55 protein-coding genes and 1 pseudogene (2 of these 56 only partly in view) are annotated in these 57,671 nt (G+C 37.6%); 34 read left to right on the forward strand and 22 right to left on the reverse strand.

Annotated features, from left to right (window positions below):
- From E4N74_RS02690 to E4N74_RS02710, 5 genes are all read left to right on the forward strand, one after another.
- A protein-coding gene (locus tag E4N74_RS02690) for a YaiI/YqxD family protein (protein ID WP_255806066.1) crosses the window boundary here: on the forward strand, positions 1 to 332 show its 3' portion. It extends 118 nt beyond the left edge of the window; the window shows 332 of its 450 coding nt (coding positions 119–450); its start codon lies beyond the left edge, outside the window; the stop codon is at positions 330 to 332.
- A gap of 65 nt (positions 333 to 397) precedes the next feature.
- A complete protein-coding gene (locus E4N74_RS02695) occupies positions 398 to 1,441 on the forward strand; it encodes a tetratricopeptide repeat protein (RefSeq protein WP_044978944.1) in 1,044 nt (347 codons plus the stop codon).
- Positions 1,441 to 2,730 (forward strand): lytic transglycosylase domain-containing protein, encoded by a 1,290-nt coding sequence (locus tag E4N74_RS02700; RefSeq protein WP_255818742.1) that lies wholly within the window; start codon positions 1,441 to 1,443, stop codon positions 2,728 to 2,730. The genes E4N74_RS02695 and E4N74_RS02700 overlap by 1 nt, the downstream gene beginning before the upstream one ends.
- Before the next feature lie 19 nt (positions 2,731 to 2,749).
- Complete coding sequence (locus E4N74_RS02705) at positions 2,750 to 4,099, forward strand: OmpA family protein (RefSeq protein ID WP_255818743.1); 1,350 nt, start codon at positions 2,750 to 2,752, stop codon at positions 4,097 to 4,099.
- A gap of 96 nt (positions 4,100 to 4,195) precedes the next feature.
- The gene (locus E4N74_RS02710) at positions 4,196 to 4,666 is read left to right on the forward strand and encodes an outer membrane protein assembly factor BamD (RefSeq protein ID WP_044978947.1); all 471 of its coding nucleotides are present in this window, start codon (positions 4,196 to 4,198) and stop codon (positions 4,664 to 4,666) included.
- Positions 4,667 to 4,687: 21 nt separating this feature from the next.
- Here the strand turns inward: E4N74_RS02710 and E4N74_RS02715 are convergent, their stop codons facing one another.
- Positions 4,688 to 5,602 (reverse strand): alpha/beta hydrolase, encoded by a 915-nt coding sequence (locus E4N74_RS02715; RefSeq protein ID WP_255818744.1) that lies wholly within the window; start codon positions 5,600 to 5,602, stop codon positions 4,688 to 4,690.
- A 145-nt stretch (positions 5,603 to 5,747) separates the two neighbouring features.
- Between E4N74_RS02715 and E4N74_RS02720 the strand changes: the two genes are divergently transcribed.
- The 13 genes from E4N74_RS02720 to E4N74_RS02780 all read left to right on the forward strand — a co-directional run bounded on the left by E4N74_RS02720 (position 5,748) and on the right by E4N74_RS02780 (position 15,712).
- On the forward strand, positions 5,748 to 6,977 hold the full coding sequence (locus E4N74_RS02720) for an aminopeptidase (RefSeq protein ID WP_255818746.1): 1,230 nt from the start codon (positions 5,748 to 5,750) through the stop codon (positions 6,975 to 6,977).
- A 47-nt stretch (positions 6,978 to 7,024) separates the two neighbouring features.
- Positions 7,025 to 7,777, forward strand: coding sequence for a head GIN domain-containing protein (locus E4N74_RS02725; RefSeq protein WP_044978950.1), 753 nt, complete (start codon positions 7,025 to 7,027; stop codon positions 7,775 to 7,777).
- A 36-nt stretch (positions 7,778 to 7,813) separates the two neighbouring features.
- Complete coding sequence (locus E4N74_RS02730) at positions 7,814 to 8,314, forward strand: methyltransferase family protein (RefSeq protein WP_255818747.1); 501 nt, start codon at positions 7,814 to 7,816, stop codon at positions 8,312 to 8,314.
- A gap of 16 nt (positions 8,315 to 8,330) precedes the next feature.
- Complete coding sequence (locus tag E4N74_RS02735) at positions 8,331 to 8,684, forward strand: nuclear transport factor 2 family protein (protein WP_255806071.1); 354 nt, start codon at positions 8,331 to 8,333, stop codon at positions 8,682 to 8,684.
- Between the two features lie 112 nt (positions 8,685 to 8,796).
- On the forward strand, positions 8,797 to 9,273 hold the full coding sequence (locus E4N74_RS02740) for a pyridoxamine 5'-phosphate oxidase family protein (RefSeq protein WP_255806072.1): 477 nt from the start codon (positions 8,797 to 8,799) through the stop codon (positions 9,271 to 9,273).
- Between the two features lie 234 nt (positions 9,274 to 9,507).
- Positions 9,508 to 9,945 (forward strand): hypothetical protein, encoded by a 438-nt coding sequence (locus E4N74_RS02745; protein ID WP_044978954.1) that lies wholly within the window; start codon positions 9,508 to 9,510, stop codon positions 9,943 to 9,945.
- A 19-nt stretch (positions 9,946 to 9,964) separates the two neighbouring features.
- Positions 9,965 to 10,606, forward strand: a complete 642-nt coding sequence (locus E4N74_RS02750; protein ID WP_255806073.1) for a DUF3841 domain-containing protein — start codon at positions 9,965 to 9,967, stop codon at positions 10,604 to 10,606.
- 97 nt (positions 10,607 to 10,703) lie between these two features.
- On the forward strand, positions 10,704 to 11,303 hold the full coding sequence (locus E4N74_RS02755) for a hypothetical protein (protein WP_255806074.1): 600 nt from the start codon (positions 10,704 to 10,706) through the stop codon (positions 11,301 to 11,303).
- A gap of 32 nt (positions 11,304 to 11,335) precedes the next feature.
- The gene (locus E4N74_RS02760) at positions 11,336 to 12,010 is read left to right on the forward strand and encodes a type II toxin-antitoxin system HicB family antitoxin (RefSeq protein ID WP_255806075.1); all 675 of its coding nucleotides are present in this window, start codon (positions 11,336 to 11,338) and stop codon (positions 12,008 to 12,010) included.
- A gap of 74 nt (positions 12,011 to 12,084) precedes the next feature.
- Entirely contained in the window at positions 12,085 to 12,315 is a 231-nt protein-coding gene (locus tag E4N74_RS02765) for a DUF2281 domain-containing protein (protein ID WP_010697961.1), read from the forward strand.
- Positions 12,315 to 12,692, forward strand: coding sequence for a type II toxin-antitoxin system VapC family toxin (locus tag E4N74_RS02770; protein ID WP_253731392.1), 378 nt, complete (start codon positions 12,315 to 12,317; stop codon positions 12,690 to 12,692). The genes E4N74_RS02765 and E4N74_RS02770 overlap by 1 nt, the downstream gene beginning before the upstream one ends.
- A gap of 15 nt (positions 12,693 to 12,707) precedes the next feature.
- Positions 12,708 to 13,175, forward strand: a complete 468-nt coding sequence (locus tag E4N74_RS02775; protein ID WP_044978958.1) for a GNAT family N-acetyltransferase — start codon at positions 12,708 to 12,710, stop codon at positions 13,173 to 13,175.
- An 89-nt stretch (positions 13,176 to 13,264) separates the two neighbouring features.
- Positions 13,265 to 15,712, forward strand: a complete 2,448-nt coding sequence (locus E4N74_RS02780; protein WP_044978959.1) for a glycogen/starch/alpha-glucan phosphorylase — start codon at positions 13,265 to 13,267, stop codon at positions 15,710 to 15,712.
- A 7-nt stretch (positions 15,713 to 15,719) separates the two neighbouring features.
- Here the strand turns inward: E4N74_RS02780 and E4N74_RS02785 are convergent, their stop codons facing one another.
- Entirely contained in the window at positions 15,720 to 16,910 is a 1,191-nt protein-coding gene (locus tag E4N74_RS02785) for a DUF401 family protein (RefSeq protein WP_245608812.1), read from the reverse strand.
- 38 nt (positions 16,911 to 16,948) lie between these two features.
- On the reverse strand, positions 16,949 to 18,136 hold the full coding sequence (locus tag E4N74_RS02790) for a MalY/PatB family protein (RefSeq protein ID WP_255806078.1): 1,188 nt from the start codon (positions 18,134 to 18,136) through the stop codon (positions 16,949 to 16,951).
- 293 nt (positions 18,137 to 18,429) lie between these two features.
- Between E4N74_RS02790 and E4N74_RS02795 the strand changes: the two genes are divergently transcribed.
- The 12 genes from E4N74_RS02795 (at position 18,430) to E4N74_RS02850 (ending at position 30,144) form a co-directional block, all read left to right on the forward strand.
- Positions 18,430 to 19,143 carry a DUF5058 family protein gene (locus E4N74_RS02795; RefSeq protein ID WP_044978961.1) on the forward strand — a complete coding sequence of 238 codons (714 nt, stop codon included), beginning with the start codon at positions 18,430 to 18,432 and terminating at the stop codon, positions 19,141 to 19,143.
- 9 nt (positions 19,144 to 19,152) lie between these two features.
- Complete coding sequence (locus E4N74_RS02800) at positions 19,153 to 19,848, forward strand: hypothetical protein (RefSeq protein WP_044978962.1); 696 nt, start codon at positions 19,153 to 19,155, stop codon at positions 19,846 to 19,848.
- On the forward strand, positions 19,849 to 20,826 hold the full coding sequence (locus E4N74_RS02805) for a dipeptidase (protein WP_044978963.1): 978 nt from the start codon (positions 19,849 to 19,851) through the stop codon (positions 20,824 to 20,826).
- A 177-nt stretch (positions 20,827 to 21,003) separates the two neighbouring features.
- On the forward strand, positions 21,004 to 21,174 hold the full coding sequence (locus tag E4N74_RS02810) for a hypothetical protein (RefSeq protein ID WP_144242265.1): 171 nt from the start codon (positions 21,004 to 21,006) through the stop codon (positions 21,172 to 21,174).
- Between the two features lie 105 nt (positions 21,175 to 21,279).
- Complete coding sequence (purF, locus tag E4N74_RS02815; protein ID WP_044978964.1) at positions 21,280 to 22,743, forward strand: amidophosphoribosyltransferase; 1,464 nt, start codon at positions 21,280 to 21,282, stop codon at positions 22,741 to 22,743.
- 65 nt (positions 22,744 to 22,808) lie between these two features.
- A complete protein-coding gene (locus tag E4N74_RS02820) occupies positions 22,809 to 23,675 on the forward strand; it encodes a hypothetical protein (RefSeq protein ID WP_255818750.1) in 867 nt (288 codons plus the stop codon).
- Complete coding sequence (locus E4N74_RS02825) at positions 23,668 to 24,564, forward strand: DNA-methyltransferase (protein ID WP_255818752.1); 897 nt, start codon at positions 23,668 to 23,670, stop codon at positions 24,562 to 24,564. Before E4N74_RS02820 ends, E4N74_RS02825 begins: the two co-directional genes overlap by 8 nt.
- Positions 24,565 to 24,606: 42 nt before the next feature.
- Positions 24,607 to 25,125, forward strand: a complete 519-nt coding sequence (locus E4N74_RS02830; protein ID WP_255818754.1) for a hypothetical protein — start codon at positions 24,607 to 24,609, stop codon at positions 25,123 to 25,125.
- Between the two features lie 87 nt (positions 25,126 to 25,212).
- Positions 25,213 to 26,679, forward strand: coding sequence for a TldD/PmbA family protein (locus E4N74_RS02835; RefSeq protein WP_255818755.1), 1,467 nt, complete (start codon positions 25,213 to 25,215; stop codon positions 26,677 to 26,679).
- Positions 26,676 to 28,010, forward strand: a complete 1,335-nt coding sequence (locus E4N74_RS02840; RefSeq protein ID WP_255818756.1) for a TldD/PmbA family protein — start codon at positions 26,676 to 26,678, stop codon at positions 28,008 to 28,010. Before E4N74_RS02835 ends, E4N74_RS02840 begins: the two co-directional genes overlap by 4 nt.
- 70 nt (positions 28,011 to 28,080) lie before the next feature.
- Complete coding sequence (gene rpoN / locus E4N74_RS02845; protein WP_255818757.1) at positions 28,081 to 29,472, forward strand: RNA polymerase factor sigma-54; 1,392 nt, start codon at positions 28,081 to 28,083, stop codon at positions 29,470 to 29,472.
- Between the two features lie 30 nt (positions 29,473 to 29,502).
- On the forward strand, positions 29,503 to 30,144 hold the full coding sequence (locus E4N74_RS02850) for an MBL fold metallo-hydrolase (RefSeq protein WP_255818758.1): 642 nt from the start codon (positions 29,503 to 29,505) through the stop codon (positions 30,142 to 30,144).
- Between the two features lie 6 nt (positions 30,145 to 30,150).
- Here E4N74_RS02850 and amrS read toward each other — a convergent pair whose 3' ends face one another.
- From amrS to E4N74_RS02870, 4 genes are all read right to left on the reverse strand, one after another.
- Positions 30,151 to 31,044, reverse strand: coding sequence for an AmmeMemoRadiSam system radical SAM enzyme (gene amrS / locus E4N74_RS02855; RefSeq protein ID WP_255806085.1), 894 nt, complete (start codon positions 31,042 to 31,044; stop codon positions 30,151 to 30,153).
- Between the two features lie 93 nt (positions 31,045 to 31,137).
- Positions 31,138 to 32,274, reverse strand: coding sequence for an L-threonine 3-dehydrogenase (locus tag E4N74_RS02860; RefSeq protein ID WP_255818759.1), 1,137 nt, complete (start codon positions 32,272 to 32,274; stop codon positions 31,138 to 31,140).
- Between the two features lie 183 nt (positions 32,275 to 32,457).
- The gene (locus E4N74_RS02865; RefSeq protein WP_044978973.1) at positions 32,458 to 34,026 is read right to left on the reverse strand and encodes a BCCT family transporter; all 1,569 of its coding nucleotides are present in this window, start codon (positions 34,024 to 34,026) and stop codon (positions 32,458 to 32,460) included.
- Positions 34,026 to 35,810, reverse strand: coding sequence for a phosphotransferase (locus E4N74_RS02870; RefSeq protein ID WP_255818760.1), 1,785 nt, complete (start codon positions 35,808 to 35,810; stop codon positions 34,026 to 34,028). Before E4N74_RS02870 ends, E4N74_RS02865 begins: the two co-directional genes overlap by 1 nt.
- A gap of 294 nt (positions 35,811 to 36,104) precedes the next feature.
- Here E4N74_RS02870 and E4N74_RS02875 point away from each other — a divergent pair, with 294 nt between their 5' ends.
- Both E4N74_RS02875 and E4N74_RS02880 read left to right on the forward strand, forming a co-directional pair.
- Positions 36,105 to 37,529, forward strand: a complete 1,425-nt coding sequence (locus E4N74_RS02875) for an alanine/glycine:cation symporter family protein (RefSeq protein ID WP_255818761.1) — start codon at positions 36,105 to 36,107, stop codon at positions 37,527 to 37,529.
- A 62-nt stretch (positions 37,530 to 37,591) separates the two neighbouring features.
- Positions 37,592 to 37,987 (forward strand): GrdX family protein, encoded by a 396-nt coding sequence (locus E4N74_RS02880; RefSeq protein WP_255818762.1) that lies wholly within the window; start codon positions 37,592 to 37,594, stop codon positions 37,985 to 37,987.
- Between the two features lie 48 nt (positions 37,988 to 38,035).
- Here the strand turns inward: E4N74_RS02880 and E4N74_RS02885 are convergent, their stop codons facing one another.
- Positions 38,036 to 38,848: a hypothetical protein gene (locus E4N74_RS02885; protein WP_044978976.1), complete on the reverse strand. Its 813-nt coding sequence runs from the start codon at positions 38,846 to 38,848 to the stop codon at positions 38,036 to 38,038.
- Positions 38,849 to 38,897: 49 nt separating this feature from the next.
- Between E4N74_RS02885 and E4N74_RS02890 the strand changes: the two genes are divergently transcribed.
- Positions 38,898 to 40,091 carry an HD-GYP domain-containing protein gene (locus E4N74_RS02890; protein WP_044978977.1) on the forward strand — a complete coding sequence of 398 codons (1,194 nt, stop codon included), beginning with the start codon at positions 38,898 to 38,900 and terminating at the stop codon, positions 40,089 to 40,091.
- Here E4N74_RS02890 and E4N74_RS02895 read toward each other — a convergent pair.
- From E4N74_RS02895 to E4N74_RS02930, 8 genes and pseudogenes are all read right to left on the reverse strand, one after another.
- Positions 40,083 to 40,592 (reverse strand): Smr/MutS family protein, encoded by a 510-nt coding sequence (locus tag E4N74_RS02895; RefSeq protein WP_044978978.1) that lies wholly within the window; start codon positions 40,590 to 40,592, stop codon positions 40,083 to 40,085. The genes E4N74_RS02890 and E4N74_RS02895 overlap by 9 nt on opposite strands.
- Before the next feature lie 9 nt (positions 40,593 to 40,601).
- The gene (locus E4N74_RS02900) at positions 40,602 to 42,050 is read right to left on the reverse strand and encodes a hypothetical protein (RefSeq protein ID WP_255818763.1); all 1,449 of its coding nucleotides are present in this window, start codon (positions 42,048 to 42,050) and stop codon (positions 40,602 to 40,604) included.
- Positions 41,999 to 42,613 (reverse strand): tetratricopeptide repeat protein, encoded by a 615-nt coding sequence (locus E4N74_RS02905; protein WP_255818765.1) that lies wholly within the window; start codon positions 42,611 to 42,613, stop codon positions 41,999 to 42,001. The genes E4N74_RS02900 and E4N74_RS02905 overlap by 52 nt, the downstream gene beginning before the upstream one ends.
- Positions 42,597 to 43,583, reverse strand: a complete 987-nt coding sequence (locus tag E4N74_RS02910) for a vWA domain-containing protein (RefSeq protein WP_044978980.1) — start codon at positions 43,581 to 43,583, stop codon at positions 42,597 to 42,599. The genes E4N74_RS02905 and E4N74_RS02910 overlap by 17 nt, the downstream gene beginning before the upstream one ends.
- Positions 43,580 to 44,578: a VWA domain-containing protein gene (locus E4N74_RS02915; RefSeq protein ID WP_255818766.1), complete on the reverse strand. Its 999-nt coding sequence runs from the start codon at positions 44,576 to 44,578 to the stop codon at positions 43,580 to 43,582. The genes E4N74_RS02910 and E4N74_RS02915 overlap by 4 nt, the downstream gene beginning before the upstream one ends.
- Positions 44,571 to 45,512: a hypothetical protein gene (locus E4N74_RS02920; protein ID WP_255818767.1), complete on the reverse strand. Its 942-nt coding sequence runs from the start codon at positions 45,510 to 45,512 to the stop codon at positions 44,571 to 44,573. The genes E4N74_RS02915 and E4N74_RS02920 overlap by 8 nt, the downstream gene beginning before the upstream one ends.
- Positions 45,497 to 46,441: a DUF58 domain-containing protein gene (locus E4N74_RS02925; RefSeq protein ID WP_255818769.1), complete on the reverse strand. Its 945-nt coding sequence runs from the start codon at positions 46,439 to 46,441 to the stop codon at positions 45,497 to 45,499. Before E4N74_RS02925 ends, E4N74_RS02920 begins: the two co-directional genes overlap by 16 nt.
- A gap of 439 nt (positions 46,442 to 46,880) precedes the next feature.
- Positions 46,881 to 49,175 (reverse strand): annotated as a pseudogene (locus E4N74_RS02930) (InlB B-repeat-containing protein); the annotation flags it as partial.
- A gap of 603 nt (positions 49,176 to 49,778) precedes the next feature.
- Here E4N74_RS02930 and E4N74_RS02935 point away from each other — a divergent pair.
- Positions 49,779 to 50,768 (forward strand): tetratricopeptide repeat protein, encoded by a 990-nt coding sequence (locus E4N74_RS02935; RefSeq protein WP_255806096.1) that lies wholly within the window; start codon positions 49,779 to 49,781, stop codon positions 50,766 to 50,768.
- Positions 50,769 to 50,828: 60 nt separating this feature from the next.
- Here E4N74_RS02935 and E4N74_RS02940 read toward each other — a convergent pair whose 3' ends face one another.
- The 6 genes from E4N74_RS02940 to secG all read right to left on the reverse strand — a co-directional run.
- Entirely contained in the window at positions 50,829 to 52,805 is a 1,977-nt protein-coding gene (locus tag E4N74_RS02940) for a tetratricopeptide repeat protein (protein WP_255818773.1), read from the reverse strand.
- A gap of 9 nt (positions 52,806 to 52,814) precedes the next feature.
- Entirely contained in the window at positions 52,815 to 53,591 is a 777-nt protein-coding gene (locus tag E4N74_RS02945) for a hemolysin family protein (RefSeq protein WP_255806098.1), read from the reverse strand.
- 2 nt (positions 53,592 to 53,593) lie between these two features.
- Positions 53,594 to 54,061 carry an rRNA maturation RNase YbeY gene (gene ybeY / locus E4N74_RS02950; RefSeq protein WP_044978985.1) on the reverse strand — a complete coding sequence of 156 codons (468 nt, stop codon included), beginning with the start codon at positions 54,059 to 54,061 and terminating at the stop codon, positions 53,594 to 53,596.
- A complete protein-coding gene (locus tag E4N74_RS02955) occupies positions 54,054 to 56,357 on the reverse strand; it encodes an HD family phosphohydrolase (protein ID WP_044978986.1) in 2,304 nt (767 codons plus the stop codon). Before E4N74_RS02955 ends, ybeY begins: the two co-directional genes overlap by 8 nt.
- The gene (locus E4N74_RS02960) at positions 56,344 to 57,285 is read right to left on the reverse strand and encodes a PhoH family protein (RefSeq protein WP_044978987.1); all 942 of its coding nucleotides are present in this window, start codon (positions 57,283 to 57,285) and stop codon (positions 56,344 to 56,346) included. The genes E4N74_RS02955 and E4N74_RS02960 overlap by 14 nt, the downstream gene beginning before the upstream one ends.
- Before the next feature lie 143 nt (positions 57,286 to 57,428).
- Positions 57,429 to 57,671, reverse strand: the 3' portion of a protein-coding gene (gene secG / locus E4N74_RS02965; protein ID WP_255818776.1) for a preprotein translocase subunit SecG. Its footprint extends 111 nt past the window's final position; the window shows 243 of its 354 coding nt (coding positions 112–354); the start codon falls outside the window, past its right edge — the gene reads right to left on this strand; the stop codon is at positions 57,429 to 57,431.

Raw genomic sequence — 57,671 nt, forward strand, 5'->3', positions numbered from 1 at the left:
CTAAGAGTAAAAACATAAGCATGGTTGTTACTGAAAATACCGAACAATCGGCCGATTTATACATAACCGAAAATTCGGCTGAGGGAGATTTGGCTATAACCAGAGATATTCCATTAGCAAAAATATTGGTAGATAAGGGGCTTTATGTGATAAATGACAGAGGAACTCGTTTTACCCGTGAGAACATAAATACCTACCTATCTGCAAGGAATTTTATGTATGAATTACAGGCCAACGGACTCGCTCCCGAAAAAACAAACTCTTTCGGTAAAAAAGAGATTCAAAAATTTTCAAATCTTTTAGACAGTCTTTTGACTAAAGCCTTAAAATAAGGTGCTTTTAGCTCAGAATTTTAGTCCTTATTGTACTTTTAGGGGAAAAATGGTATTATAACCGGATGAAAAATAAATTTATTTTAATGTTAATGCTTTGCCTTATTCTTATAAGCTGTAAACAAGATCCTGATCTTTATTTATATGATGGAATGGATAACTTAAAAGACGAGCAAAGAACTCTTATTGAAGTATTAAAAAAGGCGGAAAGCAAAGAAATGAGTTTTGCCGTTAAGGATAGAATAGCAAAAAATCTCAAAGTTAAAAAGAAAAATAAGCTTTTAATTGTATTTTTAAGCTCCCTCATAGAAAACAACCCCGAAGACCCTTATAAGGGCTATTGGCTTTTAATGCTGGCAAACGAGTACATGGAACAAAAAATGAATGAACCGGCTGCCTATTTTTTTGAAAGAGTTATCAAACTTGATAAAGATATGGAAATTTCAGGAAAGTCCATTCAATATCTAAGTTTAAAAAATTTAATAAATATAACCAATGATCCTAAGCGTCTTGTAGAGTATTACTCTCTTTTACTTTCTAACTTTTATGACGACATTGATCCTGCTTATTCTTATTTTATGCTTGCACAAAATTACGAAAAGCTAGGAGAATGGAATTTAGCCATTCAAACCTATTCAAAATTTATAGGTCTCGGACGCTTTGATTTAATTATTCCAGGTATTCCCGATAATTACGGTTATGCCCGAAAAATCGTAGACTACAGCACTTCGACAAAAAGCTGGACAATGGAAAGCCTTGATGAACTTTTGTCCATTATTAAGTCGGCAATTCAGAGGAAGGACTATGATACTTTGGAGAGGTACCGTTCAAAGGTAAACTTTTTTTCTATGGCATGGAAACAGGAGCTTTCCGATATTTACGGTTCTCCCGATTTTTCTTTAAGAAATTTTATGTACGGAACTTATATAAAAATAGAGCCTGAGATTGACCCTTCTTCTACACCCTACGAGGCCTACCTTAAAACCTCCGGTTGGAACCAATATTCAAGAATATGGTACCTGTATTTTAGAAAGGTAAATTTTCCGGCAGACCCTGAAATCCATGGAAGATGGGAATGGGCAGGTATTTACTACGGAGAAAAAATTTAGTGAAGATTCGACTATTTTTTATAGTATCAGTTTTTTTTAGCCTTGATCTCATTCATTCAGCTTCTTTAAATTTTACAAGAGATGAACCTGTTGAACTTTGGCAATATAATAAAACTTCCCTTTCTTATAACCGCCAAAAATCGCTTCATGGTACGGTCATCGTTTCTTCAAAATACCCTCTAATTGAAAAATTTAGAACTCGGTATCTTAATGAAGACGGCTTACGCTATTTGGAAGCGATTATGCAAAAGTCTATTCCTTACCGCAATTTTATTATTGAAGAACTTCGCAGAGAAAATCTTCCTCCGGAACTTTTGTTCTTACCGGTGATAGAATCCGGTTTTTCTCCTAAGGCTGTTTCCAAATCGGGGGCCGTGGGCATCTGGCAGTTTATGCGGAACAGTATCGGCGGTTATGATATTCATATCGATGAATGGATTGATGAAAGGAGAGACCCATGGAAGACCAGTGCCGCCGCCGTAAAAAAACTTAAATGGAACTATAATTATTATAATGACTGGTACTTGGCTCTTGCAGCTTATAATTGCGGAGTAGGTGCCTTAGACAAGGCTATAAAAAAAGCCGGAAGCCGCAATTATTGGTACTTGGTCGAAAACAAATTTTTAAAGACTGAAACCTCCCTCTATGTTGCCAAATTTTTAGCTATTGCAGAAATTCTTATGCAAAGTGAAAAGTACGGCATAGATTGGGGCGAGGCTCTTGATTATCAAGCCACTGATGTTATCCCGATAAGGCGTTCTGTGGATATTGTTCTGATTGCAGAAAAAATTAACGCTGATACTGAGCTTTTTTCAGCCCTTAATCCTTCTTTGAAATTTAATATTACACCTCCCAATGTAAAATATAACTTGCGTATTCCTCTGGAATATAAAGATGCTGTTCAAGATTTGCTTGAAAAAAACACCCTTCTCATAAAATATTACAGTTATAAGATAAAATCAGGTGATACTCTTTATGCCTTATCAAAACACTATGGCGTAAGTGTTAAGTCTATTATGAACTATAACCCCAATGTCAAACCATCCGCCCTTAAGATAGGGCAGGTAATTAAAATACCCGCTTTAAAAACCGTAGCTTCATACCGTAATAGAAAAGATGACCAAAATGTTGAATTTACTGATGTATATGTAATTAAAAAGGGTGATACGCTTTGGTCTATAGCCTTAAAATATAATATTCAGGTTGAAACTCTTGCCGAAAAAAACGGAATCGAGGTGAATTCGGTGCTTTCCTTAGGTCAAAAACTAAAGGTGCCGATAATAAACTGATAGCCAAGGGGATAAGCAAATGAATAAATTTTTAAATAAAAATAGCACTTTAAAAAACGCCAAGAGCTTAAGCAGCTTCTTTTTGTTTTTTTTCCTTTTTAGTTTTACCTTAAATGCCTATGAACCCGTTTTGCAATCTTCTTCCGTTCAAAATTGGGAGAACGGTACAATCGAATCCTTAATAAAACTGGATATGAATAAAAGCGGATTTTATCTTCCAAGTGATAGGGATGCGGCTTTTAATACAATAGAAAGATATATGCCTTCACTTTTAAAAGACATTTATCTTTCAGTTATAGTTGATTCTTCCCACCGTCTGGGAAACTATCTTGCTGAAGAAAAAGTAAATCTAAACAGTATAAACAAGATAATTGAAAAGGGAAATTATAAAAATCCTCATTTTTCAAATGATCTATCCGATGCCTTGATACAAACAAGTACTGAAATGCATGAAATTGCAAAGCTGTTTATAAAGCACAATACTCCTTATACACCCTCAATTCCGCCAAGTACGGCAGTGAGCAAGGTCTATACGGGTATTTTAATAGATGCCAGAGGCCTGCTGCCCGTGCACGGAGAATACACAAAGGAAAAACTTCAACCCTGCATTTTTCCGAAAATCTGGGATACCGATATGTCTACCATATATGAAAAGAACATGGTTGATCCTAAAATAGCAAAAAAACTGGGCATAGTTTTATATTCTTCAAGCCTTAATGAAGAGCTGTATAGGGAATATGTCGGCACCGAGCCCTTGCGTATAATAGCAAGAGGTGTTTTCGGCCAAAATAGAACCGATCCGATTATTTCGATGGAAGACAGCAGCCGTATTTTATCAAAGCCTGAAAACTTAAAACTTTTACAGGAGGGGAGAGTCGTTATCGTCTGTGATGAAGATATGCTTCATGTTACAGAGCCCTTTACTCCTCCCGATGAAAACTATTACTTTGCCTATCATGATATTGAACTATTACTTGAAAAGAAAAAAGAAAAAGGAATTGAATTATCCAATCCGAAAAATATCATAAAGATAATTATGTATGATATACGGTTTGTTGCGGATATGCCCGATGTACTTCCTGAAGAGATGGGAAAGATAGATTTAATTGCGGAAGCTCTTTTAAAATTAGGGCCTTATACAAAATTTTTAATTGAAGGTCATACGGCTGACCTCAACAGACCTGAGGAAGAAAAAATTCTTTCGATACAGAGAGCTGAAAGAATTGCAGATGAAATTTCAAAACGGGGAATTGACCGCTCAAGGATAACGACAGCCGGTTACGGCAGTACAAAACCAAGGGCTCCCAGTAATAATGAGGCAAATATGGCAAAAAACCGTCGGGTTGAAATTACGGTAATCCGTGAGTAATCGTTTACATGAGGCTGATTTTAATTATGATACTTTTTTTAGCCTTGTTTGTTTATGCTGTATTAAAATATAATTTAAATAAAATTGGAGAATAAAATGATAAAAAAATTTAGAGTTAAGGCCTGTGTTTTTAATTTGTTTGGCCTTACAATTTTAATGACTGCAATTTCTTTGCTGTTTTCTTGTTCCAGTCTTCCGACTGATGAAACCGTTCCTGCAAATCTTACACCGATTGAACTAAATCAAAGGGCTCAAGCAGAACTTGATAACGGTTATTTAAGAAATGCTCTTGAGTATTATAAAATAATTATAAAACGCTACGGCTCTGATGCCTCTACCAGAACAGCTGCAGAATACGAGATAGCCCATATCTATATAAGTCAAAACAAATGGCTTGAAGCCGATGATATGCTTAAAACTATCATCGACAGGTACGAAATGGCCGGAGGGGCTGGCCTTGCTCCTAAGTATTTGGTTCTTGCAAGGAAGGATTATAAAAAAACTCAAGGGCATATCCAAAAATACAACTTGAGAAAAACAAAGGCACAACCCGAAAAAACAGAATAACAAGTTTAATAGGATTTTATCCTATAACCTTTTTTCTATCCATTCAAAAATATCGGCCTTAACTTCTTCCTTATTGGTTTCGTTTAAGATTTCATGGCGGGCTCCTTCATAGAGCTTTAAGTTAAGGTCTTTGATACCATTGGCCTTATAAATATCATATAGTTTTTTTACGCTCTTACCGAGGTTTGAAACGGGATCCCTCGCGCCTGAAGTAATTAGGATGGGCAGGTCAGTCGGAATCTTAGTCATTTCCTTACTTTTGTGCGTTTGTTTTAGTCCTTTAATCATGTCTTGATAAAAACCTACAGTGCATACAAAACCGCAAAATTCATCATCAATATATTTTTGAACCTCTTTTTCATCTCTTGAAAGCCAGTCAAAATTTGTTTTAGGGGAATCAACGGTTTTATTGTAGGCTCCAAAGCTTAGTTTATCCATAAATTGAGAAGGCTTTTTTCTTCCTGAAAACAGCTTGTTTAAGCCGGCAGCAATGCCTGCGATTTTCAATATAGGGTTTGGGCCTGCACTCCCTACTAAGACAGCCGCCTTCACGGTTTTACCGTAGTTTTCTATATAGTTTTGAGTTATAAAAGACCCGAATGAATGTCCCAATATTATAACCGGAATATCCGGATAAATTTTTTGAATTTCATCATTGATTTCTTTTTGGTCTTCCACCACTCTTTGGAAACCGTTATTATCCGAAAGGTATCCTTTAAGCATTACATTTCCGCAAGTTTTGCCGTGTCCTCGATGGTCTGCTGCAAAAACGGTAAAACCTCTAGTGCAAGCGTCTTCTGCAAAATCTTCATATCTTAAAGCATGTTCTGCCATTCCGTGAACTATATGGATTACAGCTTTTGGCTTTTTTTTAGGCAGCCATTGATGCACTGCAATAGCCGATCCGTCGTTCATTGTTTGATAAATTGTCTGCATAATTAATCCCCTTTTAGATATTATAATTCATAAAAATATAATTTTCAATAAATAAATAGGCAAATTAAAAAAAAGTATAAATCATTTACTTTTTTCATTTTTTATGGTAAAGTGGTAAAACTATAAATCATTTTTGGAGGACTTTATGGATTTTAAACGAAATATAGAAAAATATGTTGAACTTATTTTGAAAGTCGGCCTTAATATACAAAAGGGCGATGGTATCTTTGTACTTGTAAACGAACATTCAATCGGCATGGTTCGGGAGGTTACAAAACAGGCTTATAAGATGGGAGCCAAGGATGTTATCTATGACTTTTCCGATGATCAGATGACCCTTGACCGCTATGCTTACGGTGCTGACAGCATCTTTAAGGAAATGCCCAAATTTAAAATAGACTATATGGAGGCGGCTTATAAAAATAATTACCATCGCCTTGCAATAGTAGCAGATAATCCAGAACTTTTAAAAAACGCTGATGCAAAAAAAGTTTCTGAATGGAATAAGACTAGGGCTATAGCCTCAAAGCCCATAATGAAATACACAATGGAAAACCACGTAAAATGGTGCGTTGCCGCGCACCCGACTCCCGAATGGGCAAAATCTGTATTTCCCGAATTACCTCAAGACCAAGCTCTAACAAAACTTTGGGAAAAAGTATTCGACGCAACAAGGGTAAGCATTCCCGACCCTGTTGCCGCATGGAAAGAACATGATGCCGCCTTAAAAAAACATCAAAACTTTTTAAACGAGATGGCTTTTGAAAAGCTCTTATACAAGGGACCGGGAACCGATTTGGAAGTATATCTTACCCAAGGACACCGCTGGGTCGGCGGCTCCGGCAAGAGCACTAGAGGAGATGTCTTTATGGCCAATATTCCTACTGAAGAAGTATTTTCGATGCCTCATGCCTTTAAGGTAAACGGAACATTAAAAGCCACAAAGCCATTGGCTGCCAGAGGAAGAATTATCGATGATTTTCATTTTACCTTTAAGGACGGAAAAGTTATAGACTTTGATGCTAAGAAAGGAAAAGAGGTGCTTCAATCTCTATTAGATTCCGATGAAGGATCACGCCGTCTTGGTGAAGTTGCCTTGGTAGCAGATGATTCTCCCATCAGCAACACAGGCATTCTTTTTAAAAACACTCTCTTTGATGAAAACGCATCCTGCCATTTTGCCATAGGAAACGCCTATAGCGAAAATATAGAAGGAGGAGAAACCTTTACCGACGAAGAAAAGAAAAAAATAGGGATGAATAATTCTATTATTCATGTTGACTTTATGGTCGGCGGCCCTGAGCTTTCCGTTATAGGTGTTAAAAAGGACGGAACTCAAGTTCAGCTTCTAAAAGACGGAAACTGGGTGATATAAAATAAAGAAATGTATCATAAACGAAAAAATTTATTTTAAGGATTTTTATGAATAAAACAACAATCAAACTAATCGGTATTGTAAAAGCTGCCCTGATAACGGCTCTTTTGGTTATGTGCATCGGCTGCCGATCCTTTTCCGATTCAGATAAGTCAATCAAAGGAAACGGAATAATAGAAACTAAATCATTTTCTGAAAATAATTTTACTACTGTTTGCATCTCAGGCGGTTGGACTGCCGATATACGGTGCAGCGAAGCCTTTTCCATTCAAATTGAAACGGATGAAAATATTTTCTCCTATTTAGATATATCCGTTACCGGCACCACTCTTAACATCGGTTTTAAGTCGGGATACAGCATATCAAAGACGCATTGTAAAGCCTCTATTACAATGCCTGCTTTAATAAAGTTGCAGACGTCCGGTTCAGTTAGAGGCAGCATTTCATCATTCAATATGCCTAAAGATTCAATGTCGATAGATATCTCAGGCAGCGGTGATATTACTGCACTCGATATTACGGTAAATACCTTAAGGTTGGACGTATCCGGCGCAGCCGATTTTTCCGCAACAGGAAAAGCCGAAAATATGATAGCGGATATTTCCGGTTCAGGGGATATAAAAACAACCGGTTTGGAAACCGAAAAAGCCGATATTTCAATTTCAGGTGCCGGTTCTGCAAAAGTTTGGGTTACAAGGAATTTAAAAGCCGATATCAGCGGTTCAGGTTCAGTCCGTTATAAGGGTAATCCTGAAATTAAAGTAAAAAGCTCGGGCAGCGGCAGCATATCTTCTCTTTAACAATGGAGTGATTAGCCATGAAGGATTTTATATAATATGAAAAAAGAAAACCAAGAACATCTCCCTGTTATGGGAGTAGGGCCTGTGTGTATTGCAATTATGATTGCGCTCACCGCTGCAGGGATTGCGCTTGTCAAATTCAATATGCTTACAAGCGGCAATGTTACCGGTGGTATCATCGCAGTTCTTTTTGTAATTGCCGGAATCTTGTGCATTGCAGTCGGGGGTATCTTGTGGTATGCTGCGGTATTCGGCGCCAAGATCGACATCAAGATAAAGTCGAACCGGCTTGAAACCGGCGACGTGTATGCCCTCGTGCGTAATCCCATTTATTCCGCCTTTTTGTTTATCTGTATCGGTGCGCTGCTGTTCTGCCGTAATTGGTATGTATTGATTTTGCCGCCTATTTTTTGGCTGTACCTTACCGTGTTTATGAAGCTTACGGAAGAGCGATGGCTTTTAGACCGCTTCGGAGAGGAATATAAAGCTTATAGTAAACGGGTCAACCGATTTATTCCGTGGAAAAAGAATAAGTAATCTTGCCGGCAAGACTATGAACATACAGGATTTTTGGAATGCGGTGTTAAAACAGGATAAGGAGAGTTTGCGTACCTTTTTTGCAGATTCGGCATATATCAACTGGCATTGTACCAATGAGCATTTTACAGCGGAAGAATACATACGGGTAAACTGTGAATATCCGGGGACATGGGACGGTACAATCGAAAGGGTAGAACAAATCGGAGACCTTACCATCACCGCAGTCAACGTATACAGCGCCGATAAAACAAGTTCTTTTCACGTGGTGTCGTTTATAAAAATAAAAGACGGTAAAATCATTGCGATGGATGAATATTGGGGATATGACGGAGAACCTCCTCAATGGAGACTGGAGAAAAATACATAACCGATTGGTAACGGATAATTTGTAATTGGTAATTAAAGTAGCCTACGTACGGTATGCGGTAATTACACATTGCACATTACAAATTATCAATTTATATAAGGGAGGTTTATTTATGAGAAGAGTAGACAGGGCAGTAACGGATAATCGTCAAATACAATCAATTATCGAAAAAGCAAAGGTTGTACATATCGGTATGATCGATAATGACCGGCCGTATGTAGTACCGATGCAGTACGGTTTTATATTTAACGAAGGCAAATTGACTTTATATGTGCACTGCGCAAAAAAAGGGCGGAAGCTGGATATTATAAACAAGAACCCTCATGTTTTTATCGAGCTTGAAACGGAAGCTGTGATTATTTCCGGAGGGGAAATTCCGTGTGAGTACGGATCGGAATATGCAAGCGTTATGGGAGACGGCACGGCTTTTTTTGTTGAAGATGTAAAAGAAAAGATTTTAGGCTTGCAGCTGCTGATGAAAACACAGACAGGCCGGGATTTTGAAATAACCGAACAGATGACAAAACAGGTTACTGTTTTACGTATCGATGTTCCATGTGTAACGGCAAAAAGCAGAGCTAAGGCTTAGTTGGAGGTGTGATAAACAGTTCGGCACAAATACTGCCTCACTGTTTATCTGCCGAGTTTGCCTTTCAGGCAAACGTCGTGTTATTGTATGCGGTTTGCAAGCAAACCGCTTGAAAAAGCTTTTTTCAGGATTTGATTCGCTATCCGCTTTAGCGGATACGATGAAAAATTTCCTTACAGAACAGAGCCGAAAGGCTCTGATAATCCTTGCAAAAAGTTTTTATGGGAGGATAAAATGTGTGAAGAATGTTATGTAAACGAAAATAGAATTACTCCGCTGCTTAATCCCGTAGATTGTTTGGAGCACCATACACAATATATCTGCGGAACATGCGGACGGTGTATTTGTATTGAGCGTGATCCTCAACGAGGTTTGCAAAGATGGAATTTTCCGTTTAAATCATTGGAAATTGCCAAGCTCTATTTACGGACCGCGGATTATACGGAAAAAAAGGCCTGCGGTATCTACGAAATAGAAAGCAGCAAGGGAAAAAAATCATATAAAATTTTCCCTTCCTATGATGATCTGCTTTTATTTTTGAAAAAAAATAAAGATAAAAAATGCAAACAAACAGCGCCTCTTTTTACTGTTGGAGAATATAAAGAATATCCGCATACACAAATACGTATGTTGGCTTCTGCCGAAGTAAGACAATATATGAGTGAACGTTAACTAAATTTTATGAGAGGTAATGACTTTGAATGAGCATATAAAAAATCCTTATACCAAAAACGGAAAAACTTTATTGTTTACTTGCCAAGATAAAAGGTCTTTGGATATTCTGGAAAAAACTGGACTTTTTCTTAATAAAAGAATATACATAGAAGAACACCTTGCAGGCATCTCATCTTTTATGCTTAAATGCTATGACTGGTTCATAAAAGAATCATCTAAGCGCATAAAAAAGCCCGATTATGCCGATTATCATATCTGGTGCTCTGTGAGTGCAAAAAGTTGTATGCGCCCGGAAGAAGGCGAAGTCGCCTATGTTTTGGAAGTCCCCGATGAAGAAATCTTGTACTTCAGCGGGTTTAAATGGGATTACGTGTTAAATCTGCACTATGTTCCTGAAAACGAAGCGGATCTTGCAGCCTACGAAGAAGACATAAAGCAAAAGGGTTTTAAAAATTCCTATGAATTCATTAACGGAAGATATGCACGGATGTTCCCCGATGAAGAAAAACGGGTACGGGACAGCTGGCTCAGAGTTTTTGATATAGAAGATTGGAATATCTTTGATGTGCAGGCAAATATCTGGCACATAAAAAAAGAATGGGTTAAACAGGTCATAAGACCGGGTGAAAGAATCCCCGAATGTTTCGTCTTGGATTAAAGAAAAGAGATATCTTTGTGTTAATACACTGTTATGGGCGGTCTCTTGACTATGCCTCACAAATGATATAAAGTAATTTCTATAAGGAGAAAACTGAATGAAAAAGCTTGTTTTGATTGCTTTGATTGCTGTTTTATTTGTTGGTTGTGGTAAAAAAGAAAAAGGAATTGTAACTATTGAAAATAAATCTTCTTATCCCATAGAGTTTGAATTTGCCCAAAACTATGAATCCAAGATGATAACACTTCAATCCAATAATGCAATTGATTGTGCATGGGAACATTACTTTCATTGTATCATAAAAAAGCCCAGCACTAATATTTTGAAAAAACAGGAAACAAAAGAAAAAATAGTGTTTTTAAACAATGATAATTTATGCTCTTATACTGTCAAAAATGGGGTGTGTGATTTAATAATGCTGGATAATAACCAATCTCTATTGGCTTTGCCTACAAATTCTCCAACTGATTCAATAACTCTTAATAAAGGTCAATCTAATATTAAGACTTTTCGTTCTCTTTCTGTTCAAAATGTGATTTTTAATAAAAATATTACTATTGGAACTGATCAATATCTGCAATTTAAAAGAGATGGGAATCTTTTTTATTATGAAAAAACTAGCGGTGATTATTCCATTGTTATAATTAAAGTAGAAATATCTGGAAACAATATAATAATATTCAAGATAAACAGTTAATCAACTATAAAATAACCAGCAAGGAGGCTTTAATGCACATAATCTACGAAACTAATGGTTTGGGGTTTCTTGGTTGGATAAAAGATTTACCCGGGGCTTATATTCGGGGGAAGACACTGGAAGAGGCTAGGGGGAAAGTCAATAAAGAAATAGCTTTATATAATGAATGGCTTAATTTTGAAGAAGCTATCGATATGCAAATAAATGAAGAAATAAAAGAATCCGATTTACACATTGAAGATGCCGATTCCGATATTATATTTGATTCGGAGCTAATAGATTTTGATAAAAAAGACGATTTTCTTTTTTGGTGCAATAAAGTTTTACTTTCCGGAACAAAAACTGAAGAAATATATAAAAGAATGAAGAATAAATCGCTAATTGACATTACGATGAAGCGGAAGACTTTTTACGGTGATGTATATTGTACAATTAACGATCAATATCGTCACATTGTTAAGGTTCAAAACTACTATCTAAATCAAATCGGTACTGAAATGGATATAGGCGATGAGCTCCGGCTCAATCGTATGGAATTTATAGAAAAGCTAAAGGAAAAATATCTAAAAGAGGGCAATAAGCTGTATCGCAATGAGAGTGAGGATTGGACGGTTAAAAAAGTAATTCGTAGAACTATTTGGCATGACCGCATTCATATCAGAGCTATAGAAAGAATGGAAAAACGCTTAAGCAAAATAAAGCCTTGATTTTATTAAAATTATGTTAAATTTAGATACAAAAAGTTATATTTGTGTTATAATAATTTAGAGGAGGTATGTTTATGTCTTATGAACAGTATTCTCAGTTGGAAACACAGGTTTCAGAAATGCCTTATGAACAGAAACTTCAGCTTCTTTATATAATTGTGGATAGTTTAAAAAATACGACAATAAGTAAAAAGGATAATTTAAAGTATAAGAAGCCAAAACGCAGATTTGGGATTTTGAAAGGTAAAATTTGGATGGCTCCTGATTTTGATGATACTCCTCCCGGTTTTGAGGAGTATATGTAATGTACATTTTAGATACGCACACGCTTTTATGGCTTTTTGATGAAGATGAAAATCTTTCTTCTTCTGCTAAAAATATTATTCTAACTGAAGATACATTGTATGTAAGCATTGTAACTTTTTGGGAAATTGCAATAAAACAAAATATTGAAAAGTTAAAATTAGAATATACTCCATCTGAACTGATAACATTAGCTGAGCAGCAGGCTATAAGTGTTTTGCAAATCTCACCTAAGCATCTTGATACTATTAGAACATTGGAAAAAATACATAACGATCCTTTTGACCGCTTGATTATTGCACAAGCTCAATGTGAAGATATGACAATTATTACAAAGGATTCTATTATTCCAAAATACAAAGTAAAAATCTTATGGTAATAGTGGGGAAAAATTATGGATTTAAGTTTCAGGTTATCAAAAGATGCCGAGTATATCGCATTAATGAATAAAGATGTGCAAGAGCTTCATTACAAATTGTATCCTGAGTATTTTAAACCTTTTTCATATGATGAAACATTAAATTTTTTTAAAAAGCAATTACAAGAAGAAAATTGGTTTTGCTATATTGTCTCTTGTGACGGAAAAGATGCCGGTTATGCTTTATTTTATATTCGGGATTATCAAGAAAATTCTTTTAGAAAAGCCTATAGAGGAATACATATCGATCAAATCGGCATAGTGCCTGGATACAGACGAAAGGGAATCGGCAAGGCTTTTATAAAAGAAATTGAAAAAATTGCCGTTAAAGAAAAAGCCTCACAAATTGAGCTGAGCCATTGGGAGCTGAACGAAGATGCAAAGTGTTTCTATGAGAGTCTTGGCTTTGATACATATATCAGATTTGTTGTTAAAAAAATATAAAGCCCCCCAATAAATAGCCTTGATTTTATCTGAAAAAAGGCATACAATAGATGTAGAATAATATGGATACATAAGAAGGAGGTAGAAACTTGGTTATTTCAAAAGAAGAAGTAAAGGATTCCGTCATAAGACGCTTAAAAAGAAATTTCAGTAAAAGTCTTGATAAGGCTACCCGCCGAGAGATTTATGATGCCGTAGCCAGTACGGTTATGGAGCTTATCCAATCTAACTGGATTAAGACTATGAATGCTCAAGAGAAAACCGGAGTCAGAAGGATGTATTATCTTTCGGCCGAATTTTTGATGGGACGAGCCTTAATAAATAATATAAACAATATGGGTATTCGAAAAACCATTGAAGAAATTGCAGATGAAATATCCGAGCCTCTTTCTATTATCGAAGATGAAGAGCCCGATGCCGGTTTGGGTAACGGAGGCTTGGGAAGACTCGCCGCATGTTTTTTGGATTCCCTTGCAACTATGGACTATCCCGGGCACGGATACGGCATCCGTTATAAGTATGGAATGTTTGAACAAAGAATCGAAAACGGTTATCAGGTCGAATATCCCGACCGCTGGCTTTTTGCCCGCGACCCTTGGGAGGTACGCCGCTCCGATTTGAGCGTTAAGGTATATTTTGGAGGAATTCCTTCTTCCCGAACCTCAGAGAGCGGAAAACTATATTATGATCTAAACGGGGCAGAAGAAATTATAGCTACCCCCTATGATATGCCGATTGTGGGTTACGGTACGGATACGGTAAACACCCTCCGCCTTTGGGAAGCTTCCTCAGATGACGGCTTTGATCTTCCGCTTTTTAACAGTATGGAATATAACAGGGCATTCCAAAAACAGATAGATGCCGAAAGCATTTCCTGTATTCTATATCCGAATGATTCCGGCCCGCCCGGAATGAATTTACGCTTAAAACAGCAATACTTTTTTACTTCAGCAAGTTTACAGGATATTATACGCTCATTTATACATAGAGAGGGTACGGATTTTACCAAGCTGCCAGATTATGTTGTAATCCAGCTAAACGATACCCACCCTGTTGTAGGAATCCCTGAACTTATGCGTATTTTGATGGACGATTATCATCTTGAATGGGATGCGGCTTGGGATATTACAAAAAAAGTTTTTGCATATACAAACCACACGATTTTAGCTGAGGCCTTGGAGAAATGGCCCATAGATGTTTTCCAAAAACTTTTGCCCAGAGTTTATCAAATAGTTGAAGAGATAAACAGGCGTTTTTTGGCACAACTTTACGAAAAGTATCCGGGAGATTGGAAAAAGCATAATAATATGGCGATCATGGCTGACGGAAAGATTCATATGGCACGCCTTGCTATAGCCGGATCTTTTTCGGTAAACGGAGTTGCCGCTCTTCATACCGAAATCCTAAAGCATAAAGAACTTGCCGATTTTTATGACCTATATCCTCATAAGTTTAACAATAAGACCAACGGAGTAACTCAGAGACGCTGGCTCTTAACGGCCAATCCTCTTCTTTCCGCTTTTATAACAAAATACATAGGTGACGGCTGGATAACCAACTTGGAAGAATTAAAAAAACTTGAAGCCTTTATAGACAATGAAGACTTCTTGGAAGGCTTTATCGAAGTTAAGCATAAAAACAAGATAAGACTTGCCGAGTATCTTGAAGAAAATCAGGGAATATTTATCAACCCCGATTCTATCTACGATGTTCAGATAAAACGCCTTCACGAATATAAAAGGCAGTTATTAAATATTTTCCACATAATGACCCTTTATAACAGAATTATAAATGATCCTTCCTATGATCCGATTCCGATGACATTTATTTTCGGAGCAAAGGCTGCAGCGGCTTATAGACGTGCAAAGGAGATAATAAAGCTCATAAATACGGTTGCCGACAGAATAAATAACGATCACAGGGTTGCCGGTAAATTAAGAGTTGTTTTTGTCGAAAACTACCGTGTTTCTGCTGCAGAAAAAATATTTCCTGCCGCCGATATTTCGGAACAAATTTCTACTGCCGGAAAAGAAGCCTCCGGTACGGGTAATATGAAATTTATGATTAACGGAGCCGTAACAATCGGTACTTTTGACGGAGCGAATATCGAGATTATTGAAGAAGCCGGAGCGGAGAATGAATTTATCTTCGGACTTAAGGCTGAAGAGATTTTAAAGATGGATAAGGAAAACACCTATAATCCGAGGGAATATCTTTCAGCAAATCCTGAACTGGAAAAAGCTGTAAACCAGCTTATTGACGGGACATACACCCTGCCGGGAGAGCAAACCTTTAGAGGACTTTACGATTCTTTGATTTACGGTGTTGAAGGACAGCGGCCTGATACTTATTATATTCTTGCCGATTTTAAGAGCTATCAAAAAGCTCATGAACGAATTATAAGCGAGTATTATCACCGCCATGATTGGGCAAAAAAATGTATTTTAAATATAGCCCGATCCGGAAAATTCAGTTCGGATAGGACTATTCAAAATTATGTTGATGAAATTTGGAAACTGGAAAGAATTAAAGTATAAAATGGTCTTAATACAATAAGCCTTCGATAAACTTAATCAAAATATAACTGTAACCAAATGCGATGCCTATAAAAGAAATTATTATCGGTAAGGTCTTTATTATCAAAGATAGGAATGAAGTTTTATAGTGCTCGGTTATTATTGCCAGACAAATATGAGTAGGAGACACTTGTGAAGCAATATAACTTATACTCATAAAAAGGACTAATTCTCCCAGTCCTGCATTAGGTATTGTCGAAAAAGCAATAGGAACTATCATAGCTATCATGGCTTGAGCTCCTGCGACTATTGTTCCCAAAAAAATTATTATCGAAAACACGGCAGTAACCGGAATTGGCAGTTTTCCAAAAAAGTTAGGCAAAGTTTCAATAACATGAGTATACTCCAATACTGTTTTAAAAATCATAACCAGTAGAAAAGTTAAAAGCATTTTTGCTTCAAAAGCTTTAACTGCAAAAATTTTTAAATCGGAAAATTTAAATTTATAAATAAAAATCATTATTATAATTGCCGGTAAAACTGCAAAAACAACCTGAATCTTCAATACAAGAATTAACAAGGTTGTAAGTGCTATAGGCCATAGAGCTTTAAAAAATGAGTAAACGGCATCTTTTTTATCCTGATTTTTGTCTTTATCCGTATTTTTAGGTATCTTTCTTACGTAAAATATAAAACCCAGTAAAAAAAGAACAAAAACCATTGGAAGCATGCTTATAACAAAGGCTGTCATATCCACACCGGTAAGTTTTAGAGCTAAAAGTATTGAAGCATAAGTGGGCATAAATAGCTCTGATATGTGCCTATAATAACTCGCTACAAAGGTTCTTTCATTAACATTAAGATTATCCTCCGAGGCGGCATCTACTATAGGAGCCGCAATAAGTACCGCTCCCGGTGAAGGAAGCAATCCTACTATAAAGGGGGCAACCATTGCATTTATGCGTTTAGAATGAAACATTTGTTCAAGAGATTTTTCAGCAAGCATTAGAAGATTCTTGTTTTCCATCATACGTTGTAAATAAGTAACGACATAAAAAGCAAGTAAAAGATATATTGTTTGAGAATTTAAAGAGGCATCTTTGACTATCCATATAAAATCAGGCAAAGGGATCTTATACAAGATAACTGAAAAAACGACCCCTAAAATTATGGCCTGATAAAGGGGCCGCTTCAAGGCCAGCCCCAATATAATAGCCAAAAATATTATCCCCAAATAGACTAATTGCATATAATATTTTAAAATCTTTTTTTCTTTAATGCGTCACCTAGCATATCCAAGTGCCGCTGTAAAATTTTAGTGGGACAGCCGACATTGATTCTTTCAAAGCCGTCTCCTTCAGAACCGAAAACATAACCTTCATCTGTAAAAAATTGGGCTTCATTGTGCATAAAGTTTTCCAAAGTTTTATTATCCATTCCGAGTGCCTTAAAATCAACCCATTGAAGATAAGTACCTTCAATATATCGGCTTTTAAGCATGGGGAAATTGGCATCAAAATAGTCTTTAACCAGCTTTTGATTCTTGTCAAGAACTTGAAGAAGCTCTCCAAGCCACTTATCACACTGAGTATAAGCTATCTCGCAGGCTTTAAAGCCTAGAGCATTTACGCTTGAAGATCTCATCTTCTGAAGCATGTCAGAATATTTTGTTCTAATGTTTTCATTTTCAACAATTATATTTGATGTAGCAAGCCCTGCCACATTGAAAGTCTTTGAAGGTGCTGTCGCAGTTATAGTGTTTGCCGCTATTTCTTTTGAAATGCTTGCCATAAGAGTGTGTTTATAACCGGGCATTACAAGATCATTCCAAATCTCATCGGAAAAAACTATAACGTTATTTGCCAAGGCTATTTCGGCAAGTTTTTTTAATTCCTCTTTTTTCCATACACGGCCGACAGGATTATGAGGCGAACAGAAAATCAAAAGTTTATTTTTAGGCTGTTTTGCTAAGCGTTCAAATTCGTCATAATCTATTGTATAATAATAATCTTTATCACATAAGAGAGGGCAGTTCACAAGTTCCCTGTCATTCATCTCAACAGCCATAGAAAAAGGATAATATACCGGTCTCATGACAATTACTCCGTCCCCTTTTTCGGTAAAGGCATTTACTGCGGCAAAAAAAGCATTTACAATACCGGGAGTCTGAATAATCATTTCAGGATTTACAGTATAACCATGCTTACGTTTAAGCCAATTGATTACGGCATTATCATAATCCTCGTACCGCATAGAATAACCTAAAATCAGTCTATCAAGATAGCTTTTTAGACCTTCAGTTATTTCCGGCGGGTTTTTAAATTCCATATCAGCTACAGAGAGCGGAATAATGCCGTCCGAAACGTCCGGCTTCCACTTGTACATAAGTTCCCACTTAGCTGCTCCTATTTTTTTTCGTGGTAGGGTGTTTTCAAAATCATACATAATTTGTCTCCTGATAGTTAAGGGTCTAATCAATAGTATACACTAAAAATATAAACTTTACAAGCAAAATTTAAAAAAATGTCAAAATTTTATGTTAAAAATTTAAAAAAATCGAAAATATTTCGACAAATTTTTAAATTTTTTTCTTGACAAATATCGAATATGGATGTTATACTGATATAAATAGTTAATAATCTTAACTATTTATATCTTTATGTATCACTGCGCTTTGCAAAATTGCCGTATATGTTTTTAACAGCCCAAAAACTTGCAGAGCCGGTGTAGGAGGTCTTATGAATACAATTACTATTGTAAACGGAACTGTGTGGATTTTTGCCATTATACTGACATCTTTCGTCGTCATCCAAGCAGCTGTATTTCTAAAAAAAGCTTTAAGTTTTAACAAGAAACATAAACTGCTCACGGAAGAAGAGGTAACGATTTCAGTAAGAACCGGAATTTTTTCAATTATTGGGCCCGCTTTTTCCGTAATGGTAGCGGCATTAACAATTATGGCTATGTTGGGTTCCGGAGCAGCATTTATGCGCATTGGAGTTATCGGGTCTGCAAATTACGAGTTAATGTTAGCCGGAATTGCAGCAGATGCTTTGGGTGTAGAGCTTGCAAATGCTAACATAACAACAGGTGTTTTCATTTTAGTTCTTTATGCAATGATTCTAGGAAGCGCGCCTTACTTTATCAACTGCTTTTTTAGTTTAAAACCAATGGAACGTTCTTTGATAAAAAATAAAAATATTGAAGGCAGTTTTGCAAAAATAGTTGGTTTTATCGCATCTATAGCTCTTATAGGCTATTTTGCAATCGACAATTTCCGCAAGGGAAAGGTTGAAGCTATAGTAATGTTTATTTCAGGCGGTATAACTCTATTATTGTCGATGTACGCAGAAAAATCCAAGAAAAAATGGATCTACGAATGGATGCTGGCCATTGCTTTGGTTGTAGGGCTCGGCAGTTCGATTATTTTAACTGAATTTATTTTTAAATAGGAGATTTTTATGGAAACTACTAATAACTTAGTTACTGATTACGAAAACAAATTTATTCCCGGTATTCATAAATGGGGAAGACTTTCAATGCTCATAGCACTCATACTTTCATTTCTGCCTATAGGATACATGTATTTTGTAAAGGGATGGAGTGAAAGCGCTTCCGCCTTTGCAAGCGTAACTATTGCTATAGCATCATTCGGCATAGGCATGTGGCTGACCGAACCGATGAGTTATTTTCCTATACTCGGCAGTGCAGGAACTTATATGGGGTATTTTGCAGGAAATGTCTCAAACATGAGAGTACCTGTAGCTCTTTCAATTCAAAATGCTCTTAAATCAGATGTAACTGAACCGCGTGGAAATATTGCAACTATTATTGCTGTTGCAACTTCAGTATTTGTAAATTTGTGTATTCTACTGATTGTAATTATTGTAGGTCAAAAACTACTTACAGTTTTCCCGCCGGTAGTAATTAAATCTTTTAAATATGTTTTGCCGTCTCTATTTGGATCACTTATTGTAATGCGCTTTAAAGGAGAACCGAAAAAAGCCATCAAATATTTTATCCCGACTGCTATTATATACTATCTGATAGGATTCATACCGGGCATAGGCACTTTTAAATTGGCAATAGTTATCGGCGGTACTATTATATATGGTTATATTTTTCACAAAATTGAAAAAAACAAAAAGGCGGAGTAAATGAATTATATCGATCTGCATTGCGACACTTTAATGTTGACATGGAAAGAAGAACCTGGAGAAACGGTTGTATCCAATAAATCTTTTTCCGTAGATTTTGAGAGGTTAAAAAAATCAGGGGCATATGCTCAGTTTTTTGCTATTTTTATGTTAACCGAATCTATATTCAAATTTATAAAAAGACCTGTAATTTCGGATGATGAATACATCGAAAGCTTACTCGATCAAATAAAAAGAAATATAGAGAAAGTTGATTATGTAAAAATATGCAAATCCTATGACGAGTTTTTAAAAAATAAAAGCCAAAATATCATATCTGCTTTTTTAACTCTCGAAGACGGAAGAGCTGTCAATGGCGATCTAAAACGGCTTGATCACTTTTATGAAAAGGGCATTAGGTTAATAACCTTAACATGGAATAATGAAAACTGTATAGGTTTTCCCAATTCAAAAGACCCTGCGATTATGAATAGGGGATTAAAGCCGTTTGGAATTGAGCTTATTGAACGTATGAATAAATTGGGTATAATCATTGATGTAAGCCATCTTTCTGATGGAGGCTTTTATGATGTAGCAAAATACTCAAAAAAACCGTTTACAGCATCGCATTCGAATTCCCGCATATTAAGTCCTCATACAAGAAATATGACTGATGATATGATAAAGGTATTGGCGGACAAGGGCGGAGTGATGGGACTTAATTTAGGGCCGGAATTTTTAAATGAAGATATAACAAGTAAAGACAGCACCGTTGCCTTAATGGTTAAACATCTAAACCACCAAAAAAATATAGGAGGAATAGAAGTTCTAGCACTCGGTTCGGATTTCGATGGAGTTTTCGGTAACTTGGAAGTTAACAGCTGTGATAAGTATTATCTTCTTTTTGATGCGCTTAAAAAAGACGGATGGACGGAACATGAAATAGAAATGTTAGCATATAAAAATGCCGAAAGATTTCTAAAAGATGTCCTTAAATAGAACATTGAATAATAAGGAACCTCTAAAAGCTTCAGTTTTTAGAGGTTTCCCCTCGATTTAATTATTAAAGTTAAAAGTGATACACAAAGTGTGACACAAAGTGTGTCCATCTATTGACAGAAAACCTATTTTTTTTTATACTTATCAAGATAGCGTAACAATAACTAGGAGGCACATATGGCTGGTGCAAGTAAAAACTCACGAACTGCTGCTGCGACTCAAAAATTTAATTGTCCTTGCGGCGGAGAAATCGTATTAAAAACAATGGTCGATAACGGTAAGATTAAAAATATTGCAGAATGTTCAAAATGTAAAAGAGTTGAACGACGACCTAAAGACTTTCATTAATCGATCCGGTTTTAAAGTTCTTAAAACGCCGAAGAGGGAGGCTCTTTCTGTAAGATGAGGGTCTCCCTTTGTTATTTTTGCGAAATTTAAGGAGAATAGGGAAAAATGAGCAAGGATGATATTTTTAAATCGAGTTTGGGGGAAGAATGCGGAATTGCGGCTGTTTGGGATTCAAATTCCTATAAGACGGAAAATCCTGAAAGGCTGCCTTTCAGGCTGGATGATGCTGCCCGCTCGGTTTTCTATGCTCTTTTTTCTCTTCAGCATAGGGGACAGGAGGCTGCCGGTATGGCTGTTTCAAACGGAAAACACATCCGAGTCTTCAAAAAACCCGGCCTTGTTTCAAACATTTTTACCGAGCACGATATATCGAACCTTCAAGGCTATGCTGCCATAGGCCACACCCGATATTCGACTACGGGCTCTTCTTCTTTTGGAAATATCCAGCCCTTTTATATAGAAACAATGCACGGGCCTATAGCCCTTGCTCATAACGGAAACCTTGTAAATGCCCCGCATTTAAGGCAAAAACTTTTGGAAAGAGGGGTAGGCCTTTCTTCTACCTCGGATACCGAAGTTATGATTATGATGCTTGCCGCTGCCAAGGGCGATTCTTGGGCGGAGCGTATAGCTTCGTGTATGCGAGAATGGGAAGGAGCTTTTTCGATTGCCGTTTTAACGGTTGAAGGCATCTACATAGCCAGAGACCCTTGGGGCTTCAGGCCTCTTTGTGTCGGAAGTTTTCAGGACGGAGTATCGGTTGCAGCAAGCGAGTCTTGTGCTCTTTTAACCCTTGGATGCAAGGATTTTACTGAGGTAAAAGCCGGTGAAATTCTAAAACTTATAGACAACGGAGCCGAGCTTTGTATGCGCATTCCGCCTAAGGAGCCTCTTTCCCCATGTATCTTTGAGTACGTCTACTTTGCCCGCCCCGACTCGGTTTGGAACAATGCATCGGTTCATGTATCCCGTGTAAATTTCGGCAAGGAGCTTGCAAAAAATGCCCCCGTTGATGCCGATATAGTTATAGCCATTCCCGACTCGTCCCGTTCGGCGGCCATAGGCTATTCCCAAGAATCGGGCATCCCTTATGATGAAGGCTTTTCAAAAAACCGCTACATAGGACGCACCTTTATTCAGCCTACACAAAAATTGCGGGACCAAGGCGTTGCGATGAAATTCAATGTTCTTTCAGAAGCTGTCCAAGGAAAACGCATCATAGTGGTTGATGACAGCATCGTTAGAGGAAGCACCATGGGACCCTTAATCAAAATGCTTAGGGGAGCGGGTGCAAAAGAAGTACACATCAGAATATCTTCTCCTCCTGTACGGTACTCCTGCTTTATGGGCGTAGATATGGGAAACCCCGAAAACCTCATCGCCCACAAAAAAACGGTTGAAGAAATCAGGGAACACATCGGAGCCGACTCCTTAGTTTATCTGTCCCAAGAAAGTATGCTCAAGGCTATGAAAGATGCCGGAGCAAACACCCGCTTTTGCTGTGCCTGCTTTGACGGTAAATACCCCGTCGATGTCAGTGCCGCCGCCGATAAGAACAGCTTTGAGTAGAGAGCTCCTACCTTGAAAATTTTACTGATTTAATTAAAATGTATATCATATTGTGGAGATAAAATATGTTATGGAATGAACAAACGGAAAAATATTTTTTCAAAGAAGCTCTAAAATCTTTTGCCTCCCCTGAACAACTTTTTTATAACTTACAATCCGGCTATTATGCGTATATACCCAAAGATTTTGATTCTGAAGGACAAACATTGCAAAGTCGAAATTCATTGATAGGGCAATTTACAGAAAAATGGTGTAAACAAATTTTTTCTCCTATTGCTGAAGAATTCGGTTTATACGCTATTAATGGTGTAGTTTGTGAAGAAATTGCACTGACGAAATCGTCCAGTGCCGATCTGGCTCTTTGTACCAAAAATAGTATCAAGCAAAAAGCAGAAGATATAAAACTCATTTTTGAAATAAAAATGAGTATTGTTTCAAATTATCGCTTTGAACAACCTGATACTTTAACTTTAATCGGAGATTATAAAAGTCATAAAGGAAATCCGTCTCTGCTTAGATCAGATTCAATGTTAAAAGCTATAGGAAAATCTATTAATATTAGAGTTTCCGGTTCAAATGCAAATACTATCCCGATAATCATTTTAGGTAACAGTCCAATAACATCTACATATTCAAAAAAAGTTGATTTTTTAAAATCAGCCGGAGTTATTCAGGGCTTTTATAGTTTAAACCCAAATCCTACAAAATCGGATTTTATTTTTGAATCTCCTGAAAAAGGTTTTATAACGATTACTGATGAACATGAGTTGAAGAATTTATGTAAACGAATTTTATCGGAAGAACGGCATTATTTTTCTTCTATGATTTCAAAAAAACAACTTGGCAAGATAATAAGTATTGCGGCAAAAGAAATTGATGATGTTAAAAAAGGTGAAAAATTCTTAAAATTATTGCGAGGTTGTAATGAATAAAGTCGGTACTGAAACTAGCAGCTTTGGAGTTAGAGGCAGAATAAACCATGATTCCAGTAAATTTTATGATTCAAGATTATATAAAGAATTAGAAAAAAAAGAGCAAATTATTTCGGATATTGAAAATCCTTTTCCGGAAGAGTTACTTGATTCTATTATATTAGGTTCTTGTGAAAACATGAGTCAGATACCTGATAATTCTTTGCATTTAATGATAACATCTCCCCCCTACAATGTATCGAAAGAATATGATGATGATTTATCATTAGAAGAGTATTTGAAACTTCTTGAAAATGTTTTTTCCGAAACATATCGGGTGCTTGTAAATGGAGGGAGGGCATGTATAAATGTTGCAAATTTAGGACGTAAGCCGTATATTCCATTATCCGATTATATTTCAAAAATGATGGTTGATATAGGTTTTAATATGCGTGGCGAAATTATTTGGAATAAGGCGGCAAGCGCAAGTCCTTCAACAGCATGGGGCAGTTGGCAAAGCGCGTCAAATCCTACATTAAGAGATATTCATGAATATATCTTAGTTTTCTCAAAAGGAGATTATAAACGTCCACAATTACAAAAAGAAAATACTATACAACGCGAAGAATTTATGGAATGGACTAAGTCAATTTGGACAATGAATGCTGAAAGTGCAAAGAGAGTGGGGCATCCGGCTCCCTTTCCAATTGAATTGCCTTATAGATTAATTCAATTATACTCTTTTAAAAATGATATAGTTTTAGATCCTTTTATGGGCAGTGGAACGACGGCTATAGGAGCTTTGAAATCTCAACGGCATTATATAGGGTATGAAATAAATAATGATTATATAAATTTAGCAAATGAAAGGATTTATCCATATAAAATCGATAATCAGTTGTTTGCATAGTTGTAATTACTTTAAAGCAAGAATTTTTTATGGGAGTTAAACATGAAAAAACTTGTATTACTTTTTTGTGCTATTTTTACACTAGTTATTGTATTGATATTTATACCGAAATCGGTAATCGGTAAAAATAGAAATGACGAAAAATTTGTGTTATACAACACTAATATAAATACCATATATTTTGATTCTATAAAATTAGATGTAAAAGGCTCAACAGAAACTGTTAGACTTACTAAAACTGAATATGATAATTCTATTTGGGATATAGGTTTTGAAGTCTTAACGGAAAATATACCTGTAGATTTTAAATATAACGGAATTTTAAAATTAATGATTTTTGATGAAGATAATAATCTAATCGAGAGTAAAGAAATTAATTCGGTAGAGAGGTTTGTCTTTTCCGGTAAAGATTTATCAAATATTAAAATTGCTGCTTTTTGGAGAGATGTATTTAAAATTTCCGGTGAATATATTGATTTAATTTTATTAGTAGAAAAGGAAGATTCTCAATTATCAGGTTATCCTATTAGATGTTTTCTAGGTCCTATTGTAACTCCATAATATCCTGTTTGATCTTTTTCTTTTTTTTCAATTGCAAAATTTGCCTCTTTTTGATATAATATCCCTAGTAATTATTTAGGGGGAAATATGATTTATACATCTGAAAGCCTGCTTGAAGCTGCAAAAAACGCCGTTCCTAAGGCGGATCTTGTAACTTTACGCATTCACCGCACAAAGGATACCTTCTTTGCTGCGCAAGATGGAGCTTTTGAATCTTCCGGTTATTCGGCTGATCAGGGCTTTATGGTTGAAGTCTTGTATAAGGGGCATATTGCTTATGGGGCAAGTCAAAACATGACGCCTCAAGGAGCTGCCGAAACTGCCTGCCAAGCCTTTAATGCCGCTCAAAGCGCTTCAGCCTTTAAGATTGCCGATTTTGATAAAAAGGTCAGGCCGGATACGGAATTAAAATACGAGACTCTTAGGGGCAAAAAGACCCGACCTTCCAAAACGGAAATTTTCGATTATCTTTTTGAGATATGCAATATTTTAAAAGTCTCGGATGAGATTATTGATACTCACGCCTATGTAAGTTTAGGCGAAGAGGTAATCGAGCTTTTAAGTTCCGGCGGTGCAAATATCTTACAAGATTTTTATATAATAGGTTCAAGTTTCGGTGCAGCTGCCCGCCGAGGGGATATAATTCAGAGGCGAAGTTATAACGGCTTAGGTGCCCGCACCTTTCAGGGAGGATACGAGTTTTTAAATTTTGCCAAATCCAAAGCAGAGGCAAAAAGGGTAGGAAATGAGGTAATTGAACTTTTGGGAGCTGAACCCTGTCCTTCAGACAGACGCACTCTTGTCCTTATGCCTGACCAAATGCTTTTGCAAATTCACGAAAGCGTCGGTCATCCCTTGGAAATTGACCGCATTTTAGGGGATGAAAGAAACTTTGCAGGAGGCAGTTTTATAAAGCCTGAAGATATAGGAACCTTCCAATACGGTTCAAGCCTTATGAACATCTGCTACGATCCTACAATCCCATATCAGCTTGCCACCTTCGCCGCCGACCAAACGGGAGCTCAGGCAAAGAAAACCTTTATAATCAAGGACGGAATTTTAGTCTGCGCCTTAGGAAGCCTCGAAAGTGCAGGCCGCCTCTATGCGGGCAAACCCGTTCCGCAGGACAAGATGGTCGCAAACCAAAGAGCAACTTCGTGGAACCGTCCGCCGATAGACAGAATGGCAAACCTAAACCTTGAACCGGGAACGAGCAGCTTTGATCAAATAATTTCTTCAATCGAAAAAGGAATTATCATGACATCAAACCGCTCATGGTCGATAGACGATTACCGCAATAAATTTCAATTCGGATGCGAATACGGCCGGTTAATCGAAAACGGAAAAATTACGAAAACCGTGCGCGACCCGAACTACCGAGGCGTATCTCAAAACTTTTGGCGCAGCCTCTGTGCCGTAGGCGACAAATCTACCTTCCATGTTTACGGAACGCCTAACTGCGGTAAGGGAGAACCGAATCAAGTTATCAGTGTAGGACACGCAAGTCCTGTCTGTGCATTTTCTGATGTAGAAGTTTTTGGAGGCGGAAAATGAAAATGAGTTTTAAAGAATATTTTGAATCGATTGCCGATTTTATGCTTTCGGAACTGCTTGAGGGAGAAAAGATTTCTATTTCGTTTTCGGGCGAAAAGAGTTACTTTATGCGCTTTAGCAAGGCTAAGGTGCGCCAAAACGGAACGGTTGATCAAGGCTATTTTTCTTGTATCTTTTGGAAAAAGAACCGGACTCATAATTTCAGTTTCGGCATTCAGATGAGTATGGAAAGGGATAAGAAGATGGCTGCTGAGGCTCTTCAAGAAGCAAGGGACTCTATAATGCTCCTTCCTGAAGACAAGTACCAGTCAATTCCGGAAGCCTCAGACACTTCTTCGGCAATATATACGGGAAAACTTTTGCCCGAAGATAAGATACCCGAAATTATCTTATCGCCTGTCAAAGGCCTTGATTTTACAGGCCTTTATTCTCAGGGTGTTATTTGTGAAGGGGTTATAACCTCGGCAGGGGCAAGCCATTGGTTTCAAACCGAAACCTTTGTTTTGGATTATTCGGTCTGGCTTGAAAACGGGCGCGGTATAAAATCTCTTTATTCGGGAACGGAATGGAGTGATGCACAATATAAGGCAAAGATAGAGCAAGCTCGAAAGGGCTTGGAAGTTCTGCACACGCCTCAAAAAAAATTAGCACCAGGAAAATATAAAGCTTTTATAAGCGCCGATGCCCTCCTTGATGTAACGGACTTTTTTTCGTGGGACGGTTTTAGCGAAAGGAGTATGCAGCAAGGCTCCAGTGCCTATCTTGCCTTAAAGGAGGGAAGGGAACATTTTTCCGATAAGTTTAATTTGACTCAAGATTTTTCTCTAGGGCTTGAACCTGCCTTTAACTCAAACGGAGAGCTTGCCCCCGAAAAATTAAGTATAATCGAAAAGGGTAAACTTAAAAATACCTTGGTCAGCTTAAGAACCGAAACCCAGTACGGAGTAAAATCCAACGGTGCCCCTTTAAGCGAGGGTATGCGTTCAATAGTTATCGGAACGGGAAACCTAAACGAAGCTGATGCCGTAAAAGAGCTGGGTACGGGTATTTATATTTCTAACTTTAACTACCTAAACTGGAGCGATACATCCTCGGCCCGTGTTACCGGCATGACCCGTTTTGCCTGCCTTTGGGTAGAGGACGGAAAAATCGTTGCCCCGATTGCCGATATGCGCTGGGATGAATCCTTATACAATATGTTTGGGGAAAACCTTTTGGCCGTAACAAAGGAAAGCCGAATCTTTGCAAATACCGGTACCTACGGCAGAAGAAGAACGGGAGGTGCTTCGCTTCCCGGCATCTTGGTAAAGGATTTTAACTGTACGCTTTAGGGAGCTCCCCAAAGGGAGTACCCTTTTGGGTGCACCCTTTGGGGTGTCCTCCTTTGGGGATAAAAAATAAATGATATTAAAGCAAAGGCAGCAGCAGATTTTATCTCAAAAAATGGTGATGAACCAGCAGATGCTAAATGCTGTTGCCTTGCTTAATTTATCGACTGAAGAACTTCAAGAAGAGGTAATAAAAGAAGTAAAACGGAATCCTGCCCTTATTTTTAAAACCTCTTCACGAGTAAGTGCCGCCTCTACAGAGGAAGGGGATAAGCATCAAAGTTTTTTGGAGAGCATCGAAGATGATTCCCGCAAAACCCTTCAAGCCCATCTGATTGAACAAGCCGGAGAATCTATTACGGATGAATATGTTCTAGATGCTGCAATGCTCATCATCCAAAATTTAGACCGAAACGGTTTTTATTGGGTTCCTCTTGAAGAACTCTTTGCAGACATGCTTTCCGAAAAAAAAATAAAACATACTGAAATAAAAAAAGCCCTCAATATAGTCAGACGGCTTGAACCGATAGGCTGTGCCTGTACCGGTATTAAAGAATCTCTTATTGTGCAGGCCGGAATCCTTTGCGAGTCGCCCAAAACGCATGAAATCCTTGATATTTATAAAACCATACATTCTCTTTGCGTAAAGATAATAAAAGAACACTATGAAATTCTTGTCTTTGTTTCCGATTTAAAACTTTTTATAAAAAAACTTGCTCAAAAAAAAATCGTTATAGATATGGAAACGGCGGAAGAACTTGCAGAGCTGATAAACTCCTTAAACCCTAAGCCGGGACTTGCCTATTCACGCGAAGCCGTAGATGAAAAATTTATTGTGCCGGTTGCCGAGATAAAACGGGAAGGAAACGAATTTAAGATTATAATAAATGATGAGGAAGTCCCTGCCTTGGAAATTTCTCCCGAATATGAAAGAATAAAAAACTCGGGTTCGCGGGAAGAAAAAAAAGAGGCGTCGGACTTTTTAAACAAGGCTTCTCTATTTATGAGTGTTCTTGCCTACCGCAATCAGACTATACTAAAAGTCTTAACTGCCATTGTACATTTTCAAGAGCCTTTTTTTTTAGGCCGCCCCTGCAAACCTTCTGTTGAAGTGGAGAGTGAAAAAATGCAGGCAGGGTATTTAAAGCCCTTAAAACAAATCGATATTGCAGAAATTGTGGGCTTAAGCCCTTCTACCGTTTCGAGAGTTTCAAACCAAAAGTATATAAGATGCGAGTGGGGCATCTTTGAAATTAAAGACCTATTTTCGCCGGAAGTAAGCGGCGGCCTTTCAAAAGACTTTGTAGAAAAAGCCATACAAGAAATCATCGAATCGGATACCGAAAAAAAAACCGATGCCCGTATTTCGCAAATCTTAAAAGAACGCGGAATCGATATCGCCGTAAGAACTGTAAATAAGTACCGCAAGGAAATAGGACTTCCTTCATCGTATAACCGTAGTTGACATTTTTGCCGAATTGCCGTATAAAAAGATATGGAAATTACGGAGATTTATACCGGCCCGCTTTTTGTAAAGACTTGGGCTCTTCCCTTGGATAAAAAAACGGTTCTCCTCGTTGATCCGGGCGGCACGGATGAGGAATTGATGGAATATCTAAAAAACAAAAATGCCGAAAGACTCGAAATTATGCTTACCCACGGACATTTTGACCATGTGGGCGGCGTGCCAGAACTTATGCTAAAATATCCCGGTTCTTCTTTGTGGATTCATCCTGCAGATGCGGGCTATCTGGGTAAAAACGGAAAAGAAAAGCATATTGCATGTTTTAGCCAAATCCGTGCAGAGCGGTATATAAAAGCTATGAAATACGATTTTCCCGATCCTACCGGTTTTTTAAATGACGGAGATATTGTAAACGGTTTTAAGGTTTTATATACTCCCGGGCATACCGAAGGTTCTGTTTGTTTTTGGAATGAGGAAGAAAAAGTGCTTTTTTCGGGGGATACCCTTTTTTACCGCTCCCACGGAAGAACCGACCTTTTGGGCGGAGACGATCAGAAAATGAAGGCCTCATTAAAATCCCTTTTAAACCTGCCGGATGACACTGCCGTTTATCCCGGGCATGGATCAAATACCTCTATTGGGGATGAAAGGGGCTGGATAGAAAAAATTTAGACGGCCCTAAATATTTCCGGGATGAACATATTTTAAATTTTTTTGAGCTATCTTACACAGGCGCCTGATTGTTTCAGGCTTCGTTGGGAGCTTATCTTTCATTTTGTAGGCAGGATAGAAAGCTGAGATATGAAGGGGTATATCGGCTCTTATTTTTGAAAGCATTCGGGATAGGGCTTCCATTTCATCATCTCCGCTGTTATACCCTTCTATAATCAAGCAAGTAACTTCAATATGAATTTGTGAGGCGGCTTTTTTTATAGTGTTTATTACGGGTTCTATTTTCCCCTTACAAACCTTGGTATAAAACTGCGGAGAAAATGATTTTAAGTCTATATTCATTGCGTCAATCTTCGGAAGAATTCCGGCGAGCGGAGCTTCTTCGATAAAGCCGTTTGTTACAAGCACGGTCTTTAAATCTTTTTCTTTTGCAAGCGGGAGGACATCCTTAACATATTCATACCAAACTGTGGGCTCGTTATAGGTAAAAGCTATGCCGATGGAGGGAGTTTTTAAAACAGCCCCAATCAGCTCTGCAGGACTAACCCTATCATAGTCCGTTTCCTTTTCTATTTTTTCTTCTCTTGGAACGGAATGAACAAGGGAGTGGTTTTGACAAAATAGGCAGTCAAAGTTACAGCCGAAGGTTCCTACCGAGAAGATATAGGATGAAGGATAAAAATGATATAGGGGCTTTTTTTCGATAGGGTCGAGAGCTGCTCCCAAAACCTTGCCGTAGTTTAAGCTATAAAGTTTTCCGCCTATGTTTTTGCGGCTAAGGCATCGGGAGCTTTGTCCTTCTTTTATAAGACATCTGTGAGGGCATAAAAGGCAGCGTATTTTATCGTCTTCTTTTTTTGAAAATGAAGGTTCGTTTTTCCAAAATTCCGCTTCTTTCATAGCCCTCCTAAAGTCCTTTTAAAAAGATGCTCGAGCATCTCTATTGCGATGGATGTAAAACACATTCAACAATGTTTTTTATGACTTATAAAATTACTTCTTTTTTGCGGCTGCCTTAGAAGGTTTGGCTGCCGGTTTGTTTGCATCTGCCTTGGGAGCTTTGCTTGAAGGCTTAGCAGGCTTCGCCTCCTTTGCCGGCTTTGCCGGCTTTTTAGCGGCAGGAGCCTTAGCAGTGCTTACCTTTACTGCAGAAGGTTTTGTATTAGGAAGCTCAATGCCGAGCTTTTCGCTCAATTTTTCAAGCATATCCTTTGTCATGCTTTCAAGGTTATACTTAGGCTTCCAACCCCATTCTTTTTTTGCACAAGAATCATCTAGGGAGTTAGGCCAAGAATCTGCTATGGCCTGACGTACCGGGTCTACATCATAGCTCATCTTAAATTTGGGAATATGCTTTTTGATTTCTGCAGCTATCGTTTCGGGTGCAAAGCTCATAGCCGTGATGTTAAATGCATTTCTGTGTTTTAATTTTGCAGGGTCTGCCTCAAGAAGTTTAAAGATAGCGTTTAAGGCATCGGGCATGTACATCATGTCCATAAGGGTTCCTTTTTTGATAAAGGAAGTATAGGCTCCTTGTTTTAAGGCCTCATAGTAGATATGAACTGCATAGTCGGTTGTTCCGCCGCCGGGGAGAGCTTCATAGGATATAAGACCGGGGAAGCGTACACCCCTTGTGTCTACACCGAATTTTTGATGGTAATAATCGCACAAAAGTTCTCCGGCAACCTTTGTAACACCGTACATTGAAGTAGGTCTCTGGATTGTATCCTGCGGAGTCTTATCGGCCGGAGTAGAGGGGCCGAATGCGGCTATTGAGCTTGGCACAAAGAGAGAGTATTTTTGTTCTCTTGAGAGTTCCAACATATTGTGTAAACCTGTAAGATTAATCTGATAAGCTAATTGAGGATTTTTTTCGGCAACGGCTGAAAGAAGGGCTGCAAGGTGTATTATCGTATTGACCTTATATTTCTTGCAAACCTCAAGAGTTTTTTTACCGTCAAGGACGTCTAGTTTTTCAAAGGGGCCGCTTTCGATAACCTTGGGCACGTCTTTTTTTTCGATATCGGAAGCTATAACATTGTCGTTTCCGTACTCATTTCTCAAAAACATAACCAATTCACTTCCGATCTGTCCGAGTGAACCGGTAACCAAAATTTTTCTTTTAGTCATACTATCTCCTTTTTTTGCAGTAAGATTTTATTCCTGTCAAAAAAACTATTTGCAATTTTACCATATTTTTATTTTATGTGCTAGATGTTAATGACGTTGTTAATAACGATGTTAATGACGTTGTTAATGACGTTGTCAATGACTGTCAGTGACAGCCGCTGACAGGTGTACATTCTTAGTAAATTACTTATATCCTCCGTTATGTTTTAGTTCCTTAAAAAGACTTATGACTATCAAGATTATTATAATTCCTAAAGGAAAGGCTGCTATAATTGAAAGGCTTTGCAGCTGATTTAAATTTGTTCCCACAAGGATTAAGGCTGCAGGAAGCATGACAAAGACTACAGCCCAAAAAGCTCTTAAGCCTTTTTTAGGTTCCGAATGTTTTTCAAGATTCTTTTGAGAATAGGAGGCTATTACCAAGGTAATTGCATCAAAGGTACTCGAATAAAAAGCTATCATTGTAATTATCAAAATACCCAAAACAATTTTTGCATAAGGAAGGGTGTTAAGAATTTGTAAGATAACCTGAGAAGGATCCGTTTCCTTTATTGCGGAAGCAGCGTCAAATATTCCGTGAGTCTGTAAATGAAGTCCGTAATTTCCAAGAATTATAAAAGAACAATAAGTTCCTGCTATGCCGCAGATAAGCCCGCCTATTATAGTATTTTTTATTGTACGGCCTTCCGAAATTTTTCCTATAAAGAAAGGAGTTGCAACAAACCATGCTATCCAATAGGCCCAGTAAAATATTGTCCATTTTTGAGGGAATCCCGATCCGCCGTCACCCGAAATACGCAATGGGTCCATCCATGTGGACATACCGAAAAAGTTTTGAATAACCTTTCCGATTCCGGTTATACTGGTTTCAATTATATATATTTTAGGAGAGGCTATAAAGACAAATCCTAGAAGAACACAAAAGGAGATAACCGAAACCTTTGCAAGCTGAGAAATACCCTTTAACCCCAATAAGACAGCAGCTGTGTAGACGGCCGCTATTATGAGAAGAATAGAAAGGGTCAAAATCTTCCCTTGAGGAATTCCAAAAATAGTAGAAACAGCCAAGGATAAAAGAGGTGTCGCAAGGGAAAAGGTTGTAGCAGTTCCTGCCAATAAACCTATTACCGAAAAAACATCTATCATCTTTCCTATAGGGCCGTCAATCTTATTCCCGAAAATAGGGCGGCAACTTTCTGACAGCTTTTGTTTTGTTCTTCCCTTTACGTGGAGCATATAAGCAAAGGCTACGGCAGGCACTATATGAAAAGCCCACGGCGTTATGCCCCAATGGAATAGAGGATAGGCGGCTGCCCAATCCTGCCTTTCTGCAAGCGAAAGAGCCGATAGACCGAAAGGGCTTTCACCGAAATAATAGGCCCATTCTATTAAAGACCAGTAAAGAATATCGGCTGCCATAGTCGAGGTAAAAATCATAGAGCCCCATGTAAAATTTCCGTAACGTGGTTTTTCAAGGTTACCCAGTTTTACGGTACCGAAACGGGAAAAGGCTAAACCTATAGCAGTAAAAACAAGGCCCAAGCCTAGCAAAATATAGAAAAAGCCCAGTTTGTTTACAAAAACATACCAAAGGGCATCAACAACCTTCATCGATTGCGCCGGGAAAAAGAGAATCAACCCCGTCAAACATATTATCGCCGCCAGCGGTAATACTGTTATAAGCCAGTCAATCTCATTTTTGTCTTTTAATTCAAGTTCCTTTACGCCTAATTCATTTTCAGTGTTCATCATCAATTATCTCCTACTATAATCTTTACCCTTTTATAATAATCCTTTGCATACCGGTACATTTTTAAACCGTAATCTCCAAAACTCACGCCCAAAGCCTCTTTATAACAAGTCCAAAGAGCCCATAAAAAACCCGAAAGAGCAACATAACAATAGATACGAAGCCTTTCACCTTTTTCAGGTTTTCTTTGAAAATAAAGCTCCATCAAATTTTCAAGTTCTGTATTGTCATAGTAGGCATAAATAGCAAACATTGCTATATCGATCAGGGGATCGCACATAGCCGCATATTCCCAATCGATTAAATGCACATCATCGCCGCTGATTATAAAATTATCCGGCACAAGATCTATATGACTTAAAACATGGGGCTTTTCCGTATTTTCAATCAATTCTAAAAGTTCGTTCATTAAATTTCTAATCTCATTATAGTCATGATATAAAATACCGTTTTTTTCATTTGCAATTTTTTCGTAATAATTTATACGCTCACGTAAATTAAAGGAGTGGCCGACCTTTAAGTCGGACTCATGGAGGCGGCGGGCAACTGCCATACATTTTTTTAAATCTTCAAGATTGCGGGCATCCGCAGTATGAGAGTTGGGAATAAACTTGCTGATCTTTACACCTTTTTCAGGATCAAAATAAATAATGGAATCGCTTAAATTTAAAGGAGAAACAGCCTTATAAACTTCATATTCTTCCTTTCTGTTAATAAGAGCTTGAGTACCTTCTCCCGGTATTCTAAAAATATATTCTTCGCCTTCAAATTCAAACAAAAACGATTTATTTGTCATCCCGAATTTTAGAGGTTTTAAATTTGTAATGCTGTGCTCGGGTCTTTTAAATACTTGTGAAATAAGTTCAAGCCATTTATCATGGGATGAAAGAAGATAGGAAGAGTCAAAAAGCCGGATATCATCGAGAGATTCAAATTCATATACCTGATGTTCCCTCTGCTTATTTGCAAACATTGTAAGCTCTTTTATGTTCCGCATGTAAACATCTTCCCAATACCAATCGTCCGTATCGTCTCGTTTATAGGCTTGTTCAATCATCGGAACTATCTTATCCGAAAACTCTTTTGAAAAATAAACAGGGCCGTACATAACCCAGCCGTTTTTTCCGCCCACTTTCACACTCATAATTTTATCGTGAAGACCTAACTTTAATATCCATTCTTTCGTCTTGCCGGTTACCTTAACGGAAGAATACCAGGAATCATATTCATGGGAATGATACATGTTTTCCCTAAGCCAATTATCGCTTGAAAGAATATAGGTATTTTTAAGTTCGTCTCTTACGTGGTAAAGGGTCGAAAGATTGTTTTTGTTTTTAAAATCCGGATTATATACAAGCTTTACATCGTACTTATCTATAAGATATTCAAAGGTTTCTTTTAAGTAACCTACAACTATTGTTATATCATTAACACCGGCAGCCTTTAACTGTTCAATCTGCCTTTCTATCATCCTTTCGCCGAATACTTCCAACAAGCCCTTGGGTGTTGCATAGGTTAAAGGAACAAAACGTGAACCGAAACCGGCAGCCATAATGATTGCATTATCCACCTTACATTCATCAAAAGCCTTTAAAGCCTTTTCCGTAAGCCTCTTTTTTCCAAAAGGGGGAACACCTTCGGTATGCAAAAAACCGTCATGTTCCATATCTAATAAAATTTTATTCACATAGGCCAAGGATATCTTTATTTTTTTTGCAATATTTCTTTGCGAAATATCCTTATCTTTTTGCATCAGCTCAATAATTTGAAAATATCTTTTTTTCATAGACAAGTATATTATACAAAAATAATGTTCAAAGTCAAGACTTTTTATATAAAAAAGTGAACACTGCAAGTGAGTTTAAGGTAGACCTCTAAAAGCTTAGTTTTTTAGAGGCTCCATTTTGTGAATTCACGTAAATCCATCTTGTTAATTTACATAAAAATAGAAAATTTTTCGTTATAAATATCTTGACAATATAATAGTTTTGATTGTATAGTTAAGTTGTTCTGATTTGACGCTTGTAGGCTTAAATCAGTAACAATATCGCTATATGCGTAAAAGGAGTTTAATTGCACTATGGAACAATTTTTAAAAAATCTTACAGACTGGGTTTCTTCGGTTAACGGATTTATCTGGGGCGTTTACTTCCTCATTCCGCTTCTATGCGGTACCGGTTTGTTTTTTACAATCCGGTTAGGAGGAGTACAGTTCACAAAATTCGGAGCCGGCTGGAAACGCCTTTTCGGTAACTTTTCTTTAAGCGGAGAAAAAGCCGGAAAACACGGTATGAGTTCTTTCCAAGCTGTTGCTACAGCAATTGCAGCACAGGTAGGAACGGGAAACCTTGTAGGTGCTATGACAGCCCTCATTATGGGCGGCCCCGGTGCTATTTTCTGGATGTGGCTTGCAGCTCTCGCAGGTATGGCAACAAACTTTGCAGAAGCCTGTATTGCTCAAATTTACAAGACAAAAGATGATTCAGGCCAAACAGTAGGAGGCCCTGCATACTATATTTCCGCAGGTTTAAAAACCAAATGCGGAGAAGGCTTTTCAAAATTTCTTGCAGGTTTCTTTGCAATAGCAATCATCCTCGCCCTCGGTTTTATGGGCAATATGGTTCAAGCTAATTCAATTTCAGATGCTTTCCAAAACGCTTTCCATATTCCTACATGGATAACGGGTGCCGTTCTTGCAGTAATTGCCGGTATTATCTTCATGGGCGGTGTTAAGCGGATTGCTTCGGTTACCGAAAAAGTCGTTCCCCTTATGGCCATCGTTTACATTGTGGTCGGTCTTGTGGTCATTATCATCAATGCATCTCAGATCCCCGAAATGTTTGCTATGATCTTTAAGGGTGCTTTTAATCCCAAAGCTGTTTGGGGCGGTGCACTCGGTTTCGGAATGGGAAGAGCTGTCCGCTACGGTGTTGCCCGAGGCCTTTTCTCGAATGAAGCAGGTATGGGTTCTACACCTCATGCTCATGCTGTTGCAGATGTAAAACATCCTGTGGAACAGGGCGTATTGGGTATTGTTGCCGTATTTATCGACACCTTTGTTGTTTTAAACATTACAGTATTTACCGTTTTGAGCTCAGGCGTTGTAAAATTTGAAGGCGGCGAACCTACAATGAAGGGAATTAGGCTCGTTCAAGAAGCTTTTGCACAACACTTGTTCGGAACCACATTCGGCTATCTTTTCATTGCTATCTGTCTTTTCTTCTTTGCATTCTCTACAATTATCGGCTGGTACTACTTCGGAGAAACAAATATCAGATACTTATTCGGAACAAAAGGGCTTATTCCCTACCAGCTCCTAGTAGTTATCTTCATTTTTGTCGGAAGCTTGCTTAAGATAGATTTGGTTTGGGAATTGACCGACTTCTTTAACGGAATCATGGTTATACCTAACCTTATAGCCTTGCTATTACTAAGCGGAGCCGTTGCTAAGGTCTTAAAAGACTATAACAAGGGACTCCCATACGACGCAAGCCAGTATAAATAAACACTAAAAAGGGCAGCTTGAGCTGCCCTTTATCTTTACTTTTATTTTCCAAAACATAAGATATGCAAAAAGATTCAAAAACTAACAAAAGACTTATTATCACAAATAACCCTAAAGTTAAGACTTTCTATGAAGAAGATAGAACGAGACTAAAAGACCGCTATGAGCTTAAATTTTTGGATTCAAGAGATGAAGTTTTTAAGACAGTAAGGGATTTGATCCATTCCAACTGGAAGCTCTTAAACCATGCAATGGCAGGAAACATTCCGCTTCACAAGCACCCATACCGCAGCATGGCTTTGGAACAGCAGGAAAATCTTGACACAAATTCCCTGATTCTGTGGGAATCGGCGATGGAACGTGTAAAAAGAGGTAAAACACCCGCCTATCCTGACGATGTATTGGAAGATTTTCAAGAACTGGATTATAATCTATTTTCGGGCTCGGTAAAATTTTAACAACTATCTTAAATTCATTTATAAGCTGAAGGTGAGGCTTTGGCGAATTTAAAAGAAAAGCCACGAGCTTACATCATCGATGATTTTTGTTAAAATCATTGCATGTATTTCCTGTTTTTCAGATTCTACATATTCTTTCCATGAAGTGTGAGTATAATTTTTATTGATTCTTGAACGCAATAGAAGAGATTTTTCTTTTAGTTCCTCTTCAGTTAATTTTGAATAGGCTTTTAAAACATTGACCACAAAATACGTACTTAGAGTTTTTATAAGGGTATTTTTAGCCGTATCCGATACTTTATTAAATAAAGCTGCACTTTTTTCGTATTCTTTCATCATTTGTAGGGAGAGAGCCGAATAAAATACAAGCCATTCACTTGATTCCGTATTTGAAACAGGCAAAGATGAGGTAAATTCAAAAACATCCTGATAGTCTCCCGAAATCATCTTAGCTGCAGCAAATTTTGGGCCTAATTTTATCAAATACTTATATTTATGTTCTTTTAAAAAGGAACATAACTTATTCATAGAAGAAAAATCTCCCAAAAGAATAAGAGATTCAGCTAAGAGTTTTGAATTTTTATAGTTTATTCTTTTTTTTGTATAAATTTTCATTTCAAGCAGGGAGGCGAGAGATGACCAATCTTCAGCCTCAATATAGTCAATCAATGTCTTGTTTTTAAAAAAGAGGATATTTACAAACAGTATCAGAATAAAAAATACGGGACCGAAAAACCAGTTTGTCTTCCAAAATTCCCTCATAAACGAACCGTCAGCATAAAACAAAGGCAGGAAAAAAACGGTAAACAATAATAAACTTAAGACGATATTAAATATAATAAATAGTACTTTTAATTTCATATAAAATCCTTTATAATATATGTACATTATACTATAGGAGAGAAAATAAGTGAATACCTATAATGCCGACCATATAAAAGATTTATCATTTTTTAATAAAAATGTTTATTTAGACAAGAAATTTTTGCTTTTAATCCCCGAAACGCCGCTTACGGCCGAGCTAAAAGCTATTTTAAGCGAGTGGGATTTTTCTCTCCTTTATTCCGACGGTGAACCATCAAGTTTTATGAGTTTTAGGACAAATAAGGCTGAATCTTCAGACAAGGACGTACTGGACTCGAGCAAGGAAAACGAAATTATTTCAGAAAAGCTAAAAAAGCAAAAAGAAATGATGGAAGAAATCGAAAATAAATTTTGGGATTTTTTACGATTTACGGATAAAATTTTTACCGATTATACTATGAAAAAAATCTTGGAGCCGCGTCTTATTTTTGATAAAGTAAAAGAGCTTTGCGATTTCGTAAAAAACGATAAAAAGCTAATCCTTCTTATAGAAATGCAAAAATACAGCTCTCCGACAAATTATCTTGTCATGCACTCCCTAAGATCTTCAATTTTTGCCATAATTATAGGAATTCAGCTAAAAATGCCTCCCCATAGACTAATAGAGCTGGGAGCAGCCTGTCTTTTACACGAAATAGGAATGTTTAGGCTTCCGCCTCAATACTATATGTATGATGCACCATTAAGCGAAGAAGGAAAAAAGGCCTTATTTACACATCCTGTTCTGTCCTATAATATTTTAAAAACCTCATCTTTTTCTTTGCCCATATGCTTAGCCGTATTGGAGCATCATGAAAGAGAGAATGGTATGGGCTATCCTAGGGGGCTTACAAAGGAAAAAATTTCAATGTATGGTAAAATAATAGCCGTTGCCTGTTCCTATGAAGCGGCTACTTCACCCCGTCCTTATAAGGAAGCTCAAGATGCCTCATCTGGTATTGTCGAAATGATAAAAAATGCTAACGGACAATATGATGAAACTATCTTAAAGGCTCTTCTTTATGCCCTGTCTTTTTATCCTGTCGGAATGTATGTTCATCTTTCTAATGGAAAAATTGCAAAAGTCATTGATGTAAATCCGAGCGATCCGCGCTTTCCGATAGTTCAACTGTACGGTCAAACAGGGCCTACAGGAGAACCCGTAATAATACAGACTAAAGCAAGTACCGTAACCATAAAAAGACAGTTATCTAAAGAAGAACTAAAAAATATTGACCGTAACTCAACTGCCTTATTTTAAAATTACCCAAGTGGAGCCGGTTCCGCCATCTGCATTTTTCGGATGGCCGGTTTCGCCTGCTCTTTTATGCTTTTCAAGATAGGAACGGACAAATGGTGCCAAGACTGCTCCTCCGTCTGAATGATTCCCCTTGCCATGTATAATCAAAATTTTTTTTAAGCCTTTTCGTATCGAATTTTCAAAAAAGATATTTAACGCAGCTTCGGCTTCATCACAGGTCATACCGTGTAAATCGATTTCGTCCTCATATCTCATATCCCGCAATATTTTTCGTTCCCTTGCGTAATCTATTTTGTTCAAAGATTCTTGAGCATCTTTATCTTCAGTGCCGTACCGTCTTAACCAGAGTTCCATAGGATTAATCTTTTTTTTATTTTCTTCGCTTATGAGTGTTTTATGATTTTTTTTATTTGAACGCTCATCTTTTTTTATCTGTTTTTTTCCATAAGGTTTTCCTGAAATTCTATCCCATTCATCTAAAATATCACCGAAATTACTCATGCAAATCTCCTAATCCGTTATAATAAATTCGCTCTTTTTTTGCCAGCCGCCCGTACCGTCTCTCTTTTCAACAAAAAACCATTCAGAAGTTTTTTGCTTTATAATAACCGTTTCTCCTATTTGCAAGGAGCTTACTATCGCTCCGTTTTTTTCAGGGATATGATAAACCACAGATTCTTCGTCATAGCCGGTAGGGCGGTAAACGGCTCTTTCATATTGTCCCGAATAAAAAAAGAGAAGTGCAGAAACAAAAATAAAACAAACTATCAAAAGAGTCTTAAGCCGATTTTTTTTCTTCTTAAAGCATATAATAAAATATACTTCGGCCGCCAATAAAATAAAAAGTAAGGGCCATAATATTTTTTTAAAAATTGCAGACCTGACAGTAAAGCTTTCCTTTAAATTCAAGTCTTTTTCATATTCAAGCCTCTTAGCTTTTTCTTGTCCCGAAAAAAGGCTGTTGGCTTCTTTTACACGCAGTTGAGCGATTATCAAGGCTTTTGATATTTTTTCATCAAAATTTTTTTTATGATTGTCGGAAACGTTTTGGGCTGCCGAACTATCCTTAACCTCCAAAGCGGATTTTAAACTTTCATAAGCTTTTTTTTCGTCATCGCTTATTTTTTCTTGTTCAAGTCTTCCCTCTATTACATTTACTTTTTGCTCTCTAATATAAATTTTACGTGAACTTTTTGATTCGGAAGTAATACTTATTTGAGGTATGGGAAGACTTATCTCACCGGTTTTTAAAGGTGTCCAAAAAAAACAAGAGACGGCTTTCCAACCTAATTCTTTAATATCGATATTATTTTTAATATTATCGGTATCCTCCAAAATGGAATTTTCAGGAGCTTGGCAGTTTATATCCAAACCGGAAGGTTTACCGTCTCTGCTAAAGTAATCATAAAAAAAGCCTGCCAAAACTATAAGATATTTTTTCCCCTGCACAATTTTTTCCACAGGGGAATATGAAACTGCATCCAATATTTTCCATTTGAATATCGTATCTTTTGATAGAGCAGGGGGCTCTACTTGAATAGAAAAATTTTTAAGTTTTGTTCGGCTGTTTCCTAAAGATAGATAGGGAACAAGTCCAAAGGTTCCGATTTTTTTTAATTTATATTTGTTTGTAATTAGAATCCCGCCATATAATGAATTTACAGCCGAATCTAAAAATTCAAGAACTTCTTCATCATCCACAATAATAAGTTTAGGTATATCGGCATAGCCGGCATAGCCGGCGTAGCCGGCAGAGCTATGATAATGGAACGAAGAGTCATCTAATTTTATTTTTATTTCAAAAACAGAATCTATAAACAAAGGGCTTGAAGAAAATGACAACTGTGCATCTTCTTCTATTCCGGCATGAGCAAAGCTGAAACAAAAAAATAAAAGAAAAAATGCTATCAATAATCGAATGCCTGAGATTGATTGTTTTCTTGCTCTTTCTTTTGCCATTGCTCTTTCTCCTTTTTTCGTATCAAATTTAAAATAGTTTTTTCTTGTAAACTGTCTTCTTTATTTTCTATGACAGCCGGACCTTGACTATTAATAGGTTTATCTTTTTCTCTTTTTTGATAGCGCTTACTCAATTCAAAATTAATTTTAGCATCAACACTATCCGGTTCAAGTTCAAGAGATTTTCTAAAAAGAATTACAGCTTTCTCATAGTCTTGATTTTTAAATGCAATTATTCCTTTTTGATAATAAATATAGGAATTCAATCTTTTATCATTATTTTCATTTATTTTTTCAAAGCGGGAAAGAGCCGAAGCATCTTCATTTTGCATAAGATAGATTGAACCGATTGCAAATTCCGAATAGTCTTTTATTTTTTCATCTTTAATTTCTTCACTTAAATCCATTGAGTCAAAAAATTTTGATGCAGCCTTGTTCCAGTTGTTTTGTTTCCATGCAATATATCCCGATAGAAAATCGAGTCTGGCCTTATCGCCTTTACTGCATGCGGAGATCAATAAAACAAGAAAAATTATATAGACTATTTTATTTATTTTTACCATAAATAGACACTCCGCCCAAACATAAAAAAATAAAAGCAAGTAAAAGCATTTCAAAATTTCTTTTTACCGGTTCCTGTATATAAACCATTTTTTCCACACCCTCTATTCCGGTATCGATTATTTTTAAAATACTTTCTATAGAACCCGAACTTAAAGCTGAAATATACATACTATCGCCGCCTGCCGCTTTTGCAGCTTTTTGTAAAAACTCTTCTTCCAATCGTGCATCCTTTAATTGGGTATTTCCCTTTTCATCAACTACTCTTATTTTACTGTCTTCAAGGGTACCGAATCCCACAATAATGAGAAGCACATCCGTCTTTTTGATTTTTTCTGCGGCGTGTAAAAGAGAGCCTGTAGTTTCCCCGCCGTCCGTGCATAAAATTATTATTTTTGAATTTCCCCTGTTCTCCCCAAAAGAATCCAAAGCCCGTAATACTCCTGCTTCAAGGTTTGTCCCTGCGGAAGAAAGGATTAACGGAGACAGGGCATCTATTGCAGAGGACAGTGCATTTTTTTCAAAGCTTAACGGAACAGATAAAACTCCGTCACCCTTTGTAATTACAAGTCCAACTGCAGGCTCAGTATGCCCTGTATTCCCTGCTGAGGTTTTATGCATTTTTTCCAGCAGTATTTTTAAAAATTTTCTTTGTACCGCAATGCGGCTGGGCTGAATATCCTGAAGGCTCATACTTTTTGAAATATCGGAAACAAGCATAACCGATACTCCTCTGCGTCTTACCGAAATAGGTTTAGCCCCCCAAAGGGGACAGGCTAAACCCAAAACCAAAAAAATCCAAGCAAGAGAAAAAAACAATGCCCTTGTCTTAGCCTTTTTGATTATTTTTTTTAAATTTTCCAAACTTAAATAAGCTTTTTTTATCTTTTTTAAGTTTATATAAAAAATGAACCAAACAGGAAGTAAAAATATAATCAAAAATAAATATGCAGGGTTTTCAAAACTTATCATAGATATACCCTCATAAAAATTCTGCGTAAAAGCCATGCAAAAGCAAAAGAAAATATTGAGGCGGATAAAAAATAAACATATAAATTTTCTTCGATTATCTGTGTAAAATTTGACTGTGCAGAAGGGATTTGCTTGGACATAGTATTAAATATATTTTCAAGCATCTCAGGTGAAGAGGCGGAGGCATATTTTCCGTTTCCGTATTGAGCTGTTTTTTTTAACTCAAGCTCATCGAACTTAGAAAAAATAGAACCTGAGTAAGTTTTTCCTGTTTTTCGATCCGTATATTCCAAAGTAGTATATCCCGCACTTCCTATTCCTATAACATAAAAGCCGATGTTTTTATTTACTAAAGATGTTGCAGCAGTTTTCGGATTAATTTCTCCCGTATTATTTTCGCCGTCAGTAAGTAAAATAATATATGAAGAGTTGAATTTACTTCTTGTCATATAGGCTGAAGAAACTGCAAGTCCCATGCCGATTGCCGTTCCGTCTCCCAATTCTCCTATACTTAAAGAATTAAGGCGCGATAAAAACACCTTATGGTCAATTGTAGGAGGAACAATTAGAGCTGCAGAACTTGATAAAGCAGCCAAGCCGAAAGAATCTCCCGGATACTTTGCAACAAATTTTCTTATAATTTTTTTTGCACTTTCGATTCTTGTTTCTCCGTTCATATCCTTTGCAGCCATCGAAGGACTTATGTCCAATAAAAACATAATCGAACTTCCTGCATCGGTATACATTTGTTTATTTTTAAAAATAACAGGCTCTGATAAAGTTATTATCAAAAATATAATTCCGCAATACCAAAGAAAATAAGATAAAAAATTCCCGAATTCCATTAGTTTATTTTTTTTTGGAAAAAGCCCTTTCCAATTTACCAAATTTAAATTTAACTCGGGACTTTGCATCAGTCCGTTTTTTTTTAATATAAAAAAGAGAGGGAAAAGTAATAGCAATAAAAACACGATAGGGTGGTTAAAACTAATCATCTTCACCTTCTTGTATTCTTATCTTTATTTTTGTTTTTTGTTTTGAATTTATAATTTTTTGAATTTCGGATTCGGCTATTTTCATAAGTTTAAAAGTTTGATTAAAAAAATACATGCTTTCCATTTCAAAGTTTATTTTTGTAATGTCCGTACCCCCGAAACGGATAGCTTGGAGTTTAAAAAAAAGTTTTTCAAATTCAAAGTAAACACCGTATGTATTTTTAAATTTTGTTTTAAGTCTTTCCAACATTTCCGAGTAGGTAAGGCTGTCCCCTTCATCCGATTTTACAACCTGTTCAGATTCAGTCAAGCTGAAGCAATACTTTCTAAAAACAAATTCAAACTTTTTTAACCAATCTTTTCTTTTTGCAATCATTTCAAGATTATCGGAAGAAGAAACGGAAGAGATTTGCCGCTTTAGCCTTTTTAAAGCTTTATTCAATGTTCTGATTCTTATTCTTTGAGCCCTCGAAAAAGAATAAACAAAAAAATGTTTTTTTACCGCAGAAAAAATCATTATAGAGGTAAAAATAAATACGGCACTTACTGAAGCTATAAGATAAAGCAAATAGCTAGTACCCGGAAGTAAAAGAGGAGAACGCGGAGGCTGTATGACCTCAACCTTTGCCGTTTCCAATATTGAAGAAATAAAAACTTGGGGCATTGAATCGTAAATACCGGCCTCAGCCAATGAAGGAAAAAATACGGAGCCAGTTTCCCATGGAGTAAAATTTATGGATATGTATTCTTTTGTTTTCTGTTTTTTAATTTGAATGGAAGTTATATCCATCATAGTATTTTGTTTTATCTTATCAACCTTAAAAGAGCCGGACATTAAAATAGAAGGATCAAAAGATTGCAAAGCATCTATGGGAAATAAAAATTCTGCGGAGTCTCCTACAAAAACCTGTTGAGGAATTAAAATGCCTTCCATCCATCCGCTCCGAACTTAGCTAAATTATTTTTTAAAACACGCTGATTGCTTTGTTTCGACAAAAAGAAGTCACCCAATACTTTTACGGTATCGTCATTTACATCGAGTAAAACAGGATTTGCAAGGGAGTGCTTACAGGTATTTTCCCACCTTGATATTTCTTCACTAAAATTCTTTTTATATTCCATCTGAAAAGTCTTAGAACCCGTAGGCAAAAGCATTCTAAAATCGGTTTCAGGGTCTTTAAATCTTATAGATCCGGCTTCCGGCAAAAAAGAATCCATAGATCCGCTTATCTTAAGGCAAACAACATCATGTTTTGCCGCCAAAAGGCCAAGCTCCTTTTCATAACCCTCAACCTTAAAATCCGAAATGATTATTACCAAGGAACGTGAACGCAAAATCTTAGAGGCGGCTGTCATCGCAGACGCAATCTGTGTTCCCCGTACCGGTTTTCGATTTTTGCAAAAGGCAAAATCTTCCATAGATTTTAATATGGTCAAAATATGATCTTCTCCCGTTCTAGGAATAAACAAAGGGCCTTTTTCTCCATCAAAAAAAAGGGCTCCGACCGGAGAAAATATATTCCTCCCCGCAAAGGCTAAAAGGGCTGCCGTTTCGATAGCTTTTTCCTTAGGACTGATTTTATCCAGCCCCGGCTCCATCGAAAGTGAAAAATCCACACAGATAAAAATGCTTAAATCTCTTTCTTCACGGTACATCTTAACATAGGTCTTACCGCTCCGCGCCGTAAGGTTCCAATCTATAGAGCGCACATCATCTCCCGTTTCATATTCCCGTACCGAGTCAAATTCTATACCTTGCCCGCGAAAAGCCGAACTGAAGCTGCCTGAGCGTAGGCCTTCGGAAATCGAAAGAGAAGAGATTTTAAGCTGTTTTGCCCTTTCCGCGATAAAACCTGTTTTCATAAGGTTTTATTTTATTACGAAAATCAGTTTTATTCAAGACAGTGCATTGCCTTACACTGTAGGACAGTCCCGCCTTAGTGTGAGGTGCCCACCCGCCTTAGTGTGAGGTGCCCACCCGCATTAGTGTGAGGTGCCCACCCGCATTAGTGTGAGGTGCCCACCCGCATTAGTGTGAGGTACGCACTCGTCCGAGTGTAGGGTACCCACCCGAGCGATACGAGCGGCTCGGCAGGCATGGAAATCAATTTTTGAAAAAACACAGTGCTGCGGTGCATATAACTTTCTACAGGCAGCCTCGTGTAGTGCTGAAACATGTCACCTATTGTAGCCGTAATAGATCACCTATTGTAGCCTTATACTTGCAGCTTCCACTGCCATCTATGGCAGGAAGACCAATTATACATTAAACCAAATTCCCCTGTATCTAATCCTTCTCTTTCAAATATCCGTATCTGTCTACTTCCCAATTCTTGCCGTCATTCGGCGTTACCTGAAACTTGCCGTGTTCCGAGTTTAAAAATGTTGTATTACCAAGCACTTTGGTACTCGTCAGGTATTTGTCGTTCGGTACCGTAATGCGCGCGGCGGGGTTGTTTGACAAGGTGCTGAAAACCTTAATCCATGAACCGCTGTCCAAATACACATCGTTGTTTACCGCAATTCGTGTGCCGTTTTCCATACTTACGTCTATTTCATTTGCGTATACGCCGCCGCCTTTTGCCGCCTGATTGCCGATAATCAGTAAGGCGGAATTTAGCCTCAAGTCGCACCGGTCGCCGACATAGATGCCGCCGCCGTTGCCGTCGGAGCCGGTCGCTTTGTTTGCCTCTCCTGTGCCTGTGCCGCCTATAGTGCCGCCGCTGATTGTTACCACAGGGATACGATCTCCCTTTATTATATAGATGCCGCCGCCGTTCTTTGCGGTGTTTCCCGTAAAGATGCAGTTTGTGATGGTAGTAGGTGTGCCCTCAACATTTAAGCCGCCGCCGTTTGTAGCTGCTTCGTTGCCCGTAATGATACAGTTTTCTATGTTGACTGTTGATGCATTTTTTGCATAGATTGCCCCGCCGCTGCCTGCATCGCCTGTCCCGGTTGCCTTTCCGCCTTTAAGCGTCAGGTTTTTGAGGATGAGCGTTTTGCCGCTTGCCACTTTGAAAATGCGGCTCAGACCGTTTGCGTCAAGTATGTCTTTGTCGGGTCCGGTTTTGCCCTCTATCGTAAGGGTTTCGTCTATTTCGATTTCGCCCGCATTGTCGCCGGATGTCGCCTCTATTCTGCCGTCTATGGTGATAACGGCATTATGGTCAGCGATTTCGACGACTTTTTTTAACAACTGCCACGCGTTATCATCGGAGCTGTTTACGGTTCCTTTCTTCTTAAACTTGACCGTTACGGTTTTAGGCTCATTCACAATGAGGCTTGCATTTAGCGAGGAGGAGCTTACGCCCGTCCAGATGTCAAGCTCCCAACCTAGATAGGGTATTGCGGTAAAGGTTACCGTCTTTCCGTCTTCAACCTCATCGCCCGACTGAATATCGGTACTATCAACTTTTGCTTTAAGCGCTCCGAGTCCGTCTGCTACGCTGAAGGTTACGGTGTACTTCGCCTCCGTCCACTTTGCATAGAGCGTTATATTGCTTGTTACCGTGTCTGTTGCAAAGTTCCATTCTTGTCCGTCGGAGCAGTCAGCGTTTTTATACCAGCCGCCGAAGATATGACCCTGTTTTGCAGGATTCGATGACGGCTTTGTTACCTTATCACCCTTTAGTATATATTGAGTACCGGGCACTGGCGTTCCGCCTTGTGCATCAAATTTAACTTCAAATTTCTCTTTTAGCTCTGCGGTAACGCTGTCCGAAACAACACCTTCTTTGTCGCTCAAGGTTATGGTGTAGGATGTTTGCGGGTTGGAGCTTTCTACTTTTACACCGGTGTCAAAATACAATACCCACTTTTCTGACGCTGACGGTAAGGCTGCAGTTAGTTGTTGTACGTTTCCACGCTCGATAAACGACGTTTCGGCAGGTTTTTTAAAGTCTGAATTGTCATCATTGTATAAAAGAGTGTAATGGGCATCGTTTATTGTGATCTCTTTAATATCCTTGTGTACCGGTGCACTGCCGGAGTTCATCGCTACCGTCTTTATCATTTTGGCCAAATCGAATTTAAGGCAGAGCACATAATGAGGGTTAGTTCCTGTTGTTTTTGCAATTACGATTTCTTTAGGTGCAGGCGGCGGGGTGTTCGATTTTATGCCGAAGGTATAGGTTTTCTTAAATACTCTGCCGTCTGTAGCTTTAAGGGTGATAGTCGGGTTTAAACTGCCTGAACCTTGTTCGTATTTTTGTAAAAAGTCTTTTGTATATGTAAGCTTCAGCCTGCCGGAAGCGGTTCGCCCCAGTTTATAGTGGGTTCCTACCGTAGGCTGCACGAAAAGTTCTTTAAATTCGACAATGCCCGCAGGTTCCGAAGCAGTCGGCAGAACAAACGAAAAGCCTTTCGGGTTATGCACTGTAAGCATAATAGTCACCTTTTCTGAAGAGCTGACACAAGGCACACCCGCTCCGTCCGGTCTAACTGCCGAACCTATGCTGTGGTCTTTTACGAAGGCCTCACTAGCCCAATAGCTTAAAAAATCCTCCGGATCTTTCAGAAATTGCTCGCAGGCCGTAAAAAGCAAAATTACGGCAACTGCCGCTATTAAAGTTTTCAAAAAAGTTAAACGTTTTCTCATCATATCCTTATATCCTCCTTTTTTGAGGAAAAAAACACCCTGTAGGTCTAATATTAAGTATCCTGTAAGTCTAATCTTAAGTATATAGTATCACAATTTTAATGTTTTATCCATAGTAGCGGGCTCATATTGCTAAAAAGAACCAAGGTTACTCGCTCAAAATCGGACATCCGTGTCCGATTTTGAGCTTCGAGTATTTTTGCTTACGCAAAAAACTCGTAAGGCGTGGAACCAGCGGCATCCGTGCCGCTGAAGGATCGGATATCCGTGTCCGATTTTGAGCTTCGAGTATTTTTGCTTACGCAAAAAACTCGTAAGGCGTGGAACCAGCGGCATCCGTGCCGCTGAAGGATCGGACATCCGTGTCCGATTTTGAGCTTCGAGTGTTTTTGCTTACGCAAAAAACTCGTAAGGCGTATTTGTTGTGCTCTTTACGGTTAAATTCAAGTATTCACCAATTATTCATTATCCATTACACATTTTCAGTCCCTGCTATGAACGTGGGGGTAGACTTGAAGAGCTGCTTTTTACCCGGTGTCTATATAGAAGAGAAACCGTATCGGGCTCTTGATTTTTTTTAAAAAAAGGCCGAAAATATAAGATATGAAGAAAGGGTTTATTATATTTCTATTTTCCATCATTTCAGCTTTTTGTTTTGCTGATGAAGCCGGTATTAACGAAAATGAACTATCTCAATTGGTACCTGAAGTACAACCGGATAAAACAGGTTCCGAAAAGATAGAATTTTCCGAAAAATCTCAAGACCAACAAAAACAAGAAGATTTTAGTTTCTTGTCCTTTTCAATTCTTACAAGAGAAAAATACGTAATTATCAGCTGGAAAGCAAAACCCGAAGGAAGAAACTTAATCCTTTACAGATCCACAACCGGCTTTTCATCAATCAGTTCCCTTGCCGAAGCCGTTCCGATTGCAAACATAACCGATGACGGGCTCCCGTTTTTTGACAATCCAATTCCGGGAATACCTTATTATTATGCAATAGCCGAAGAAAACGAAATCGCTTCAGGTAAAATTCAATTTATAAACGGAATAAATACAATCAACAGCCCTGTAGAAGTTTTTGCTTCTTATGAAGAACAAGAGAAAAGAAAGGATGCAGCACAAAACCGCCCCATTCCTTTGCCTTTTTTAAACCCCGAAAAACAAACGGAAAAAAGAATGGAATTTTTTTCATCCCAAACGGAAACCATAATAAATACTCTTACGGCAGAAAAAAGAGATTTTAGAGAATTTATTATTTCTTCTCAAAGACTTGAACCCTATATCTTTCCTGATGACAAAAAAACGCCTAACGGCGGTGAGAGTATGGAACTGCAAAGAATTCTAAAGGACTATTTTTATACAAAAAATTGGCAAAAATGCCGGATTGAACTCAGCAATTTTTTAAGGATAAGAAGAACATCCAGAATTTCTGCAAGAACGCATTTTTACATAGGGCAGACTCTTTTTTTTCAAAACTCATATGATAATGCCCTATTGGAATTTTTAACCGCCCAAGACATGTACCCGTCTCAGGCAAAAGAATGGGCTCATTATTGCCTTGTCGAGCTAGCGAATTCTTCTGAGAAGTAAGAGTAACGAAGAATTTTTTTCGCCGGCAAATTGAATTAGTTCTTCGCCTACGAATTTTCGCTAGCGAATTCTTCTGAGAAGCAAGAGTAACGAAGAATTTTTTTGACCATAATCCGCATAGTCTTCAGCCATTTTTTCTTTTTCATTCTCACTAAAAAGAATTATAGAATCGCCGGCATTCATTCTGTCGTAGTAACCGTTTCTATTTAAAAGACCTTCCGATAAATCTTCTTCGGACTTTGATGGTTCAAAATAACCCAATAGGTCGGACGGGTCAAACACAATACCTAAACCTTCTTTTTCGATAACCAAGCCGTCCTTTCGTATAACGGCAATTTTTAAGTCTTTAAAATCGGAATCATGCTTTCCTATATCGATAACGGCCTCATTTTGATAACGGTTTATAAGCTTTCCTACGATCGGCATTGCTTCATTTAACATTGAAGAAAGCCGCCTTATACCGTTTGAAAAGCGGTCATTCCCTGAACGGTAAACCGTAAATGTTTTTGCAGGAGAACCCGTACGTGAAACATAAAGCTCCAATATAATTTGAATATCCCTTCTGTTCTCTTTAAGCCTTATAATACCGAAATAGTCCTCATTTGCCGTACGCGATTTTTTCGAAGCATCCCTGTAAGTTACAGGCTTATCCGAATAAGAAGTTATTTTGATTCTGGGATTATAAGAAAAAATATCTGAGGTAAGGATTTGAGTTATACGCTCGGCTTCAGGATGTAAAACATTTGAGCTTTCTATAGCATAAAACAAACCTATGGATATGTGGGCTTTATCCAAATAAAGGGGATCGATGCGCCACTTTGATTGAATGGAACTTAAAAGATGTTTTTCATAAGCTTCAACTGCATCATTTACCCTAGTATTGCTTTTTACTATTGACTGAATAAAAAGCATTTGTTCCAAATATCTTTCGGGATAACCGAGACGGAGCAAAATACCGGCATAGGCTTCCCTGCTTTCAACATCATAAGGATATATTTTTAAAGTCCGTCTATACTCATAGAGGGCATTGTCGGTCATATTCCGCCTCGCAAAACCTAGGGCTCTTTCAGCATGATATTTTGAAAGCTCCATACGGAAGGAATCTTCAAAATTTAAATTCTCTATTGCCAGTTCTTCTAAAAGGCAGCGCATTATTTCATCATCTGCATCCAAAGAAAGACCGACTCTGGCGGCATTTATCGCATCACTGTGCTTTTCAAGCCGTCTTAAACTCAAAGTTTTTAAGTACCAAGCATCCGGTCTATCCCTTTTTTTTGAAATCCTCATGTCGGAAATCTTTATAACCTCTTCATAGCGTCTTTGTGCATATAAGACGGAAGCAAGCAGAGCATAGGCCTCGTCATAATCTTCTTTTAATTTAAGAGCCGAATAAATACGCCCTTCAGCTTCTTCCAATCGGCCTTCAAGGGAATTTAAATAGGCTGCAAAATAGTGAACCTGAGGATTATCTCCATGGTATTTTAATGCCCTTTTAATGTAATCGTCGGCCTGTTTAATATTTCCGGCCTCATAGCTCACAAGGGCTAAGGAAAGGAGAGCCTTGCGGTTTTCTCCTTGACGATTAAGATTTTGCTTATACATCTCGGATGCAAGATACAGCTTTCCCTGACTAACTTCTATTTCTGCCAAGCCGAAACGGGCTTCGGGATTATTGGGATATTTTTTTAAAACCTCGTTAAAAAGAGTCTTGGCTTCGTCTATTTTTCCAAGGCCGACTAAAATAAACCCGTGGAGGTTTTGTAAATCGGGATCATCTTTTTTATATTTTCGGGCTGACTCTACAAAGGACAGAGCTTGGTCATATTCATCTAAAGCATAAAAACATTCGGCTAAACCCTGATATACCAAATTATAAGAAGGGTTCTCCTTTAAAGCGGATTGGTACATTTCAATAGCTCCATACCAATCTTCATTAGCCTGATATTCTGCCCCCCTTTGATATAAGTCTGCAGGATTACAAAATAAAGAAGCTGAAAATAAAGCAATAAATATAAATCCGAAAAAAGATTTTTTCATAAACTCCCCCTAATTTTGCATAGACTCCTTGTTGCGAACAATTTTAACGGTTTTAACCTTGTGCCCGTCCATATCCTGAACGATAAAATCAAAATCCTTCCATGCTGTTTTTTCATATTTGGCAGGTATTTTTCCGAAAAGATCGAATACAAAACCTCCCAATGTTTCAAACTCATCTACAGGCAGATCATCGGTTTTGATTGTTTCGGCTAGGTCATCCAAATCGACGCGGGCATCGCAAAGCCAAACGCCGGGTGCTATTTCGGTAATATCTTCACCCTCATTGTCAAATTCATCCTGTATGTCGCCTACAATTTCTTCAATGATATCTTCCATACAGACAATACCCGAAACGCCCCCATATTCGTCAACTGCAACTGCAATATGAACATGGCGTCTTTTAAATTCGGCTAAAAGAGCATCAATTCGTTTTGACTCCGGAACAAAAAATGCACGGCGCACTACCTTATCAAGCTCAATTTTTTGATTCTTTGTTAAAAGTTTAATAATGTCCTTAACATAAAGAATCCCTATAACGTTATCAATGGATTCATCATAAACAGGAAAGCGGGAATGGCCGCTTTCAGATATCCTATCTAAAATTTCATCGCTCGGCGTATCAAGGGCTAAAAAATCAACATCAATGCGCGGAATCATAACTTCTTTTACTGCCGTATCGGATAAGTCTACAACGCCTCGTATCATATCCCTTTTTTCGTCATTTAAGCCTTCTTTTAAAATATTGTTTACATTTCGCTTCTTTTTAAATAAGTCTATTATACCCATAACTATGCCCGATAAATATCTATATTTTTATATTGAATAAGCAATTCTTCCTGAAACTTAAGCATTTCCTGTTCTGGAGAATTATCCTCATGATCCATTCCGTTTAAATGCAAAATACCGTGTACAATAAGCCTTTTTAGTTCTTCATTTATTTCTACATTAAATTCGCCGGCATTAAACTTAAGGCTATCAAGGCTTATAACTATATCTCCCGCCATAAACCTCTTTTCTCCGGCTTCGTCAAAATATTCGTCCCCCTGCTCAAAAGAAAGAACATCTGTCGGCGAATCAATATTTCTATATTGTTTATTAAGATTTTGAATAAAAGCGTCATCACAAAACAACAACGAAATATCCCAATTTTTCAAGTTTAGCCCGTTTAGAACCTCAGATATAAAATTTTCAACTTTTACAGGGTCTATAGACCCCGGAGGTTCATCATTAAATGACACACTAATCGAATTAGACATTATTATTTTCCTTTTGAGGCTGTTCCTCATTAATTTCGGTCTCCGTTTTTTGGCCGTTTTTATTCTGAGGCTTTGTTCCATCATCATCATCAATATTTTTTTGATTCGGATATTCTATCCTGGAATGATAGTAACCGGCTAAAATTTTTACAAAGGCAGCTTTGATTATTCTGACTTCACGGAAAGTAAGCTCCGAGTTATCCAGCTGACCGGCCTTGATTTTTCCTGAAACAAGTTCATCTATAAATTTTTCCAAACGGGGAACGGAAGGTTTTTCCAAGGTACGACATGCTGCCTCAACTACATCAGCTAACATTACAACAGCAGACTCTTTTGAGCGGGGCGGTATGCCGGGATAACAAAAGTCTTCTATATCCACATTCGGATCAATTTCTTTTGCCTTTGCGTAAAAATAGGATATACAACTGTTACCATGATGCTCGGCTATGATATCAATAACAGCCTGAGGCAAATGCAGCTGTTTTGCTTTTTCAATACCTATTTTTACATGACTTCTTATTACCGTAGCCGAAAGGCGAGGATTTATGTCCAAGTGCTTGTTATAATTTGTTTGATTTTCTACAAAGTATTCGCCCTGTTCCATTTTCCCTATATCGTGATAATAAGCTCCTACACGGGCTAAAATTGAGTTTGCCCCTATTTCACGGCACGCACTTTCGGCCAAGGAAGCAACCATCATTGAATGGTTATAGGTTCCTGCAACGGTTATAAGCATTTTTTTCATAATGGGTGAATTAAGGTCGGATAATTCCATCAATCTAAAATTAGTCGGCACATTCATCAAGGTTTCCAAAATAGGCAAAAAACCTAAAACAAGAATTCCGCTTATAAAGCCGTTTGCCGCAGAACCAAGCAAAAGAAGCGATTTATCTCCTGCCGAATCCGGAAAAATCAAAAGCATACAAAGAAAAATTAAAGGCTGCACCAAAATTAAACTTGAGGCAGTCTTAATCAGGTCCATCCTTCTGCCCTTAATGTTTACCATACCCGCTCCCACAAGACCCGAAAGAATAGCAAACATGGTCGGCTGAATTTTAAATCCTGTTGCACCGAAAACGGCAAGAGAAAACACAAAAACGGAAAAGACCGAAATTTTTCTTGAAGTTAAAGCCGTAAGCAACATAGTAAAAAAGGTAACAGGTAATATGGGAACAATATCAAGAGGATATGAAAACATTGAAAGTCTTGAAATAAAAAGAACCAAAATATAAATCAAATCGAAAGAGATTAAAACAAGTAACCTAAATTTAAAGTCCAAGTCCTGCCCTATAATTTTTTGAGAAAATAAAAAAAGGCTTGTTATGAGAGATAAACTTAAAAAGACTAAGGCGGCTGCAATCTGTCTAAGGTCTACGTATCTGCCGTCAGCCGCATAGACTTTAAGGCGTGTATAGGCATCTTCAGATATTATAAAACCTCTTTTTATAATCTTTTGATTTTTTTCTATATTTATTTTTACGGGCACAACCTTTTTTAAGGCTTCTTCAACTCTTTTCTCCGTTTCTTTTGCATCAAATAAAATATTAGGGTGAGCAAAGGGCTGTATAATGTTAAAAACATCAATTTCAAAACCTGATTTTTTAACGCTGAAAAGAAAAGTTTTAATTTGCTCTCTCAGATTGTCCGGTAAAACAATATCATTCAAAAATACGCTTATATAGGACTGTTCTTGGTTGACATTTAGACCCAAACTTATCTCAGTATCATTTAGATCCTCAATGCCTGTAAGAGGCATTTCTATAATTCCCGTGTCAAAAAGCTGTTTTAGCACGGTCAACGCAAGAGAGGTAATTTCATCAAAATCCTTAGAATTATATATACGCTCCAAAGCATCTTCCGAAAGAATAACTGGATATTTTTCCATAAACATGAATTTAAAAGCCGTAAAGCTCTTTGACGCATCTTTTACTCCGATTGTATAGCTGACAAATTCGGAGTATTCTCTTATCATTTGTTCGGAAACCGAATTATCTTTATAAAAAACAGCTCTAACGGAGTGTTTAGCTGCAAGTTTTTTTATTTCCGTTGCTTTTTCGTCGACAGCTTCCATATTCCGGTTTGATATTATATCCCTGTCAGCTACCATTCCGATCTCAAAATCTGAAATTGTCAACTTTGAAAGGCCCGAATTTTCATAGGCATTGATATAAATCAATACCGATAAAATAAAAAAACTCACCAAAAGCGAAATTACAAAGGCCTTGTTTTTTTTGAATATAAGGCTTACGGAAGATAATTGTTCTTTTAACTTATTTTGTTTTTTATTCTTTATCATAGGCTGTAATTATTTTTTGAACCAGGGAATGACGGACAACATCTTCCGAAGAGAATCGAACAATACCGATTCCGCGAATTTTCGATAGAAGATTTGCAGCATGGACCAAACCCGAATTCTTAGCCGAACTTATATCGGATTGAGACGGATCCCCGGTTACGATGAGCTTTGAACCTTCACCCATCCTCGTCAAAAACATTTTCATTTGCTCTCTAGTAGTATTTTGAGCTTCATCCAATATTACAACGGCATTATGAAGGGTTCTTCCCCTCATATAGGCCAAAGGTGCTACCTCTATCATATTAGATTCCTCCATCTGGCGTATCAGCTCGAAAGGCATTAAAAGCTCTATAGAATCATAAAGAGGTCTCAAGTAAGGTGTTATTTTTTGAACAAGATCACCAGGTAAAAAGCCTAGACTCTCTCCGGCTTCTACTACGGGTCTTGTAAAAACAATCTTGCGCACCTGTCTCGACATCAACATTTGAAGGGCACAGGCTACAGCTAAGTAGGTTTTTCCCGTACCGGCAGCTCCTAGGCCGAAACTTATATCGTTATTACGGATAGAATGTATAAATTCCAGCTGATGAGGGTTTTTAGGATATACGGAACGTATTCCCCTAGGTATATGAATACAACCTGAAGAAATATCCTGCTTATCGGAAACATTTATTGTGGAAATCAAAGATTCAATATATTCCGATGAGTTTTCGGACTTGATTTCCGAAGAATTCACAGCCTTATCAACCACATGCTGAAACTTCTTACAAACTTCATCATCTGCACTTAGCACGCTCACTTCGTTGCCTCGGCACACGACCGGAACGCCAAGATACTGCTCAAGAAAATTCAAATTTCTGTCATTGGCTCCGCAAAGAGCGGAAAGCACTTGTTCATCTTTTAACACTATTGTATACGCTTCTTCCAAATATAAACCTCTAGTAGTCTATTTTAAATGGAAAAAAGCAGTTCCGTCAAGACCTTTAGACCTTATTTCTTTCAATATTAGGTATAAAATACATAAATTCACGCAAAAAAAGAGATACCGGATTTATCGGTATCTCTTTTAAACTACTCACCGTCTTTTTGGGTTTCGCCGCCGGCATCATCCGTACTGCCGTCGTTTTTCCACCATTCGGTTGAAGTTTCGGTTTGTTTTTTCATTGCCTCTTCTGATAAACCTGAATCTGATGGGGTTTTTGTAATCAGAGCCAATAAAAAGGTTGTTACAAAAAACAAGGCAACAACGACGTATGTAGCTCTTGTTAATACATTACTCGATTTTGATCCGAAAGCCGAATTACTTCCGCCCGA

Origin of the sequence: Treponema putidum (assembly GCF_024401155.1) — a bacterium.
In the GTDB taxonomy this organism is placed as follows: domain Bacteria; phylum Spirochaetota; class Spirochaetia; order Treponematales; family Treponemataceae; genus Treponema_B; species Treponema_B putidum.

Excerpts from the sequence above, each read along its gene's own strand:
- E4N74_RS02695 (WP_044978944.1), top strand. The coding sequence starts at position 398 with ATGAAAAATAAATTTATTTTAATGTTAATGCTTTGCCTTATTCTTATA.
- E4N74_RS02705 (WP_255818743.1), top strand. The coding sequence starts at position 2,750 with ATGAATAAATTTTTAAATAAAAATAGCACTTTAAAAAACGCCAAGAGC.
- E4N74_RS02710 (WP_044978947.1), top strand. The coding sequence starts at position 4,196 with ATGATAAAAAAATTTAGAGTTAAGGCCTGTGTTTTTAATTTGTTTGGC.
- E4N74_RS02715 (WP_255818744.1), bottom strand. The coding sequence starts at position 5,602 with ATGCAGACAATTTATCAAACAATGAACGACGGATCGGCTATTGCAGTG.
- E4N74_RS02720 (WP_255818746.1), top strand. The coding sequence starts at position 5,748 with ATGGATTTTAAACGAAATATAGAAAAATATGTTGAACTTATTTTGAAA.
- E4N74_RS02725 (WP_044978950.1), top strand. The coding sequence starts at position 7,025 with ATGAATAAAACAACAATCAAACTAATCGGTATTGTAAAAGCTGCCCTG.
- E4N74_RS02730 (WP_255818747.1), top strand. The coding sequence starts at position 7,814 with ATGAAAAAAGAAAACCAAGAACATCTCCCTGTTATGGGAGTAGGGCCT.
- E4N74_RS02735 (WP_255806071.1), top strand. The coding sequence starts at position 8,331 with ATGAACATACAGGATTTTTGGAATGCGGTGTTAAAACAGGATAAGGAG.
- E4N74_RS02740 (WP_255806072.1), top strand. The coding sequence starts at position 8,797 with ATGAGAAGAGTAGACAGGGCAGTAACGGATAATCGTCAAATACAATCA.
- E4N74_RS02745 (WP_044978954.1), top strand. The coding sequence starts at position 9,508 with ATGTGTGAAGAATGTTATGTAAACGAAAATAGAATTACTCCGCTGCTT.
- E4N74_RS02750 (WP_255806073.1), top strand. The coding sequence starts at position 9,965 with ATGACTTTGAATGAGCATATAAAAAATCCTTATACCAAAAACGGAAAA.
- E4N74_RS02755 (WP_255806074.1), top strand. The coding sequence starts at position 10,704 with ATGAAAAAGCTTGTTTTGATTGCTTTGATTGCTGTTTTATTTGTTGGT.
- E4N74_RS02760 (WP_255806075.1), top strand. The coding sequence starts at position 11,336 with ATGCACATAATCTACGAAACTAATGGTTTGGGGTTTCTTGGTTGGATA.
- E4N74_RS02765 (WP_010697961.1), top strand. The coding sequence starts at position 12,085 with ATGTCTTATGAACAGTATTCTCAGTTGGAAACACAGGTTTCAGAAATG.
- E4N74_RS02770 (WP_253731392.1), top strand. The coding sequence starts at position 12,315 with ATGTACATTTTAGATACGCACACGCTTTTATGGCTTTTTGATGAAGAT.
- E4N74_RS02775 (WP_044978958.1), top strand. The coding sequence starts at position 12,708 with ATGGATTTAAGTTTCAGGTTATCAAAAGATGCCGAGTATATCGCATTA.
- E4N74_RS02790 (WP_255806078.1), bottom strand. The coding sequence starts at position 18,136 with ATGTATGATTTTGAAAACACCCTACCACGAAAAAAAATAGGAGCAGCT.
- E4N74_RS02795 (WP_044978961.1), top strand. The coding sequence starts at position 18,430 with ATGAATACAATTACTATTGTAAACGGAACTGTGTGGATTTTTGCCATT.
- E4N74_RS02800 (WP_044978962.1), top strand. The coding sequence starts at position 19,153 with ATGGAAACTACTAATAACTTAGTTACTGATTACGAAAACAAATTTATT.
- E4N74_RS02805 (WP_044978963.1), top strand. The coding sequence starts at position 19,849 with ATGAATTATATCGATCTGCATTGCGACACTTTAATGTTGACATGGAAA.
- E4N74_RS02810 (WP_144242265.1), top strand. The coding sequence starts at position 21,004 with ATGGCTGGTGCAAGTAAAAACTCACGAACTGCTGCTGCGACTCAAAAA.
- purF (WP_044978964.1), top strand. The coding sequence starts at position 21,280 with ATGAGCAAGGATGATATTTTTAAATCGAGTTTGGGGGAAGAATGCGGA.
- E4N74_RS02820 (WP_255818750.1), top strand. The coding sequence starts at position 22,809 with ATGTTATGGAATGAACAAACGGAAAAATATTTTTTCAAAGAAGCTCTA.
- E4N74_RS02825 (WP_255818752.1), top strand. The coding sequence starts at position 23,668 with ATGAATAAAGTCGGTACTGAAACTAGCAGCTTTGGAGTTAGAGGCAGA.
- E4N74_RS02830 (WP_255818754.1), top strand. The coding sequence starts at position 24,607 with ATGAAAAAACTTGTATTACTTTTTTGTGCTATTTTTACACTAGTTATT.
- E4N74_RS02835 (WP_255818755.1), top strand. The coding sequence starts at position 25,213 with ATGATTTATACATCTGAAAGCCTGCTTGAAGCTGCAAAAAACGCCGTT.
- E4N74_RS02840 (WP_255818756.1), top strand. The coding sequence starts at position 26,676 with ATGAAAATGAGTTTTAAAGAATATTTTGAATCGATTGCCGATTTTATG.
- rpoN (WP_255818757.1), top strand. The coding sequence starts at position 28,081 with ATGATATTAAAGCAAAGGCAGCAGCAGATTTTATCTCAAAAAATGGTG.
- E4N74_RS02850 (WP_255818758.1), top strand. The coding sequence starts at position 29,503 with ATGGAAATTACGGAGATTTATACCGGCCCGCTTTTTGTAAAGACTTGG.
- amrS (WP_255806085.1), bottom strand. The coding sequence starts at position 31,044 with ATGAAAGAAGCGGAATTTTGGAAAAACGAACCTTCATTTTCAAAAAAA.
- E4N74_RS02860 (WP_255818759.1), bottom strand. The coding sequence starts at position 32,274 with ATGACTAAAAGAAAAATTTTGGTTACCGGTTCACTCGGACAGATCGGA.
- E4N74_RS02865 (WP_044978973.1), bottom strand. The coding sequence starts at position 34,026 with ATGATGAACACTGAAAATGAATTAGGCGTAAAGGAACTTGAATTAAAA.
- E4N74_RS02870 (WP_255818760.1), bottom strand. The coding sequence starts at position 35,810 with ATGAAAAAAAGATATTTTCAAATTATTGAGCTGATGCAAAAAGATAAG.
- E4N74_RS02875 (WP_255818761.1), top strand. The coding sequence starts at position 36,105 with ATGGAACAATTTTTAAAAAATCTTACAGACTGGGTTTCTTCGGTTAAC.
- E4N74_RS02880 (WP_255818762.1), top strand. The coding sequence starts at position 37,592 with ATGCAAAAAGATTCAAAAACTAACAAAAGACTTATTATCACAAATAAC.
- E4N74_RS02885 (WP_044978976.1), bottom strand. The coding sequence starts at position 38,848 with ATGAAATTAAAAGTACTATTTATTATATTTAATATCGTCTTAAGTTTA.
- E4N74_RS02895 (WP_044978978.1), bottom strand. The coding sequence starts at position 40,592 with ATGAGTAATTTCGGTGATATTTTAGATGAATGGGATAGAATTTCAGGA.
- E4N74_RS02900 (WP_255818763.1), bottom strand. The coding sequence starts at position 42,050 with ATGGCAAAAGAAAGAGCAAGAAAACAATCAATCTCAGGCATTCGATTA.
- E4N74_RS02905 (WP_255818765.1), bottom strand. The coding sequence starts at position 42,613 with ATGGTAAAAATAAATAAAATAGTCTATATAATTTTTCTTGTTTTATTG.
- E4N74_RS02910 (WP_044978980.1), bottom strand. The coding sequence starts at position 43,583 with ATGATAAGTTTTGAAAACCCTGCATATTTATTTTTGATTATATTTTTA.
- E4N74_RS02915 (WP_255818766.1), bottom strand. The coding sequence starts at position 44,578 with ATGATTAGTTTTAACCACCCTATCGTGTTTTTATTGCTATTACTTTTC.
- E4N74_RS02920 (WP_255818767.1), bottom strand. The coding sequence starts at position 45,512 with ATGGAAGGCATTTTAATTCCTCAACAGGTTTTTGTAGGAGACTCCGCA.
- E4N74_RS02925 (WP_255818769.1), bottom strand. The coding sequence starts at position 46,441 with ATGAAAACAGGTTTTATCGCGGAAAGGGCAAAACAGCTTAAAATCTCT.
- E4N74_RS02935 (WP_255806096.1), top strand. The coding sequence starts at position 49,779 with ATGAAGAAAGGGTTTATTATATTTCTATTTTCCATCATTTCAGCTTTT.
- E4N74_RS02940 (WP_255818773.1), bottom strand. The coding sequence starts at position 52,805 with ATGAAAAAATCTTTTTTCGGATTTATATTTATTGCTTTATTTTCAGCT.
- E4N74_RS02945 (WP_255806098.1), bottom strand. The coding sequence starts at position 53,591 with ATGGGTATAATAGACTTATTTAAAAAGAAGCGAAATGTAAACAATATT.
- ybeY (WP_044978985.1), bottom strand. The coding sequence starts at position 54,061 with ATGTCTAATTCGATTAGTGTGTCATTTAATGATGAACCTCCGGGGTCT.
- E4N74_RS02955 (WP_044978986.1), bottom strand. The coding sequence starts at position 56,357 with ATGATAAAGAATAAAAAACAAAATAAGTTAAAAGAACAATTATCTTCC.